Annotated in this window: 56 protein-coding genes, 1 tRNA gene and 1 riboswitch (2 of these 58 cut by a window edge); of the genes, 49 read left to right on the top strand and 8 right to left on the bottom strand. The window is 50.2% G+C overall.

Annotated elements, in window-relative coordinates; all coding sequences use genetic code 11:
* The 12 genes from radA to QOX44_RS09790 form a co-directional block, all read left to right on the top strand.
* Positions 1–379 carry the 3' end of a DNA repair protein RadA gene (gene radA, locus QOX44_RS09735; RefSeq protein ID WP_283682924.1) on the top strand. It extends 986 nt beyond the left edge of the window, so the window shows 379 of its 1,365 coding nt (coding positions 987–1,365); its start codon lies beyond the left edge, outside the window; it ends in the stop codon at positions 377–379.
* Between the two features lie 123 nt (positions 380–502).
* A tRNA-Trp gene (locus tag QOX44_RS09740) sits at positions 503–573 on the top strand.
* A 299-nt stretch (positions 574–872) separates the two neighbouring features.
* On the top strand, positions 873–1,727 hold the full coding sequence (licT, locus tag QOX44_RS09745) for a BglG family transcription antiterminator LicT (protein WP_283682925.1): 855 nt from the start codon (positions 873–875) through the stop codon (positions 1,725–1,727).
* Positions 1,728–1,753: 26 nt separating this feature from the next.
* Entirely contained in the window at positions 1,754–2,254 is a 501-nt protein-coding gene (locus tag QOX44_RS09750) for a PTS sugar transporter subunit IIA (RefSeq protein ID WP_283682926.1), read from the top strand.
* Positions 2,255–2,344: 90 nt separating this feature from the next.
* Entirely contained in the window at positions 2,345–3,811 is a 1,467-nt protein-coding gene (gene nagE / locus QOX44_RS09755; protein ID WP_283683035.1) for an N-acetylglucosamine-specific PTS transporter subunit IIBC, read from the top strand.
* A 148-nt stretch (positions 3,812–3,959) separates the two neighbouring features.
* Positions 3,960–4,706 carry a copper homeostasis protein CutC gene (locus QOX44_RS09760; RefSeq protein ID WP_283682927.1) on the top strand — a complete coding sequence of 249 codons (747 nt, stop codon included), beginning with the start codon at positions 3,960–3,962 and terminating at the stop codon, positions 4,704–4,706.
* 293 nt (positions 4,707–4,999) lie between these two features.
* Positions 5,000–5,917, top strand: coding sequence for an ABC transporter permease (locus QOX44_RS09765; RefSeq protein ID WP_283682928.1), 918 nt, complete (start codon positions 5,000–5,002; stop codon positions 5,915–5,917).
* Between the two features lie 14 nt (positions 5,918–5,931).
* Positions 5,932–6,984, top strand: coding sequence for an ABC transporter permease (locus QOX44_RS09770; RefSeq protein WP_283682929.1), 1,053 nt, complete (start codon positions 5,932–5,934; stop codon positions 6,982–6,984).
* A gap of 15 nt (positions 6,985–6,999) precedes the next feature.
* Positions 7,000–7,998, top strand: coding sequence for an ABC transporter ATP-binding protein (locus QOX44_RS09775; protein ID WP_283682931.1), 999 nt, complete (start codon positions 7,000–7,002; stop codon positions 7,996–7,998).
* Entirely contained in the window at positions 7,995–9,047 is a 1,053-nt protein-coding gene (locus tag QOX44_RS09780; RefSeq protein ID WP_283682932.1) for an ABC transporter ATP-binding protein, read from the top strand. The genes QOX44_RS09775 and QOX44_RS09780 overlap by 4 nt, the downstream gene beginning before the upstream one ends.
* Before the next feature lie 290 nt (positions 9,048–9,337).
* Positions 9,338–10,951 (top strand): peptide ABC transporter substrate-binding protein, encoded by a 1,614-nt coding sequence (locus QOX44_RS09785; RefSeq protein WP_283682933.1) that lies wholly within the window; start codon positions 9,338–9,340, stop codon positions 10,949–10,951.
* A 208-nt stretch (positions 10,952–11,159) separates the two neighbouring features.
* Positions 11,160–12,959, top strand: coding sequence for an aminopeptidase P family protein (locus QOX44_RS09790; RefSeq protein ID WP_283682934.1), 1,800 nt, complete (start codon positions 11,160–11,162; stop codon positions 12,957–12,959).
* A gap of 110 nt (positions 12,960–13,069) precedes the next feature.
* Here the strand turns inward: QOX44_RS09790 and QOX44_RS09795 are convergent, their stop codons facing one another.
* Together QOX44_RS09795 and QOX44_RS09800 are read right to left on the bottom strand one after the other, a co-directional pair.
* Positions 13,070–13,966 (bottom strand): ROK family protein, encoded by an 897-nt coding sequence (locus QOX44_RS09795; protein ID WP_283682935.1) that lies wholly within the window; start codon positions 13,964–13,966, stop codon positions 13,070–13,072.
* A 108-nt stretch (positions 13,967–14,074) separates the two neighbouring features.
* Entirely contained in the window at positions 14,075–14,932 is an 858-nt protein-coding gene (locus QOX44_RS09800) for a MurR/RpiR family transcriptional regulator (protein ID WP_283682936.1), read from the bottom strand.
* 363 nt (positions 14,933–15,295) lie between these two features.
* Between QOX44_RS09800 and QOX44_RS09805 the strand changes: the two genes are divergently transcribed.
* The 6 genes from QOX44_RS09805 (at position 15,296) to QOX44_RS09830 (ending at position 21,067) form a co-directional block, all read left to right on the top strand.
* Positions 15,296–16,003, top strand: coding sequence for an N-acetylmannosamine-6-phosphate 2-epimerase (locus tag QOX44_RS09805; RefSeq protein WP_283682938.1), 708 nt, complete (start codon positions 15,296–15,298; stop codon positions 16,001–16,003).
* A gap of 45 nt (positions 16,004–16,048) precedes the next feature.
* Complete coding sequence (locus tag QOX44_RS09810) at positions 16,049–16,966, top strand: dihydrodipicolinate synthase family protein (protein ID WP_283682939.1); 918 nt, start codon at positions 16,049–16,051, stop codon at positions 16,964–16,966.
* 34 nt (positions 16,967–17,000) lie between these two features.
* Complete coding sequence (locus tag QOX44_RS09815) at positions 17,001–17,645, top strand: GDSL-type esterase/lipase family protein (protein WP_283682940.1); 645 nt, start codon at positions 17,001–17,003, stop codon at positions 17,643–17,645.
* Between the two features lie 211 nt (positions 17,646–17,856).
* On the top strand, positions 17,857–19,122 hold the full coding sequence (locus QOX44_RS09820; RefSeq protein WP_283682941.1) for an ABC transporter substrate-binding protein: 1,266 nt from the start codon (positions 17,857–17,859) through the stop codon (positions 19,120–19,122).
* Positions 19,123–19,261: 139 nt separating this feature from the next.
* Positions 19,262–20,149 (top strand): carbohydrate ABC transporter permease, encoded by an 888-nt coding sequence (locus tag QOX44_RS09825; protein WP_283682942.1) that lies wholly within the window; start codon positions 19,262–19,264, stop codon positions 20,147–20,149.
* Positions 20,150–20,164: 15 nt separating this feature from the next.
* Positions 20,165–21,067, top strand: coding sequence for a carbohydrate ABC transporter permease (locus tag QOX44_RS09830; RefSeq protein WP_283682944.1), 903 nt, complete (start codon positions 20,165–20,167; stop codon positions 21,065–21,067).
* 107 nt (positions 21,068–21,174) lie between these two features.
* Here the strand turns inward: QOX44_RS09830 and ltrA are convergent, their stop codons facing one another.
* The 4 genes from ltrA to QOX44_RS09850 all read right to left on the bottom strand — a co-directional run bounded on the left by ltrA (position 21,175) and on the right by QOX44_RS09850 (position 24,541).
* Positions 21,175–22,566: a group II intron reverse transcriptase/maturase gene (gene ltrA, locus QOX44_RS09835; RefSeq protein WP_283681000.1), complete on the bottom strand. Its 1,392-nt coding sequence runs from the start codon at positions 22,564–22,566 to the stop codon at positions 21,175–21,177.
* A 46-nt stretch (positions 22,567–22,612) separates the two neighbouring features.
* The gene (locus QOX44_RS09840; protein ID WP_283680641.1) at positions 22,613–22,753 is read right to left on the bottom strand and encodes a hypothetical protein; all 141 of its coding nucleotides are present in this window, start codon (positions 22,751–22,753) and stop codon (positions 22,613–22,615) included.
* 338 nt (positions 22,754–23,091) lie between these two features.
* Complete coding sequence (locus QOX44_RS09845) at positions 23,092–23,865, bottom strand: type III pantothenate kinase (RefSeq protein ID WP_283682945.1); 774 nt, start codon at positions 23,863–23,865, stop codon at positions 23,092–23,094.
* A complete protein-coding gene (locus QOX44_RS09850; protein ID WP_283682946.1) occupies positions 23,849–24,541 on the bottom strand; it encodes an ECF transporter S component in 693 nt (230 codons plus the stop codon). Before QOX44_RS09850 ends, QOX44_RS09845 begins: the two co-directional genes overlap by 17 nt.
* 331 nt (positions 24,542–24,872) lie before the next feature.
* On the opposite strand from QOX44_RS09850, the gene coaBC reads away from it, so the two are divergent.
* The 18 genes from coaBC to QOX44_RS09940 all read left to right on the top strand — a co-directional run bounded on the left by coaBC (position 24,873) and on the right by QOX44_RS09940 (position 41,395).
* Positions 24,873–26,084 (top strand): bifunctional phosphopantothenoylcysteine decarboxylase/phosphopantothenate--cysteine ligase CoaBC, encoded by a 1,212-nt coding sequence (gene coaBC / locus QOX44_RS09855; RefSeq protein WP_283682947.1) that lies wholly within the window; start codon positions 24,873–24,875, stop codon positions 26,082–26,084.
* 48 nt (positions 26,085–26,132) lie between these two features.
* Positions 26,133–27,419 carry a glycoside hydrolase family 125 protein gene (locus QOX44_RS09860; protein ID WP_283682948.1) on the top strand — a complete coding sequence of 429 codons (1,287 nt, stop codon included), beginning with the start codon at positions 26,133–26,135 and terminating at the stop codon, positions 27,417–27,419.
* A 59-nt stretch (positions 27,420–27,478) separates the two neighbouring features.
* The gene (locus QOX44_RS09865) at positions 27,479–27,706 is read left to right on the top strand and encodes a hypothetical protein (protein ID WP_283682950.1); all 228 of its coding nucleotides are present in this window, start codon (positions 27,479–27,481) and stop codon (positions 27,704–27,706) included.
* Between the two features lie 14 nt (positions 27,707–27,720).
* Positions 27,721–28,641: a MoxR family ATPase gene (locus QOX44_RS09870; protein ID WP_283682951.1), complete on the top strand. Its 921-nt coding sequence runs from the start codon at positions 27,721–27,723 to the stop codon at positions 28,639–28,641.
* Positions 28,642–28,688: 47 nt separating this feature from the next.
* Positions 28,689–30,473, top strand: coding sequence for a cobaltochelatase CobT-related protein (locus QOX44_RS09875; protein WP_331488366.1), 1,785 nt, complete (start codon positions 28,689–28,691; stop codon positions 30,471–30,473).
* A 130-nt stretch (positions 30,474–30,603) separates the two neighbouring features.
* The gene (locus QOX44_RS09880; RefSeq protein WP_283682952.1) at positions 30,604–31,455 is read left to right on the top strand and encodes an Mrp/NBP35 family ATP-binding protein; all 852 of its coding nucleotides are present in this window, start codon (positions 30,604–30,606) and stop codon (positions 31,453–31,455) included.
* A 25-nt stretch (positions 31,456–31,480) separates the two neighbouring features.
* Positions 31,481–32,737 (top strand): uracil permease, encoded by a 1,257-nt coding sequence (gene uraA / locus QOX44_RS09885; protein ID WP_283682953.1) that lies wholly within the window; start codon positions 31,481–31,483, stop codon positions 32,735–32,737.
* Positions 32,738–32,801: 64 nt separating this feature from the next.
* Entirely contained in the window at positions 32,802–33,530 is a 729-nt protein-coding gene (locus tag QOX44_RS09890; RefSeq protein ID WP_283682955.1) for a stage II sporulation protein R, read from the top strand.
* A gap of 102 nt (positions 33,531–33,632) precedes the next feature.
* Positions 33,633–34,265, top strand: a complete 633-nt coding sequence (locus tag QOX44_RS09895) for a ketohydroxyglutarate aldolase (RefSeq protein WP_283682956.1) — start codon at positions 33,633–33,635, stop codon at positions 34,263–34,265.
* Between the two features lie 152 nt (positions 34,266–34,417).
* Entirely contained in the window at positions 34,418–34,900 is a 483-nt protein-coding gene (locus tag QOX44_RS09900) for a PTS system mannose/fructose/N-acetylgalactosamine-transporter subunit IIB (RefSeq protein WP_283682957.1), read from the top strand.
* Positions 34,901–34,927: 27 nt separating this feature from the next.
* A complete protein-coding gene (locus QOX44_RS09905; protein ID WP_283682958.1) occupies positions 34,928–35,677 on the top strand; it encodes a PTS mannose/fructose/sorbose/N-acetylgalactosamine transporter subunit IIC in 750 nt (249 codons plus the stop codon).
* Positions 35,674–36,498, top strand: coding sequence for a PTS system mannose/fructose/sorbose family transporter subunit IID (locus tag QOX44_RS09910; RefSeq protein WP_283682959.1), 825 nt, complete (start codon positions 35,674–35,676; stop codon positions 36,496–36,498). The genes QOX44_RS09905 and QOX44_RS09910 overlap by 4 nt, the downstream gene beginning before the upstream one ends.
* Positions 36,499–36,582: 84 nt before the next feature.
* On the top strand, positions 36,583–37,515 hold the full coding sequence (locus QOX44_RS09915) for a phosphoglycerate dehydrogenase (RefSeq protein ID WP_283682961.1): 933 nt from the start codon (positions 36,583–36,585) through the stop codon (positions 37,513–37,515).
* Positions 37,516–37,545: 30 nt separating this feature from the next.
* Positions 37,546–37,956 (top strand): PTS sugar transporter subunit IIA, encoded by a 411-nt coding sequence (locus QOX44_RS09920; protein WP_283682962.1) that lies wholly within the window; start codon positions 37,546–37,548, stop codon positions 37,954–37,956.
* 51 nt (positions 37,957–38,007) lie between these two features.
* Positions 38,008–39,087 carry a PucR family transcriptional regulator gene (locus tag QOX44_RS09925; protein ID WP_283682963.1) on the top strand — a complete coding sequence of 360 codons (1,080 nt, stop codon included), beginning with the start codon at positions 38,008–38,010 and terminating at the stop codon, positions 39,085–39,087.
* Positions 39,087–39,566: a PTS sugar transporter subunit IIB gene (locus tag QOX44_RS09930; protein WP_283682964.1), complete on the top strand. Its 480-nt coding sequence runs from the start codon at positions 39,087–39,089 to the stop codon at positions 39,564–39,566. Before QOX44_RS09925 ends, QOX44_RS09930 begins: the two co-directional genes overlap by 1 nt.
* Before the next feature lie 14 nt (positions 39,567–39,580).
* Complete coding sequence (dapA, locus tag QOX44_RS09935; RefSeq protein ID WP_283682965.1) at positions 39,581–40,468, top strand: 4-hydroxy-tetrahydrodipicolinate synthase; 888 nt, start codon at positions 39,581–39,583, stop codon at positions 40,466–40,468.
* A 9-nt stretch (positions 40,469–40,477) separates the two neighbouring features.
* On the top strand, positions 40,478–41,395 hold the full coding sequence (locus QOX44_RS09940; RefSeq protein ID WP_283682966.1) for a hypothetical protein: 918 nt from the start codon (positions 40,478–40,480) through the stop codon (positions 41,393–41,395).
* Positions 41,396–41,502: 107 nt separating this feature from the next.
* On the opposite strand, the gene typA is transcribed toward QOX44_RS09940, so the two are convergent.
* Entirely contained in the window at positions 41,503–43,335 is a 1,833-nt protein-coding gene (gene typA, locus QOX44_RS09945; RefSeq protein ID WP_283682967.1) for a translational GTPase TypA, read from the bottom strand.
* Positions 43,336–43,633: 298 nt separating this feature from the next.
* Between typA and QOX44_RS09950 the strand changes: the two genes are divergently transcribed.
* From QOX44_RS09950 to QOX44_RS09990, 9 genes are all read left to right on the top strand, one after another.
* Positions 43,634–44,260 carry a single-stranded DNA-binding protein gene (locus QOX44_RS09950; protein WP_283683037.1) on the top strand — a complete coding sequence of 209 codons (627 nt, stop codon included), beginning with the start codon at positions 43,634–43,636 and terminating at the stop codon, positions 44,258–44,260.
* 74 nt (positions 44,261–44,334) lie between these two features.
* The gene (locus QOX44_RS09955; protein ID WP_283682968.1) at positions 44,335–44,841 is read left to right on the top strand and encodes a cob(I)yrinic acid a,c-diamide adenosyltransferase; all 507 of its coding nucleotides are present in this window, start codon (positions 44,335–44,337) and stop codon (positions 44,839–44,841) included.
* 68 nt (positions 44,842–44,909) lie between these two features.
* Positions 44,910–45,086, top strand: a riboswitch (Lysine riboswitch).
* 102 nt (positions 45,087–45,188) lie between these two features.
* Positions 45,189–46,073, top strand: a complete 885-nt coding sequence (dapA, locus tag QOX44_RS09960) for a 4-hydroxy-tetrahydrodipicolinate synthase (RefSeq protein ID WP_283682969.1) — start codon at positions 45,189–45,191, stop codon at positions 46,071–46,073.
* A 60-nt stretch (positions 46,074–46,133) separates the two neighbouring features.
* Complete coding sequence (dapB, locus tag QOX44_RS09965; protein ID WP_283682970.1) at positions 46,134–46,892, top strand: 4-hydroxy-tetrahydrodipicolinate reductase; 759 nt, start codon at positions 46,134–46,136, stop codon at positions 46,890–46,892.
* A 74-nt stretch (positions 46,893–46,966) separates the two neighbouring features.
* Positions 46,967–48,286, top strand: a complete 1,320-nt coding sequence (locus tag QOX44_RS09970) for an aspartate kinase (RefSeq protein ID WP_283682972.1) — start codon at positions 46,967–46,969, stop codon at positions 48,284–48,286.
* 24 nt (positions 48,287–48,310) lie between these two features.
* Positions 48,311–49,456, top strand: a complete 1,146-nt coding sequence (locus QOX44_RS09975; protein ID WP_283682973.1) for a leucine-rich repeat protein — start codon at positions 48,311–48,313, stop codon at positions 49,454–49,456.
* 43 nt (positions 49,457–49,499) lie between these two features.
* Positions 49,500–50,849 carry a vWA domain-containing protein gene (locus QOX44_RS09980; RefSeq protein ID WP_283682974.1) on the top strand — a complete coding sequence of 450 codons (1,350 nt, stop codon included), beginning with the start codon at positions 49,500–49,502 and terminating at the stop codon, positions 50,847–50,849.
* A gap of 10 nt (positions 50,850–50,859) precedes the next feature.
* A complete protein-coding gene (locus QOX44_RS09985) occupies positions 50,860–52,374 on the top strand; it encodes an AAA family ATPase (RefSeq protein ID WP_283682975.1) in 1,515 nt (504 codons plus the stop codon).
* 40 nt (positions 52,375–52,414) lie between these two features.
* A complete protein-coding gene (locus QOX44_RS09990) occupies positions 52,415–52,849 on the top strand; it encodes a DUF4318 domain-containing protein (protein WP_283682976.1) in 435 nt (144 codons plus the stop codon).
* On the opposite strand, the gene QOX44_RS09995 is transcribed toward QOX44_RS09990, so the two are convergent.
* On the bottom strand, positions 52,827–53,264 hold the full coding sequence (locus tag QOX44_RS09995; protein WP_283682977.1) for a GNAT family N-acetyltransferase: 438 nt from the start codon (positions 53,262–53,264) through the stop codon (positions 52,827–52,829). The two genes, QOX44_RS09990 and QOX44_RS09995, sit on opposite strands and share 23 nt — an antisense overlap.
* A 293-nt stretch (positions 53,265–53,557) precedes the next feature.
* Here QOX44_RS09995 and QOX44_RS10000 point away from each other — a divergent pair, with 293 nt between their 5' ends.
* The 4 genes in view from QOX44_RS10000 to QOX44_RS10015 are tightly spaced (at most 41 nt apart) and all read left to right on the top strand, a layout consistent with a single transcriptional unit that may run on beyond the window.
* Positions 53,558–54,229, top strand: a complete 672-nt coding sequence (locus QOX44_RS10000; protein ID WP_283682978.1) for a response regulator transcription factor — start codon at positions 53,558–53,560, stop codon at positions 54,227–54,229.
* A complete protein-coding gene (locus tag QOX44_RS10005) occupies positions 54,226–55,293 on the top strand; it encodes a HAMP domain-containing sensor histidine kinase (protein ID WP_283682979.1) in 1,068 nt (355 codons plus the stop codon). Before QOX44_RS10000 ends, QOX44_RS10005 begins: the two co-directional genes overlap by 4 nt.
* A 41-nt stretch (positions 55,294–55,334) precedes the next feature.
* On the top strand, positions 55,335–56,207 hold the full coding sequence (locus tag QOX44_RS10010; protein ID WP_283682980.1) for a DegV family protein: 873 nt from the start codon (positions 55,335–55,337) through the stop codon (positions 56,205–56,207).
* Positions 56,204–57,161 carry the 5' portion of an FUSC family protein gene (locus tag QOX44_RS10015; protein WP_283682981.1) on the top strand. 122 nt of this gene lie beyond the right edge of the window, so only the first 958 of its 1,080 coding nucleotides appear in the window; it begins with the start codon at positions 56,204–56,206; the stop codon falls past the right edge of the window. The genes QOX44_RS10010 and QOX44_RS10015 overlap by 4 nt, the downstream gene beginning before the upstream one ends.

Consider the following 57,161-nt stretch of genomic DNA (forward strand, 5'->3'; position numbering starts at 1 on the left):
CCTGAACCGTGTGAATCTGCTCATGGCAGTGCTGGAAAAGAGGGCAGGGCTGGGGCTGTCGTCCTGCGATGCGTACGTCAATATCGCAGGAGGCATCCGTATGAACGAGCCGGCGCTCGACCTGGGAATTATTCTGGCGATCGCTTCCAGTATGAAAGATCAGGCGATTCCGGAAAAGACGATTGCTTTTGGCGAGGTGGGACTGAGCGGAGAGGTACGGTCGGTCAGCATGCCGCAGCAGCGCGTAAGAGAGGCAAAGAAGCTGGGATTCGATACGGTGATACTCCCGGAGGTATGTAAAAAGCAGGTCAGGGAGATCGAGGGCATCCGTCTTATCGGCGTGCGCAACGTGCGGGAGGCGATCCAGACGGTCCTGTAGCAGACAGCATGTCATTTCGTAATGGGGCATGCGGGCGGTCTGCTGGCGCATTTTGAAATTTTTTGAAAAAATCATTTGACATTCCCCGGAAAGTATGGTATAAAGATTTGGTGAGTGATTCATAGGGGTTTGGTCAAGTGGTATGACAGGAGTCTCCAAAACTCTTAGTGGGGGTTCGATTCCCTCAACCCCTGTACATTCAGCCTCAGAAGCTGTCGAAGCCGATAGTTCTGAGGCTGTTTTACTGCCATGGAGATTCTTCACGAATCTTAGGAAAATATAAAGGAAACATTAAAAAAAAATAAAATGTATTTGACTTTCTGTCGGATACTTAGTATAATGGCAATAGACAAACGAGAATACCAATCAAATATAGGATGGATTGTTACTGATTAGCAGGCAAAACCAATTCCGGTAGACAGCAGGGAGTGTAAGAGAATGCATAGCATATGTCTACTGTGATTTGGTTTTTTTATTTTTGGGGTTATTTGAGATGCGTATACTGAAAGTGATCAATAATAACATCGTCAGCGCAGTGGATGATAAGAATGAAGAAGTGATCCTGATGGGAAAGGGACTCGGTTTCCACACCAAGGCAGGACAGCAGATCTGCACAGAGCGGGTTGAGAAGGTATTCCGCTTAAATGATGAGAGCGCCAAGGGCAGATTTGAGGAGCTTTTAAAGCAGATGCCTCTGGAGCATATCCAGCTTTCTGTAAAGATCATCGACTATGCGAAGCAGGTTCTGAAAAACCGGATGAATCCAAACATATACATCACCCTGACAGATCACATTGATTTTGTGATCCAGCGGATCCGTTCCGGGATCGATTTCCCCAATCCTCTTTTGTGGGAGGTAAAGACCTTTTACCCCAGCGAGTATCTGATCGGTGAGTACGCAGTCAGCCTGATCCGTCAGGAGCTCGGAATCGAGCTCAAGGACAATGAGGCAGCTTCGGTCGCTTTGCATCTGGTAAATGCCGAGTACAACACGGACATGAACAATACGATGAAGATCACATCGACGATCCGTGAGGTCCTCGGGATCATAGAAGAATACATGGGCAGAAAGCTGGATGAAGAGAGCCTGCATTACTCAAGACTGGTCACACATCTGAAGTTTCTGGTGCATCGGATCTTTACAAATCAGATCCTCGATGACGGAGAGACGGAGCTTTCCGAGATGATCCGCAGGATGTATCCTGATGAATACGGCTGCAGCGAGCGGATCGCAGACTATATCAGCGGTAAATACGAGACCTGCACGATCTCTCAGGACGAGATCACGTACCTGGCGGTGCATATCCGCAGAGTCTTTGTAGAGCTATATAAACTAGAAGACGAATAAAACATCAAAGAAGGAGAAAGACAGACATGTTAGGATCATTAAAAGAAAAGCTTGGTTTTGGAAAAAAGGCAAAGGCAGAGATCATCGGTGCTCCGATCGAGGGAGAAGCGGTAGCGATCTCAGAGGTCAGCGATCCGACCTTTGGCGAGGAGATCATCGGAAAGGGCATGGCGATCCGGCCGGCAGTAGGAAGAGTAGTGGCTCCGGTAGACGGAACGGTGGCAATGCTTTTTGAGACAAAGCATGCAGTGGCAGTGACGTCGGAGGCAGGAACAGAGATCCTGATCCACATCGGACTGGATACAGTTACGCTCAAGGGTGAGCATTTTACTGCTCATGCGCAGGCCGGGCAGAAGGTTAAGGCAGGAGATCTGCTTCTGGAGTTTGATATCGAGGCGATCAAGGCTGCAGGTTTTGATGTGATCTCTCCGGTTGTGATCTGCAATACGGCAGATTTCTCTGAGATCCGCCCGACGACAGGAAAATACGTGAAGGTGCTGGAAGAAGTGCTTTCTCTGGAGAAATAAGCCTGGAAGGGTAAGGTACGGTATCTAAGCCTGCAAGTCAGGCTTATATATAGAAGATAAGATCATAAAAAAAGGGAGGAAAAAAGTATGATGAAGTATCTTCAAAAACTGGGAAAAGCATTAATGCTTCCTGTAGCATGTCTGCCGATCTGTGGTATCCTGATGGGTATCGGATATTTTATGTGTCCGGAGACAATGCAGGGTGGTGAGATCACAGGTCTTATCCCAACAATCGGTCTGTTCCTGGTAAAGGCAGGCGGAGCTCTTATTGACAACATGGCAATCCTGTTCGCGATCGGCGTTGGTGTCGGCATGTCTGACGATCACGACGGTACAGCAGGTCTTGCAGCTCTTGCATCCTGGCTGATGATGACAACTCTTCTGAGCGAAGCCGTTGTAACAGTTATCAGAACGGGCGTAGCAGAGAACGCAACACAGCTTCTGGCATTCAAGAAGATCGCAAACCCGTTCATCGGTATCATTGCCGGTCTGATCGGTGCAACCTGCTACAACAAGTTCAAGAACACACAGCTTCCGACATGGCTGGCATTCTTCAGCGGAAAGCGCTGCGTGGCTATGGTAGCCGGCGTTGTTTCTATCGTTGCATCTGCAATCCTGCTGTTCGTATGGCCGCTGATCTTCGGTGGACTTGTAGCAGTAGGTAAGGGTATTGTAAGCCTTGACGCAGTAGGTGCAGGTATCTATGCATTCCTGAACCGTCTGCTCATCCCGACTGGTCTGCATCATGCGCTGAACAACGTATTCTGGTTCGACACGATCGGTCTTGGCGATATCACACACTTCTGGGCAGGTGAGACATCTGCTGATGTTACATGGAGCCTTGGTATGTACATGTCCGGCTTCTTCCCGTGTATGATGTTCGGTATCCCGGGTGCAGCTCTGGCTATGGTTCACACAGCAAAGAGCAACAAGAAGAAAATCGCAATCGGTCTGGTAGCTTCTGCAGCAGTATGTTCTTTCATCTGCGGTGTTACAGAGCCGTTTGAGTTCGCATTCATGTTCCTTGCTCCGGCACTGTACGTAGTTTACGCTCTGCTTTACGGTATCTTCACATTTGTTACAGTATCTCTTGGATTCCGTGCAGGCTTCTCCTTCTCGGCAGGTCTGACAGACCTTGTATTCTCTGCTCCGCTTCCGGCAGCAGCTAAGACATGGCTGATCATCCCGCTTGGAATCGCAGCTTTCGTTGTATTCTATGTGGTATTCCGTTTCGCGATCACAAAGTTTGATCTGAAGACTCCGGGACGTGAGGATGACGATGAGGACGAGACAAAGGTAGTTCTTGCAAACAACAACTTTACAGAAGTTGCAAAGATCATCCTGGAAGGTATCGGTGGAAAAGAGAACATCACATCAATCGACAACTGCATCACAAGACTTCGTCTTGAGATCAAGGATTACACAGCTGTAGATGAGAAGAAGATCAAATCCGCAGGCGTTGCAGGCGTTATCCGTCCGGGTAAGACAAGCGTGCAGGTAATCGTTGGTACACAGGTACAGTTTGTAGCAGATGAGTTCAAGAAATTATGTAAATAATTTTTCTCTGCGATACAGACAATAAAAAGAAATAAATGGGGTGCTGTAGATACATCCGGGAATCCGCCGGGAGTGTATGCTGCAGCGCTCCGTTTTTGTATTTGAGAGATTTTATAAAAAAGCAGGAAAAAGAGAGAGGAAGGATACCATGAAAAACTACATTCTGGAGTGCTGTGTGGATTCTGCAGAATCTGCGGCAGCGGCAAAAGAAGGCGGGGCGACCCGTCTGGAGCTGTGCAGTGCGCTGGTCATCGGAGGCCTGAGCCCTTCTGTCGCGTTGTTTGAGAAAATACGAAGGGAGCTCGATATCCGGATCCATACGCTGTTGCGTCCGCGGTTCGGTGATTTTTGCTATACGCAAAAGGAGCATGAGATTATCCGCAGCGAGATCCGCATGTTCCGGGAGGCAGGCGCGGACGGTGTAGTGATCGGTTCTCTGAAGCCGGACGGCTCACTCGATATGGAGCAGATGCAGGAACTTATGGAGGAGGCGCAGGGGATGTCTGTGACGCTGCACCGGGCATTTGATATGTGCAGAGATCCGTTCGAGACGCTGGAACAGGCGAAGGAGCTGGGGATTGATACGATCCTGACCTCGGGGCAGAAAAATGTGTGTACCGACGGAGCCGGGCTTCTGGCGCAGCTTGTAAAGCAGGCGGACGGGAAGGTGGATATTCTGCTGGGAGCCGGTATCGATGCGTCTGTGATCAGAGATCTGTATCAGAAGACAGGCGCGACCTCTTACCATATGTCCGGAAAGCGGATCGTGGAGAGTCGGATGTGCTATCGCAGGCAGGAGGTAAGCATGGGAGTCGCAGACATGAGTGAATATGAGATCTGGCGTACCGATGCCGAAAAGGTGAGAGCAGCCAGAACAGTATTAGAAGAGCTGTAAAAGAAAAAAGCATATAAAAAGCCTTCGTTTTCAAAGAGGTTTGAACTTTGGTTTCTGCAGCGTCAGTGTATAAGGGGCAATACGCCCTTTTTGCACTGACGCTGATTTTATGTATGGATAAACTGTTACAGAAAGGTTACAGAAAAAATACATTATGGGATTTTGATTGACAGATGACAGGAAATCGCCTATAATGTCAATATTGCGTAGCTTCATGCTTTAATGCGATAATGTGATAATAAAGCATCGCAATAATGAAGCAATCAAGTAATAAGGAAAAGGAGAAATGCAGCATGGTAAAGTATATCGTTAAACGGCTGGGGATAGCAGTTGTTACAATCTGGGTAGTTGCCACATTGACGTTTTTCCTGATGAACATGGTACCAGGCGGTCCGTTCCTCTCAGAAAAAGCAATCAGCCCCAAAGCAATGGAAGCACTGGAGGCAAAGTACGGTCTTGATAAGCCGCTCTCACAGCAGTATGTCACGTATATGACAGACGCGCTTCACGGAGACTTCGGCGACAGCTTAAAGCAGCGCGGCCGTACCGTTATGTCGATCATTTCGACAAAATTCCCGGTATCCGCAAAGCTTGGAGGGCTGGCAGTGCTGACGGCTTTCTGCATCGGTGTGCCGCTCGGATGTATCTCTGCTCTGAACAGGGGGAAGGCGCTCGACAATATCATCATCGTCATAGCCACCTGCGGCATAGCCGTCCCGAGCTTCGTGATCTGTACCCTGCTGATGTATACGCTCGGCGTCAATCTCAAGATCCTGCCTACGCTCGGTCTTGCCTCATGGAAGCACTATATCATGCCGGTTACGGCGCTTGCCTTTTATCCTACCGCGTATATTACCCGTCTGATGCGCTCTTCTATGCTGGACGTACTCGGTCAGGATTACATGCGTACAGCAAAGGCAAAGGGACTGGGGATGACAGTCAGCCTGTTCAAACATGCACTGCGCAATGCGATCCTTCCGGTTGTTACATATATGGGACCGCTGCTTGCCTATACGGTGACCGGCAGCTTTATTGTAGAAAAGATATTTACGATCCCGGGACTGGGAGGCGAGTTTATCGGTTCGATCACCAACAGGGATTATACCGTTATCATGGGGACGACGATCTTCCTTGCGACTCTGATGATCCTGATGAACGTAGTGGTGGATATTGTTTATAAGATCGTAGATCCGCGTATCAAACTGAAATAAGGAGAGAAGAAAAGATGAAAGAGAATCCAAATCCGTTAAGCTTTCAGGCGAGAATCAATCCAGACGATTTTCTTCCGGCTTCTGCACAGGAAAAAGAAAGCCTGGTCGTGATGCGCGAGAGCGTCAGCTTCTGGAAGGATGGTCTGCGCCGCCTGCTGAAAAATAAAGTGGCAATGGTAAGCCTTGTCGTTGTTGTTATTATCATGATCTTTGCATTTATCGTACCGTCGTTTTATCCATATACATATAAGGAACAGATCCGCGGCAGTGAGAACCTGGCTCCGATGCAGTATTCGGAGGAGGAGCTGGAACGCATGGATGCCGGAGAGAAGGTATTTCCGCACGTGATGGGAACCGATAAGCTCGGACGCGACTATGCGATCCGCGTGATGATGGGAGCGCGTATTTCTCTTGTTGTCGGTCTGGTTGCAGCAGTGATCATTTTTATCATTGGCTCTGCATTTGGTTCGATCGCGGCATTCTTTGGCGGCTGGGTGGACATTTTCATGATGCGTCTGGTCGATATCATGTATACGATCCCTGATATTCTGCTGATCGTACTTCTGTCATTTGCCCTGAAGGATCCTCTGGAGAAGCTGTCCATGACGCCGGGCTTTGGCTGGATCCAGGTGCTCGGCGCGAACCTGATCAGTATTTTTATCGTGTTTGCACTCCTGTACTGGGGGGGCATGGCGCGTATGGTCCGCAGCCAGATCCTTACACTGAAGGAGAGCGAGTATGTGACAGCGGCGCGTGCGCTCGGCGCATCGAATGTCAGGATCATCAAGAAGCACCTGCTGACGAACTGTATCGGTACGCTCATTGTTACGACAACGCTTCAGATCCCGTCCTCGATCTTTACAGAGAGCTTTTTAAGCTTTCTCGGACTCGGTGTGGCAGTGCCGATGCCGTCTCTTGGCTCTCTTGCCGGTGAGGCGATCAATGGACTCAATACCTATCCGTATCTGCTGTTTATCCCGGCCGTGACGATCAGTCTGATCATCCTGAGCTTTAACCTGCTCGGCGATGGCCTGCGTGATGCGTTTGACCCGAAGATGAAGAACTAAGAAAGGTGAGAAGCGATGAGTGAATATCTGGTAAATATTGAACATGAGCGCCTGTCCTTCTTTACGCCGGCAGGAGAGGTAAAGGCATTAAATGACGTATCCTTTCACATCAAAGAAGGAGAGGTGCTGGGGATCGTAGGAGAGAGCGGCTCCGGAAAATCGGTTACGGCATACAGCCTGATGGGGCTTACCGCGTATCCGGGAAAGCTGCTCGGAGGTACGCTTGATTTTAACGGACATCACGTCCATGAGATGACAGAAAAGCAGATGCAGAAAATGCGGGGAAATGAGATCTCGATCATTTTCCAGGACCCGATGACGAGTCTGAACCCGGTCTATACGATCGGAAATCAGATCCGCGAGGTGATCCGGCTGCACACAGATAAGACGAAGGATCAGATCCAGGCAAGAGCCACAGAGCTTTTGGAGCTGGTGGGCATCAATGAGCCGAAGAAGCGTCTGAAGCAGTATCCGCATGAGCTCTCAGGAGGAATGCGTCAGCGTGTCATGATCGCGATGGCGCTTGCGTGTGAGCCGAAGCTTCTGATCGCAGATGAGCCGACGACGGCGCTTGATGTGACGATCCAGGCGCAGATCCTGGAACTGATGATGGAACTGAAGGATAAGCTCGGCATGGCGATCATGATGATCACGCATGACCTGGGCGTAGTTGCGAGTATGTGTGACCACATTGCGGTCATGTATGCGGGAAATATCGTGGAGTACGGTCTGACAGACGATATTTTCTACAATCCGAAGCATGAGTATACCAAGGGGCTACTGCGCAGCATTCCGCGTATGGACAGCAAAGAGCATGAGCGTCTGGTGCCGATCGAAGGCACGCCGGTCGACCTGCTCAACCCGCCGAAGGGATGTCCGTTTGCATCCCGGTGCGACAGCTGCATGAAGATCTGTCTGCGGGAAAAAGCTCCGGTAATGCATTTTGGAGATGTACATTATTCAACCTGCTGGATGAACCAGAAAAAAGAGCTGGAAGGAGGAAATCAGCAATGAGTGACAAATTACTGAAAATCGAACATCTTTACCAGTATTTTCCGGCAGGCGGATTTGGAAAGAAAAAGAAATTCGTGCAGGCGGTAGATGATGTTTCCTTCTTTATCAACCGGGGAGAGACGCTTGGCCTTGTCGGAGAGTCCGGATGCGGAAAGACGACTACGGGACGTTCGATCCTGCGCCTCTATGAACCGACGAAGGGGCGGATCGTCTATGATGATACAGTGCTTTTTGACAGCGGCGATGTTCCGGTGCAGGATGAAAACGGCAATGATATCATAGAAAACGGCAGTCCGAAGCTGGGGACAAAGACGTCGGTAGATATGAAGCCGTATCGCCGGCAGATGCAGATCGTGTTCCAGGATCCGTACGCGAGCCTGGATCCGCGTATGACGGTCGGAGATATCGTGGGAGAGGCGATCGACATCCACCATCTTGCGGCAAATAAGCAGGAGCGCTATGACAAGATCCAGAAGCTTCTGGAGTGCGTGGGACTGAACTCGGAGCATGCGAACCGTTATCCGCATGAGTTTTCCGGCGGACAGCGTCAGCGTGTCGGCATCGCGCGTGCGCTCGCGGTAGATCCGAAGTTTATTGTCTGCGATGAGCCGATCTCGGCGCTGGACGTCTCTATCCAGGCACAGGTCGTCAATATGTTTGAGGATCTGCAGGCGCAGATGGGACTGACGTATCTCTTTATCGCGCATGATCTTTCTGTTGTGAAGCATATTTCCAACAGGATCGGCGTAATGTATCTTGGAAAGCTCGTGGAGCTGGCGGACAGCTATGAGCTGATCTTCCACAGTGTGCATCCGTATACCAGGAGTCTGATCTCTGCGATCCCGATCGCGGATCCGAAGACGGCGAGGGCAAGCAGCCGGATCGTACTCGAGGGAGACGTGCCAAGTCCGCTTAATCCGCCGTCCGGCTGCAGATTTCGGACCAGATGCCCGTATGCGACCGAGCAGTGTGCGCAGGAGGTGCCGAAGTGGCGTGAGGTCAGCAAGGGACATTATGCGGCGTGCCATAATCTGGACAAAATTAATTAATCTGAGTGAACAGTTCAAATAAAAAACAGCAGCCGTTTGGTCGTCCGCAAAGTTACAAAAAATAAAAAAAGTGGTAGACAATTAAGAAAATAGGTGCTATACTTTGAAACAGATAATTTAGTACGGTGATGTAATAACACATCGCACAATTATCAAATCACACAGATGCGACAGTGAAGCAACGAGTGAAGGGCCCGCTCCTGAAGACACAGCAGGGGCGGCCACCCGGATCAGATATGTAACAGTCGGAGGGCTGTAGACATATAATCTTAATCTTAAGGAGGAGAAAGATGAAAAAGAGAGCAATTAGCATGCTGCTTGCAGCAGTTATGACAGTTTCTATGGCAAGTGGAACAGTTATGATGGCAGCAGCAGAGGAGGCAGAAGGAAAGCAGCTTTCCGTTCAGGTAGGGCCGGATCCGGAGACGATCGACCCGGCATTAAACAGTGCGGTAGACGGAGGAAATATGATCCTTCACCTGTTTGAGGGACTTTTGACTCAGGATCAGGAAGGACAGCTCGCGCCGGGTCAGGCGGAGTCCTGGGAGACGTCAGAGGATGGTCTTACATGGACCTTCAAGCTCCGTGAGGGCCTGAAATGGTCTGACGGTTCTGATCTGACGGCAAATGATTTTGTTTACAGCTGGAGACGTGTATGTGATCCGAATACGGCAGCTCCGTATGCAGAGACGGTGCTTGGCATGGTAGAAGGATACGATGCAGCGATCGAAGGAGACCTTGAGGCGCTTGGCGTGACAGCAGTGGATGATCTGACACTGGAAGTAAAGCTGTCCAATCCGTGTACATATTTCGGAAATCTGGCAGCATTCCCGACATTAAGCCCGGTACAGCAGGCGACTGTAGATGCTAACGGCGATGCATGGGCAGTAGATGCGTCTACTTATATTTCAAACGGACCGTTCATGATCACAGAGTGGGTACCGGGTTCTCACATCATCACGAGCAAGAACCCGAACTACTGGAATGCAGATGCGATCAAGCTTGGCAGCATCAAATGGAACCTGATCGAGGATGCAAATGCTTCCTACAGTGCATATCAGAATGGCGAAGTACAGTTTATCAAGGATGTTCCGACAGAGGAGATCCCGAGCCTTGAGGGCAACGAGGAGTTCTATGTAGATCCGATCATCGGTACGTACTATATTTCCTTTAACGACCAGATCGAGCCGTTTAATGATGTAAATGTCCGCAAGGCTCTGAACCTTGCGATCGACAGAGAGTATGTGGCTAACACCCTGATGCAGGGCACCTATTCACCGGCACAGAGCTTTATAGGACCTGGCTGGAAGGATATGGACGGCACAGACTTCGTAGAAAATGGTCCGGAGGGCGGCTATCTTCCGCTGAACGCTGATATCGAGGGCGCTCTGGCAGCTCTTGAGGAGGCTGGATATCCGAATGGCGAGGGACTTCCGGTACTGACTTACTCTACAAATGACGCTGGCTACCACAAAGCACTTGCTGAGTATCTGCAGTCCGCATGGGCAGAGATCGGCGTTACACTTGAGGTAGAGGTTGTTGAGTGGTCCAGCTTCACACCGCTGCGTCGTGCAGGAGACTTCGAGATCTCACGTAACGGCTGGGTAGGCGACTACACAGATCCGTCCAACCAGCTTGAGCTTCTCTACAGCACAAACGGAAACAACGACGGTAAATACAACAATCCGGACTTTGATGCGGCAATCGATAAGTCCAGACAGACGGTTGATCCGGAGGAGCGTTCAGCAGCGCTTCATGAGGCAGAGGATATCATGATGAATGATTATGCTTGTATGCCGGTGGCATATTACAACGATTTCTGGCTCCAGAGCTCAAAGATCGAGGGTATGTGGCATGCATCTAACGGTTTCTGGTACTTCATGTATGCAGACCTTGCAGAGTAATCCTTCTGTGAAACAGCTTATATAAAGGATTATCTAAAAGAGACGGGGCGGTATGGCTTTTGCTGTACTGCCCTGTTTTTTGCGTAATGGAAAAGTTTATTCTTTTTCAATTACTGCTTGCGGCAAGTGGCAGTTAAGGGGTAGAATAAGGGCGGATCATATGGTATCTGGAAGCAGATACAAAAAGACAGGAAAGGATGAGACACAGATGAACAGGAGTATACCACAGCGTCTGGCTGCGCTGCGCAGTCTGATGCAGGAAAAAGGGATGGATGCGTATCTGATCCCGACAGATGATTTCCACGCTTCCGAGTATGTAGGCGATCATTTTAAATGCAGACAGTATATGACGGGATTTACAGGTTCTGCCGGAACAGCAGTTGTGATGCAGGATATGGCGGGGCTCTGGACGGATGGACGCTATTTTATCCAGGCGGCAGAGCAGCTTGAGGGCAGCACGGTGACGCTGTTCCGGATGGGAGAGCCGGGTGTGCCGACCGTCCATGCATTTTTGGAAGAGCATATGCCAAAGGGCGGCTGCCTTGGCTTTGACGGCAGGACAGTCAGCGCACGGGAGGCGGATGAGCTGGAGCGGGAGCTTGCGAAAAAAGACGTATCCCTGAAATGCGAGGAGGATCTTGTGGGCATGATCTGGACGGACCGGCCCGGGCTTTCGGCAGAGCCTGTGAAGGAGCTGGAAGTGAGATGGGCTGGAAGGTCGCGCGCAGATAAGTGTGCGCAGATCCGCAGCGCCATGCAGGAGCGGGGGGCAGACGTTTTCGTTCTGACTACGCTCGATGACATTGCATGGCTTCTCAATATCCGCGGCGGCGACGTACCGTGCAATCCGGTCGTTCTGTCCTATCTCGTGATGACGCAGAAAGATATCGTACTGTTTGCAAATGGATCCGTATTCCCGGAGCAGGTCCGGGAGGCGCTCGCATCGGACGGCGTAGAGATCCGGGCATACGATGCAGTCTATGAGTACGTAGCCGGTCTGGAGAAGGGGCAGCGCGTGCTCCTTTGCAAGGCAAAGGCAAACAGCCGGCTGGTGGCAGGACTCCCGGAGGGCGTAACGCTGCTCGATGAGGAGAATCTGACGCTTCTGCCGAAGGCGATCAAGAATCCGGTCGAGGTGGAGAATGAGCGTATCGCTCATATAAAGGACGGCGTAGCGGTGACAAAGTTTATTTACTGGCTGAAAAAGAATGTCGGAAAGATTCCGATGACGGAGATCAGTGCGGCCGAATATCTGGATCGTCTGCGCGCGCAGCAGGAAAACAATATGGGGAACAGCTTTGAACCGATCATTTCCTACGGGCCGCATGCGGCGATGAATCATTATTCTGCGACGCCGGAGACTGACGTGCCGATCGAGCCGCACGGACTGCTGCTGGCAGATACCGGCGGACAGTATCTGGAAGGAACGACCGATGTGACGCGTACGATCGTGATGGGACCGGTCACTGAGGAGCAGAAGCTGTACTTTACAGCGGTACTGCGCGGAACACTGAACCTTGCTGCTGCGAAGTTCCGCTACGGCTGCCGGGGAGTCAATCTGGACTATCTGGCGCGCGGACCTCTGTGGGAGCTGGGAAAGGATTTTAATCACGGCACGGGCCACGGTGTCGGATATTATCTGAATGTACACGAGGCGCCAAATGGTATCCGCTGGAGGATTGTGCCGGAGCGCAATGACAGCGCGGTGCTGGAGGAGGGCATGATCACCTCTGATGAGCCGGGGTACTACGTGGAAGGACAGTACGGCATCCGGCATGAAAATCTGATCGTCTGCAAAAAAGCACAGGAGACAGAGTTCGGTCCGTTTCTGTGTTTTGAGCATCTGACGATGGTGCCGTTTGACCTTGACGGCATTGTGCCGGAGCAGATGAGTGAACGGGAACGGGCGCTGCTCAACGCCTACCATAAAGAAGTGTACGAGAAAATCTCTCCGTATCTGGAAGCGGAGGAAGCACAGTGGCTGAAAGAAGCGACAAGAGAAATCTGAATATAAGCGTATAAAAGAAAAGGGGATATGGAAAATACCTGATCTGGCAAAGTGAACATTTGCCGGAAGCTGTATTTTTCCATATCCTCTGTTTTTATTTTGTCAGATATTCAGGAAAAGCGATCGTTTGCAAGCATCGCTGCGCCGTAGAGCCCTGCCTTATTTCCAAGCTCGGCTCTTCGTATCTCGACGTGGCGGAAGCTTGGCATGATATGCTCGTAGAATTTCTTTTTGATCTGCTCCAGGACATAGGGCTGCTCCAGGATCCCGCCGCCCAAGATGATGCAGGAAGGATTCAGGGTGTGGGTGATCGTCACAAGTCCGTAGACGATCTCCAGGATCCAACCGTCAAGAATTTCCTGTATCTTTGGATCATCGAGGCGGGTGAAGATGAGGCGTCCGTTTGTCAGAGCCGGGTCGTACTCCATTGCCTTTTTGACGAGAGCAGTCGTGGAAGCATACTTTTCGTAGCAGCCGCTGAACAGGTCTTCTTCCGGATGACGGTCCTCCGGATGCGTGATGACTGCGCCGAATTCTCCGGCGGAACAGCTGCTTCCGTGATAAAGATTTCCGTTTAGATAAAGAGCGCCGCCTACGCCTGTACCGTATGCGAGGCAGACAAAGTTCTTTTCATTTTGTCCTGCCCCGAAGTATGCTTCTCCGATCGCTGCTGCATTCACATCGTTTTCCACATACGTCGGTGCGTGGAATTCCTGCTGTACGATAGCGCCCAGACCGATGCCGGTATAGCCGGGAACATTCTGATTGGCGTAGATGATCCTGCCGTCTTCCGGGTCTACCTGCCCGGCAGTGCTGATGCCGATCGTGCCAAAATCCACGGTCTGCGCGTAATCGCGGATCGTCTTAATGACGAGCTCGACGATGTGTGCGCCGCCGAGAAAGCCTTCTGACGGACATTCGCGGATCTCCTCTAATACATTTGTTTCGCTGTTAAAGACGGCTGATTTAAGTGCTGTGCCGCCGATGTCCAGTACCATTGTTTTCATAAGTAGCATCCCCCCTGCATTATGCCGTATATATGATACATTGATTTATTGTTGCCTGTTTTATTGTTACCTGTTTTACTGTTGCCTGTTCTGCAGCGCCCCTGACTGCTACAGGAGCTTTTTTGAGATTGCTTCGCTGGTAGCGGCGCGCGCTTCCTGGATCGCATCCGGGTCCTGATTGCAGTAGCCATAGTAGAGACATTCAAGCAGCAGGAGCTGACCGATCTTGGCTGCGATACAGCCGGATTGCAGAGGGCTTTCATTGTAGCCGCAAAGCAGGACGACATCTGCCAGCTGCGCTGCCATAGAGTTGCGAAAATGCGTCAGCAGGATGACTGGTATCTGCCGCTTCTTTGCCAGTGTCAGAAGCTCTTCTGCGTCCTTTGTAGAGCCGGAATAAGAAAAAAACAGGATCACATCCTGTGAGGAAGCCAGCGACGTTGCCATGATCTGCATATGAGAATCTGCAATGTGGATAAATTTGTTCGTCACCTGGGAAAATCTTGCCCATGCGTCCTGTGCCAGAACCGTGTTTCCGCCATGACCAAAGCAGAACACCTGCCTGGCGCGGTGAAGATACCTTACGGCGCGGTTGAAGGAGACGGGTTCCATCTGCTCCAGCGTCTCGTTTACAGAAATAAAAAAAGCATCGCGCAGTTTTTTTCCGATGGTAGCCATCGTATCGGTCGTAAAGATCCCCTGCGGCTGATCGGAAAATTCGCCCAGCTCATTTGGATGAGAGGTTTTGGCGAGCGCGAGCTTCAGGTCGTTGTAGCCGGACAGTCCGAGCATCCGGCAGAAGCGGGTGATGGTCGCCTCAGATACGCCGCAGTTTTCTGCCAGAGAGGAGATGGACAGATACTGTGCCTTCTCCGTATTCGCAAAAATATAATTTGCCAGCAGCTTGCCGGAACGTGTCATTTGATTGTATCGGTTTGTCATTTCTTCCAGGATATTCTCAGTCAATTTTATTCCTCCATTTAGCAAAACCTGTGAAAATCACACCTGCATCCTATTATAGAGCATATTGTCTTTATGGTCAATATTTTCAAAAGCTTTCGTTAAATAAAATTATTTTCAAAATATAATGGATAAAAGCGAGATAGAGAACTGGATAATCATATAAAAACTGGTAAAACTGCACAATTAATGTAAATGATTTTCATTTAATTGTTATATTGAAAATGATTTGCGAAAGGAATATAATAGGCTTACAAAATGCCGGGAACAGGCGCTGCGAAGGTAACGCAGGAAAACAAATGCTTCATAAATACATAATTTTAATTGATATACAGGAACAGGAGAAAATGGGACAAGAAAGGAGACAGTATGAAAAAAGAGGAACTTTTTGAACGGATCAGAGGAAAGGTGATCGTTTCCTGTCAGGCGGTTCCGGGTGAGCCATTATATGTGGAGGAAAAATCTGTCATGTATCTGATGGCGCGCGCGGCAAAGCAGGCAGGCACACCGATGATCCGCACGAGCAGTATCCGCGATGTCCTTGCGATCAAAGAAGAGACGGGGCTTCCGGTGATCGGGCTTGTGAAGGTGCAGTATGAGGGATTTGAGAGCTACATCACGCCGACTATGAAAGAGGTGGATGATCTGGTAGCCGCCGGATCAGATATTATCGCGCTTGACTGTACACAGCAGAAACGCGGAGATGGAAAAACAGTCAGCGAATTTATCACGGAGGTGCGTACAAAATATCCGGATGCGATCCTGATGGCGGATATTTCTACATACGAAGAAGGAATCCAGGCATGGAAGCTCGGCATGGACATTGTCGGCACGACGATGAGCGGATATACGAGCTATACGGAAAAGACGGACGGACCGGATTATGAGCTGGTAAAGCGTCTGGCCGCTGCTGTTGATATTCCGGTCATCGGGGAAGGGCGCATCCATTATCCGCAGCAGGCAGTTGAGATGCTGGATGCAGGCGCGTTTGCAGTCGTGGTAGGAGGAGCGATCACAAGACCTCTGGAGATCGCGCAGCGTTTTATCAGCGCAGTGGATGCAGCGCAAAGCAGATGATGCAGATACAGTTTTATTTAGGAATAAACGAGCAGGAGGATACTTATGTCAAAGTATGATATCAATAAATTTAAGCATGTAACGGTTGCGCTCAATACACCGTTTGCGAAGGATGGCAGTGTGGATGTTGATGCAGTCAGGCGCGTATCCCGCTATTTTCGTGATAAGGGTGTAAAGCAGATGTACGTCTGCGGAAGTACCGGGGAAGGATTTCTGCTGGATACGGAGGAAAGAAAGCTGGTCGCAGAGACGGTAGTCGATGAGGTCGGAGATGATATGAACATCATTGTTCATGTCGGCTGTCCCGATACGAGACACTCCTGCATACTGGCAGAGCATGCGGAGAAGATCGGCGCTGCTGCTACATCGGCAGTTCCGTGCGTATACTACCGTCCGAGCGAGGAGAGTGTGTATCAGCACTGGACCGAGATCACAAAGGCGGCTGATCTGCCATTTTTTATCTATAATATCCCGCAGCTTACAGGCTTCAATCTTTCCATGAACCTCTTTGGAAGAATGCTGGAGAATGAGCGTGTTGCAGGTGTAAAGTGCTCGTCTGATCCGGCGCAGGATATTCTCAGATTCAAGCTGGCAGGAGGAAAAGATTTTATCGTGTTCAACGGACCGGACGAGCAGTTTGTCGCAGGACGGCTTCTCGGGGCGGACGCCGGGATCGGCGGCACATACGGCGCGATGCCGGAGCTTTATCTGAAGATGGATGAACTCATTGCGCGCGGAGAGTGGGAGAAGGCGGCGCAGGTACAGAACATCGTCACACCTTTGATCTACAGACTGTGTTCCTTCGCTTCCATGCACGCAGCGGTAAAGGGGATTATTTCTCTTGACGGCTGTCCGATGGGCGATCCGAGACTGCCCTTCCTTCCGGTCGCACTGGATGATCCGAAGCTTACAGAACTTTACCGCGATATCAGACAGGCGATCGCGGATACCAGGGATCTGTAAAAAGCAGTAAGGGACGGGGATTTGGAGAAAGACTATGAAAAAACATATCGTATGTTTTGGTGATTCGAATACGCACGGCTACTGGGCGGAAACGGACGGCAGGTTTGATGAGGCGCACAGATGGACGCAGCTGCTTCAAAGAGAACTCGGATCCGATTATCTGATCATTGAGGAAGGATTAAGCGGCAGGACCACATGTTTTGATGATCCGATCCATGAGGGGATGTCGGGGCTGGATTATATCTGCCCGTGCCTGAAAAGCCACGAGCCGGTCGATCTGCTGATCGTCATGCTCGGGACGAATGATACGAAGGAGCGCTTTGGCGCGTCGGCGGCGTGTATTGCGATCGGCATGGGACGGCTTCTCAGAAAAGCAATTTCTGTGGAGGAGTGCTGGAGAGATGGGCGCCCCAATATTCTGCTCGTGACACCGCAGAATATCGGAAGAGAATATGCGGATACGCCGTGTGCTGCGACCATGGGACGCGGCTGCGCAGAGAAATCGCAGGGACTTGCGGCAGAGTATGAAGCGCTTGCCGCGCAGCTTGGCTGTCATTATCTGGATGCAAACAAAGCAGTAGCAGACGGGCCGAACCATGTGGATTATATGCATTTGACTGAGGCAGGGCACCATCAGCTTGCGCATGCGCTTGCAGAAAAGATCCCTTCGCTTTTATGACGGGAGTTGTCCGGGAAAAGAAAGCACGCAATTGGATGAATATATAAAAAGTAAAAACAGAAAAAGTAAAAAATAGTCAATATGCACATAAGAAAAATAAATTATTATAAAACATATTGACATAATGTAAAAATAATGTTAGAATAAATGCAACAGTTTGTGCGAAGTGCACATGACATGGGACATGAAAAATAAAAGGAGGATATGAAGTATGAGATTACGTAAGGGTTTGGCAGTTGCACTGACAGGTGCTATGGCGGTTTCTGCATTTGCAGGCAGTGTGGCAGCAGAGGAAGCTACAGAGATCACTCTGTGGACGTATCCGATCGGAAGCTGGGGCGACGCCGCTACCGTAGAGGGACTGCTGGCAAGCTTTAATGAGGCGCACCCGGATATCACAGTGAAGGTAGAGTATCTGGACTACACGAACGGTGACGACAAGATCAATACCGCGATCGAGGGCGGACAGGCGCCGGATCTGGTTATGGAGGGACCGGAGCGTCTTGTGGCAAACTGGGGTGCAAAGGGACTGATGGTCGATCTGGCAGACCTCTGGACAGACGAGGCAAAGGAAGCGATCTACGATTCTGTAGAAGCAGCATGCCAGAACAATGAAGGTGTATTTTATGAGTATCCTCTGTGCATGACAGCCCATACGATGGCGATCAACAGAGACGTGTTTGAGGCTGCGGACGCACTGCAGTATCTGGACGAGGAGACACGTACCTGGACGACAGAGAACTTTATCAAGGCAGTTGAGGCTGTTTATGCTTCCGGTCAGGAAAATGTAGCTGCAGTATACTGCGGCGGCCAGGGCGGCGATCAGGGTACACGCGCTCTTGTAAATAACCTGTACGGTGGCACATTTACAAATGCAGAGCACACAGAGTACACAGCAGACAGTGAGGAAAATATCAAGGCTCTCGAACTTCTGGCAGGTATGGAAGGGATCAACTTTGACGCATCCTTACAGGGCGCAGACGAGATCAACCTTTTCTGCAACGGCACACTGGCAATGGCATTTTGCTGGAACATCGCTCAGGAGAAAAATAATGTAGAGAATATCGCATTTGACGTTCTTCCGATGGCGTTCCCGACAGAGACAGGTGAACCGCAGCTTTGCGGCGGTATCTGGGGCTTTGGTATCTTTGATAATGGCGATGAGGCGAAGATCGAGGCTGCAAAGACATTTATCGACTTCATGGCAAATGACGAGAAGCAGGTAGTAGAGAGCGTAAAGGCTTCCAGCTACTGGCCGGTAAAGGATCTCGGAAATATCTATGAGGGTGATGAGATGATGACAGAGTACTCCACATTCGTTCAGTACATGGGCGACTACTATCAGGTAGTAGGCGGCTGGGCAGAGGCTCGTACGGCATGGTGGAATATGCTTCAGCAGATCGGCTCCGGCGCAGAGGTATCAGAGGCAGTTGCTACGTTTACAGAGACGGCAAATGCAGCGGCATCTGCCAAGTAAAAGGTCTGGCAGACGGCAGTATCGCTAAAACATCATAAGTAATGTAGACTCGTGCATCCTTCCTGCGTGTCGCGCGGGAAGGGTGCCTTACTTTTTTCAAAAGAAAAATCTGGATTGAGAATGAAAGGGGGATTTCCGGATGTCAAACAGGAGCAGAGCGCTGGCGCGCAGAGAGACAATGGCGGGATATGCTTTTCTGCTTCCGAGTCTGATCTTCTTTGTCGGCTTTGTAATCTATCCGATGATCCAGTGCGTGTATACGAGCTTTTTTGACTCGACGATGGGCAGGGAGGATATATTCGTAGGCTTCAAAAACTATGTGGATCTGGCAAAGGATGAGATTTTCTGGGGAGCGCTGAAAAATACCGTCGTCATCGTGATTGTTTCCGTTCCGGTTACGTGTATTTTTTCTCTGTGGGTCAGCTCTGTGATCTACAATATGAAGGGACCGGCATGCTCGGCCTTCCGCTGTATTTTCTATCTTCCGGTTGTCACGGGCTCTGTGGCAGTCGCTGTTGTATGGAAATGGATGTTCAATAACTATTACGGCATTTTTAATTATGTCGGCAAAGGCGTCGGGCTGCTCGATAAAAATATCAACTGGCTTGGAGACGAACGGTTTGCTCTGGGATGTATCATCCTGATCCTGCTGACGACCTCTGTCGGACAGCCGATCGTGCTGTATGTCTCTGCGCTTAACAACGTGGATCAGAGCCTTGTGGAGGCTGCGCAGGTGGACGGAGCGAACAAATTCCAGTGCTTCTGGAAGATCAAATGGCCGCAGATCATGCCGACGACGCTGTATGTACTCGTCATCACAACGATCAACAGTTTCCAGTGCTTTGCGCTGATCCAGCTGCTTACGAGCGGCGGACCGAACCACAGCACAGATACGATCATGTATTATATTTACTATTCTGCATTCAAGCTGTATAAGTACGGATACGGAAATGCCATGGGCGTTGTGCTTGCAGTCATCATAGCAGTGCTTTCAGCAGTCCAGTTTAAGCTGGCAAAAACAGATTAGGAGGGAGGCGGAGATATGAAATCAACAGCAATGAGTACGAAAGTCTATAAAGTTGTCAGCGTCACCGCCATCGTTATCCTGGCTGTCCTGTTTGCGTTTCCGCTTTACTGGATCGTGACCGGTTCCTTTAAGACGGCGCAGGAGATCAATGCGACCTCACCGGCGTGGTGGCCGTCCGAATGGGTGCTGACGAACTATGAAAAACTGTTCAGTAAGCAGGTAGCGCCGCTGTTTTCGATCACAGTCCCGTTTACGGATATCACATTTGCGGGACCGCAGGTGCCTGCGGCGATCCGCTGGCTGGTGAATACCGTTTTTATGGCGGTTGCAGCGATGGGACTTACGTGTGCGACTGCGGCAATGGCAGGATACGCTCTGGCAAAGAAACGCTTTTTTGGAAGAACGGTGGTCTTTACGATGATCGTCTGTGCGATGGCTCTTCCAAAACAGGTCATCCTGATCCCGCTGCTGCGTGAGATGTCTGCGTTAAAGCTTTACAACACACTGTGGGCGGTGATCCTTCCGATCGTGGGGTGGCCGTTTGGCGTATTTTTGATCAAGCAGTTTGCAGAGGGGATCCCGGGAGAGATGATGGAGGCCGCGCGTATCGACGGCGCTAGTGAGTGGAAGACCTTCTCGCATGTAGCGCTTCCGATGATCAAACCGGGTATCGGTGCACTTGCGATCTTTACATTTATCAATTCATGGAATGACTACTTCATGCAGCTGATCATGCTGACGAGTACGGAGACGTCGACGATCTCCCTCGGTATCGCAAACATGCAGGCAGAAAACTCTACGGATTTCGGTCTGATCATGGCAGGCGCTGCGCTGGCGGCGATCCCGATCATTATTGTATTCCTGATCTTCCAGAAGTATTTTACCAAGGGGATCACAATGGGTGCGGTAAAGGGATAAAAGACAGATCATTCAAGAAAAGGTATCCTGTTTTAAATCGAGTAGGAGGCGGTGATTAGCCGCCGTCCTCTCACACCACCGTGCGTACCGTTCGGTACACGGCGGTTTCAATAGTTGATGTGCAGAGACTGATAGGCTGTGGCTAAATCATAGAAGCCCCAGTTTATCAGTCTTTCTTTTGTTAATGCTCTTTTGACCACACCCGTGTTAGACATCCTCCAGTAGGATTTTCTGCTGTATGCTCCTTCGCATGCTGCCCACTCTGATAACCCCAGTCCTATCAGCTTTCTCCTCCTGGTCTTTGGCAGTTTCCACTGTTTCCAGATACACATCCGTATCCGGCGGTACAGCCATCCGTTCACGCTTTCGATATTGTTCTTCATATCCGCTATCCCATAATAGTTTAGCCATCCTCTCATGTAGACTTTTACCTTTTCCATAGTTCGGACGACACTTCCGCACTTGCTCCGGGAAGTGAGCCTGCGCAGTTCATCCTTGGCTTTCTCCCATGACTTTCCATGGACTCGGATATAGATTCCTTTTCCGTTCTTCCCAAAACAGAAGCCAAGGAACTTAAAATTTCGGATTGCGAATACACTGACTGTCCGGCTCTTTTCCCGGTTCACTCTCAGTTTCAACGTTTCCTCCAGATATTTCGTGCTGGATTCCAGCAGTCGCTCTGCGGCCCGTTCGCTTTTCGCCAGCAGTACGATATCGTCTGCGTAGCGGATGCATGGCACACCCCGCCTGTGAAACTCCCAGTCGAATTCATTCAGATACACGTTTGCTAAGAGTGGAGATAGATTTCCTCCTTGCGGGGAGCCTTCCTCCGTCTCTGTTACAACACCGTTTTCCATCACTCCGCTCTTCAGATATCGCTTTACCATCTGTACCACTCTTTCATCTTTTACCTGTTTCCTCAACTGGTTCAGCAGTATCGTATGGTTCAGCGTATCAAAGTATCTCGACAGGTCGAGGACGACTGCCCTCGTATATCCCTGCTCGATGTACTCTTTTATCCTCCTGACAGCGTCTTTTGCCCCTCGACCCGGACGATAGCCATAACTGTCCTTCGAGAACAGAGGTTCATAGATTGGCATCAGCTGCTGTGCCATGGCCTGTTGGATGATGCGGTCTATGACAGTAGGGATTCCTAGCTTTCTTGTCCCTCCATCCGGCTTCGGGATCTCCACTCTCCTGACTGGGGAAGGGCTATATTTCCCCTTCCTGATTCTTTCTACCAGTTCGTGATTATTCTCCCTCAACCATGGTAACGCCGCTTCAATAGTCATCCCATCAACTCCTGGCGCTCCCTTGTTCGCCTTCACTCTTTTGTAAGCTCTGTTCAGGTTATCCTTATTCAGTATCTTACTTAGGATATCTGGCTCTGCACTGTCCCTTTCCTTCCATATCCGGTTGAATGAGCGGTGCGCTCTCACATACCCTTTGCGTTCCGCGCTATCTCTTTGTGAGCAGCTTTCTCTGTTTTCTGTACCCATTCTGCCCATTCCTCCTTTCCCAGTCGTACGAAAGACTCCTATTGATTCAGCCCTTCGCTGAAAAAAAATCAACTACTATGGCCTCTGCTGACTTCTGTACGTTCAGCGTTACCTTCCGATAACGGTTACTCTTTTCAGAGCGTTCCGTACAGACCTCCCTGGGTACCACACGTTTCTTTCCCTCCATCCATCTGCCGCATTTACTGCACATGATTCCGTGTAGTTATCGGGCTTCATCTTGTCTTGCAGACTTACCCTCATGTACAGCCTTATATGCGATTTCTGTCCGTCAGACCAGAGGTTTGCCCGTGGGTTAGTAAGTTTCCCACATCTGGCTTCCTTCAGATTCCATCTCACGATGGACACCCTTGCCTTCGGCTATATCCTTCCCACTACCGGGCGAATTCGGGACTTGCACCCGTTAGAAACGTGCGCCGCCAGGCGCACAAGATAAAAACTCTTCGGAAAGATTCCCGCAATGGTTTCTTTCTGAAGAGTTTTTTGCAGCAATAAAGTGTGGGGCGCTCAGTTGTGTCCCCTGTTTTTGTTGTAGATGTACATCAGTCCCTTTAAGAGCAGACGGTCATCTATGATGATCTCCCGCTTGCAGTACGGGATAATGGTTTTGGCGAGCCCGCCTGTGGAGACGATGGTACAGGTTTCGCCGAGCTCCTCTTCGATGCGTTCGATCGCTCCGTCGATGCTGGCAGCCGTACAGTAGATGATCCCGCTGCGCATGCAGTCGATCGTGTTGGAGCCGATGACTCTCTTTGGCGGATCCAGACTGATCTTCGGAAGCTGCGAGGTGCGCATGGTAAGGGAGTCGAGCGAAACTCTCAGACCGGGATAGATCATGCCGCCGAGAAAATTCCTGTCGCGGTCGATCGCTGAGATCGTTGTCGCGGTGCCCATGTCAACGATGATCAGCGGGCACGGATAATCGTGGATGGCAGCTACCGCGTCTGCGACCCGGTCGCTGCCAAGCTGTGCCGGGTTATCGAGCAGGATCTTAAGCCCGGTCTTGATGCCGGGGCCAACGACCATGACGTGTTTCCCGGTCAGACGCATCATTGCCTCCTGTACCGTATGTGTGACAGACGGTACGACAGAGGAGATGATGCCGCCCTCAAAGGAGTGGTGGCTTAAATTGTTCAGTTCCAGGATATTTTTGATCAGTACGGTGTATTCCAGTACGGTAGAGTTCTGGTTGGTGGAAAGCCTTTCTATAAATAATATTTTTTCATCTTCAAAGCATCCCAGTACAATGTTTGAATTTCCGATATCAACGGCAAGAATCATGAGTTCCTCCTGTGTGTGATGCAGCCAGCGGGCGGGCGCATGACTGAGTGAGCGGTGTGACGCGGGCGGCCGGAACAAAGTGCGCTTTGTGCAAAGCCATTGCTACGGCTGCAGTGATCACGGTCGAGGCAGCCATCTCGCAGACTGCATTGATGCCGACAAAGCCGCAGATAAAGACGAGCACATTCTGTCCGCCCATCAGTTCCTGGATATACGCGGAGCCTCCAAAGAGAAGCACGAGCGCTGCCATAAAAAAGGCTGTATTCAGAAACGCAGAGAAGAATCCGGTCACGAGGCAGGCGGCAGATGTATTTGACAGTCGTCTGACGCCGCGGAAGATGTATCCGAGCAGAAAGCCGTCAAGCACACGCGGGACAAATCTCTGGAGAAAAGCGAAAAACGGATTGATATCGAACAGGATCACGCCCATTGCGCTGGTGCCGCCGATACCGATGCACTGCAAAAAGCTTGTCATGCCGAAGATCGCTCCGGCAGCGGCTCCTCCGGCAGGACCGAGCGTGATAGCAGCGATCGCCACAGGGATCATATTAAAGGTGATCGCGAGCGGACCGATATTCAGATAGCCGAGCGGGGTGTATGCCATGAGAAGTAAAACGGCAGTGATAAGTCCGATAAGGACAAGTTTTGAAGTGTGTGTTCTTGTGTTTGTATTCATTTTTTTCCTCCTTGTTATTATTCCCCTGCAAAAGGATGTGGATACTGCCGGGCGCATTTGCGGAAAATGTGGAAAGGGGCTGCCGTCCGTACTGGTACAGCGCCGGAACCATTTGCCGTAAAGCGTTGCCGCAGATCATGCCTGCGCATCCGTCTGAGCGGGATACAATACAATTACACGGGCAGTATAGCACGGATGCGTGTGTTCGACAATATTTATTTCCGGCAAAATCTGCTGTGTACGAAAAGAAAAACATTTGTTTTTTATACAGGAATCCGTTATACTAGGCGTGGATAAGACAGATGGAAGGTATCCATACAAGGAGAAGATTATGTTAAAAGGAAAGACAGTCATTTTAGGCGTGACCGGGAGCATCGCAGCGTATAAGGCGGCAAATCTGGCAAGCCTTCTGAAAAAGCAGCACGCGGATGTGCATGTGATCATGACCGAAAATGCAAAACAGTTTATCACCCCCGTCACCTTTGAGACACTGACTGGGAATAAATGTCTGACGGATACATTTGACCGGAATTTCCAGTTTGAGGTAGAGCATGTGGAGCTTGCCAAGCGGGCGGATCTTGTTCTGATCGCCCCGGCGACGGCGAATATTATGGCAAAGCTTGCGCACGGGCTTGCGGATGATATGCTGACGACAACAGTGCTTGCATGCCAGTGTCCGAAGCTGATCGCTCCGGCGATGAATATGCGCATGTATGAGAATCCGGTCACACAGGACAATCAGGAGCTGCTCCGGCGGTATGGGTGGCAGGTGATCGAGCCTGAAAGCGGCCATCTGGCATGCGGCGACACGGGAAAAGGAAAGTTCCCGGATGAGCGTCTGATCGTGGAACATGTGCTCAATGAGGCAGCCCTCGAGAAGGATATGAAGGGACTTCATGTCCTGGTCACTGCCGGTCCTACGATGGAGGCGATCGATCCTGTGCGGTTTTTGTCCAATCATTCGACGGGCAAGATGGGATATGCGATCGCAGCAGTATGCAGGAGAAGAGGGGCCAGTGTGACGCTGGTATCCGGCAGGACAAATTTAAGCACACCGGCAGGCATAGAGAAGGTCTGCGTGCAAAGCGCACAGGAGATGTTTGAGGCAGTCGCATCGCGCGCGGCCAAACAGGATATGATCATCAAGGCGGCGGCAGTTGCCGATTACCGTCCGGTATCTGTTTCAGACCAGAAGGTAAAGAAAAAGGACGGCGATATGAGCCTGGTGCTGGAGCGGACGCAGGATATCCTTGCATGGCTTGGAGAGCACAGAACGAAAAATCAGGTACTGTGCGGCTTTGCGATGGAGACGCAGGATCTGGTCGCGCAGGCGAGGGCAAAGCTTGTCAGAAAGCATGTGGACCTGATCGCTGCAAATAATGTAAAGGTTGCAGGAGCAGGATTCGGGACGGATACGAATGTTGTGACGCTGATCACAGAGGATGGGATCCGCGAGCTTGAGCTGATGAGCAAGGAAGAGGTGGCAGTCCGGCTTACCGATGAGCTGCTGGAGATCTGGAGATCCAGAGCATGCAGCGAGTGAGAAGGACCGTGACAGAAAAGAAGGAACGCAGAGAGGAGTTTTTATTTTATGGGAAAGAACAGACCGTCAATAGAAGCAATATTAAATAAGGTAAAGGAAGCCTTTGCGAAGGAGCCGGAGCTGGCCAGGCTGTTTGAGACGTGCTACACCAATACACTGGATACGACAGTGAAGCAGATGGAGGATGGCACAACGCATGTCATCACGGGAGATATCCCGGCGATGTGGCTGAGAGATTCTACGGCGCAGCTTCGCCCGTATCTGATACCGGCGGCGCACGATGAACAGCTTGCCGAGCTGATCGCAGGGCTTGTGCGGCGTCAGTTTCAGTTTATCTGTATTGAGCCGTATGCGAACGCATTTAATGAAAAACCGGACGGCTCCTGCTGGGAAAAGGATTTTCCGGATCAGGATCCGTGGGTATGGGAACAGAAGTTTGAGATAGATTCTCTGTGCTATCCACTGCAGCTGGCATACCTTTTGTGGAAAAACACAGGCTGTACCAGTCAGTTTGATGAAAACTTCAAAAAGGGTGCATACCGCATTCTGGATGTTTTTTATACAGAGCAAAACCATGAGGAGCGTTCTTCTTACCGGTTTGAGCGCCCCCATTCCTTCCATACAGATACGCTTTCCAGAGGTGGAAAAGGCTCCCTGACACGTCCGGATACGGGACTGATCTGGTCAGGCTTTCGGCCAAGCGATGATTCCTGCGTCTATGGCTATCTGATTCCCTCCAATATGTTTGCGTGGGTCGTGCTGGGCTATCTGGCAGAAATCGCGCGCACGGTTTATGCAGATGAGGAGCTTGCAAAAAGAGCCGGGGCGATGCGCACACAGGTGAGGGAAGGGATTGAACGGTACGCTGTCGTACGGACAGAGGAATTCGGCGACATCTATGCGTATGAGGTGGACGGATACGGACAGTGCAATCTGATGGATGATGCAAATGTGCCGAGTCTGCTTTCCATGAGCTATCTGGGCTACGAGCCGCTGCGCCCGGAGGTGGCAGAGAATACGAGACGTTTTCTGTTAAGTGATGCAAATCCGTACTATTTCCACGGGACAAAAGCAGCGGGGATCGGAAGTCCGCATACACCGTCGAATTATATCTGGCATATTGCAATGGCGATGGAAGGACTGACAGAGAAGGATCACGGACGCAGGCTTGAGATTTTAAGAAGCCTTGCCGATTGTGACGGAGGCACCGGGATGATGCACGAGGGCTTCCACTGTGATGATCCGACGCGGTTTACAAGAAAGTGGTTCTCGTGGGCGAACGCGATGTATGCGGAACTGCTTCTGTCATGCATCGGAGAAGAGGTAAAGAAATAACAAAGATGTGAAATACACGCGAACAAAACAGGCGTATCGGCGCAGGCAGGAGAGACGGCATGAAATGTTATGAAACGGTATGGGAAATTTTTAATAAATGTGCAAACAACCAGATGCGGGACGTGTTCATTGATGAGATAGAGACGGAGGATATAGAGGCGTATCTGAGGGAGAAATTTAAGGGAAAAGAAGTAGTTTTTGAGCGGACGGATATGCCGGATGGGACCATTGTCTATGATATTACGGCTGCCGGGATCAAAGAGCGGTATTCATTTACAGAAATATAGAGAGGGGAAGAGCTATGGATGCAGTGTTTGAAGCGTTGGAGAGGCAGCAGATAGATCAGTCGCTTCTGGAAGCGATCCGGGAGTTCCGGAAGCAGTATCCGGTCGAGGGGCAGCTCCAGTCCAGAGTAACGGCTCCGCTCCTTGTATATTATGGAAAAGAAACCTTTGAGATGGCAGCGGCGGCGCTGCTGGAAGGGGAAAATATCCTGCTGACCGGGTCAAAGGCAACAGGAAAAAATATTCTGGCAGAGACGCTGGCCTATGCGTTTGGGCGGCCGTCATGGAATATTTCTTTTCATGTGAACATGGACAGCAGTTCTCTGATCGGTACGGATACGTTTCGTGATAATGAGGTACAGCTGCGCACGGGTCCGGTGTACGACTGCGCAGTAAATGGAGGCTTTGGCATTTTTGACGAGGTCAATATGGCAAAAAATGACGCAGTATCTGTCCTCCATGCCACGCTTGACTACAGGCGTATTCTGGATGTGCCGGGATATGAGAAGATCGGGCTGCATGACGCTGCGCGTTTTATCGGGACCATGAATTACGGATACGCAGGTACGAGAGAGCTCAATGAGGCGCTGGTATCGCGGTTTCTTGTGATCGAGATGCCTTCTCCGACGCAGGAGACGCTGACCTATATTTTAAGAGGGATATTCCCGGATTTTAAGGACGAGGGGCTTTCACAGATATGCGGTCTGTTTCTGGATCTCCAGACGAAAGCAGACAATAATGAAATATCTACAAAGCCGCTCGATCTGCGGGGGCTGATCGGAGCACTCAAGACAGTGCGCCGCGGCCTTTCGCCGCGGGCTGCGATCCGCATGGGGATCGTAAATAAAAGCTTTGATCTGTTTGAGCGCGAGCTGGTAGAGGACATTGTGATGACGAGGATCCCGGGCAGCTGGACGCCGGCAGAGATTTTTGAATAAACCGAAAAAGTCAGACAGGGACACACAATGGGGCAGGAGGGAACGCCGTGGAGTATGGCTGCAGCAGGGAAGAGCTTCCCGGAGAAGCAGAAAACAGAATACGCAATCTCATGTGGACCGTAAGCGGGGATTATCAGCTTGATACGAAGCCCGATACGGTGTCTTATTCCAGATCTAAGTATATTTCTATGTATGATGCAGTGAAGCAGGGGGCATTTGCGCGGTATTTTGACCGGGAAGCGCTCGGAGCGTATCTTGTGAAAAAGGTATTCTGCGGGGCGGATGAGCGCGCGCTGACAGAGATCGCCCAGCTGTGCGTGGATGCTGCCACCTGCCAGAGGATCGCCGGGGAGCGTCCCGGTGTGCCGGAGCTGCGGGAGAAGGCTTTTTCGGATCTGCTGGATCTGTCGTTCCATGTGATGAGCGGTTCGCTGACCGGCAGACTGAAGATGGCATGGATCCGGGTCTGCCTTTTGGAGGACTGGCACTGTGAAAAGCACTTTTTGGGTGCGCTGGAGCGCATTGCGGCGCTTGAGGATGCGCGAGATACGATGGAGCTGATCCGCACGGCAGATGAGATCTATAACACGCTGATCGACAGAAGTTTTGTGAGAAAGCACGGGGATCTCTCCAGTGTCCTCGCAGTCACGGCGGAGGAGTTAAGTGAGTTTGACTGGGGAGATTATCTGGAAGAGGAGCTGACGCAGGATATGCTGGAGCAGTATCTGCAAAAGCTCCAAAGCCAGGTGGTGTCGCTTCAGGAGGAGCCGGAGGAAGACAAAAAGGAGGACGATGGGAGCCGAAAGCGAAAGATCACAGTGCTCACGCCGGAGGCTGCGGCAAAAATGTACTCCTACATCGAGCTGAATTATGGAAAGTCATATCTGTCGCCGCAGGAACAAAAGAAGCTGGATCAAAGGCTGTGCCGCGGCGCACATGCCGACTGCAGTCTGTATCTGACAGATGGGATCCTCAAAAATCCGGTGCGCATAAATGCCCAGTTTGTCAATGCAAAACGGCATGCAGAGAAGAACAGGACGTATTTTCGCAACAGCCGGAATATGGCGTCGCGCAATATTGAGCAGCTTACCGATGAGCTGCGACGCTCTTTGATCCGGCGTACAGAGCCGGAGTCTGCGGCGGCGTGGTCAGGAGAGATCGTGCCGAAACTTTTGTGGAAACCCGGCAGGATGGAGGATCCGGGAAAGCTCTTTCGCAGGACGGAGCATACAAATCAGACGGATTTTGTGGTAGATATTCTGATGGATGCAAGCGGGTCGCAGCGTGACCGTCAAAGTCAGATCGCACTTCAGGCGTATATGATCAGTGAAGCGCTCTGCAACAATCACATACCGCACAGGATCACAGGCTTTTGCAGCTTCTGGGACTATACGGTGCTGCAGCGGTTCCGCGAGTACGACGCTCCCAGGGAGGAGAATCTGAGGATCCTGGATTATGTGACGTCCTCCAATAACCGGGACGGGCTGGCGATCCGCGCGGTGGGCGATACGCTGCAGAAAAGGCAGGAAGAGGGAAAGATCCTGATCGTTTTAAGCGACGGAAGACCGAATGATGTGACCGTAAACCGTCCAAACTGCCAAAATCCCCAGCCGTATTTCGGAGAGTATGCAGTAAAGGATACGGCATTTGAGGTCCGCAGGCTCCGGGGGAACGGGATCTGTGTGCTCGGGGTGTTTACCGGAAAGGAGAAGGATCTGGTGGCGGAGAAAAAGATCTTCGGCAGAGATTTTGCATATATCCGCACGATTGAGAGCTTTTCAAAGGTGGTAGGCAGGTATCTGCGCAGGCTTCTGGAGGACGACCGCTTTTAGGCGGCACAAGGCAGCCGCGCAGGAGAAAGCAAAACGCCGGCAGAGCCGGAAATGGAAGCGGAAAAGCCCTTGCGAAACAGGGGTATTTGTTATAAAATAATCTGATGAAGTGATTTTAGGAGGTGCTGAAATGGCAGAGAAATCATGCAGCAGTACAAGCTGCAGCAAAGAAAGCTGTGAGGGATGCCCGAGCGCAAAGAAACCGCAGAGCTTTCTGGAGGAACTGAATGTCTATTCAGAAGTAAAGCATGTGATCGGTGTTGTCAGTGGAAAAGGCGGTGTCGGTAAATCTATGGTGACGGCGTCACTTGCCAATATGCTGGCAGAAAAGGGCTATCGCGTGGGTATTATGGACGCGGACATCACAGGTCCGTCCATCCCGAGAATGTACGGGCTGAAAGGACCGGCGCAGGCGGATGATGAAGGGATCTATCCGGTGCTGACAGACAATGACGTCAAGGTGATGTCGATCAATCTGCTGATGCCGGATCCGGAGACGCCGGTGATCTGGAGAGGACCGGTGCTTGCCAATATGGTAAAGCAGTTCTGGAAGGATGTGATCTGGGGCGAGCTGGATTATCTGCTTGTCGATATGCCGCCTGGAACAGGGGATGTGCCGCTTACGGTATTCCAGTCGCTTCCGGTTGACGGGATCGTGATCGTGACCTCGCCGCAGGATCTGGTAAAGATGATCGTAAAAAAGGCCTACAATATGGCGCAGACGATGAAGATCCCGGTGCTTGGCCTGATCGAGAATTACAGCTATCTGAAATGCCCGGACTGCGGCAAAAAGATCCCGGTATTTGGAGAGAGCAAGATTGATGAGGTCGCAGAGGAGATGGGAGCAGTCGTGCTTGGAAAAATGCCGATCGATCCGGCGCTCACGCAGCTGACAGAGGCAGGAAAGTTCGCAGAGGCAAAAAATGAGTATCTTGAGGAGGCGTTTCCTGTACTCCAGCTTCTCAAAGTAAAAGAAAAATAAGCGCACGCGCAGGAGGAAAATTGGGATGGAACGTAAGAGGATCATACAGGTGGACGAGAAAGTACCGTTTAAGCTGCTCGTTCCGCTTAGTATTCAGCATTTATTCGCCATGTTTGGAGCGACGGTACTTGTGCCGTTCGTATTTGGCATCAACCCGGCCGTCGTACTGTTTATGAATGGTCTTGGGACACTGATCTTTATCGCAGTGACGAAGGGAAAGGCTCCGGCTTATCTTGGCTCCAGCTTTGCATTTCTCGCTCCGGCGGGGCTCGTTATCAGCGAAATGGGGTATGAGTATGCGCTGGGCGGCTTCGTGGCAGTCGGATTTCTGGGATGTATCCTGGCTGCTGTGATCTACCGGTTTGGCTCTGACTGGATCAATGTCGTGCTTCCGCCGGCAGCGATGGGACCGGTCGTTGCTCTGATCGGACTGGAGCTGGCAGGCTCTGCCGCAAGTAATGCAGGCCTTCTGGATGAAAAGATAAGCAGCGGAAATGTGATCGTTTTTCTGGTGACACTTGGCGTGGCAGTATTTGGATCTGTCATTTTCCGCGGCTTTTTATCAGTGATCCCGATCCTGATCGCGGTCATAGCGGGATATGTGGCAGCGATCGCCTGCGGTATCGTAGACTTTACAGAAGTGGCGCAGGCTCCGGTTTTTGCGATCCCGAACTTTCAGATGGCAAAGTTCAATATGGAGGCGATCATCACGATCCTTCCGGTACTTCTTGTCATCACCTCAGAACATATCGGACATCAGGTAGTGACGAGCAAGATCGTGGGCCGCGATCTGCTGAAAGATCCGGGTCTGCACCGTTCTCTGTTCGGCGATAACTTTTCCACAATGGTTTCCGGTCTGCTCGGTTCTGTGCCGACAACGACGTACGGTGAAAACATCGGCGTTATGGCAGTGACAAAGGTTTACAGCGTGCGCGTGATCGGGGGTGCGGCAGTGCTCTCCATCGTCTGCTCCTTTGTGGGCAAGCTGGCTGCGCTGATCCAGACGATACCGGGACCGGTCATCGGAGGGATCTCGTTCCTGCTCTACGGTATGATCGGAACCTCCGGCATCCGTATCCTTGTGGATTCTCAGGTGGACTATGGTAAATCCAAAAACCTGATCATGACCTCTGTTATTTTTGTAGCAGGACTCTCCGGTATTACGCTGAAGCTTGGCAATGTGCAGCTTAGCGGAATGGTACTGGCCAGTGTGGTAGGTATGCTGATGGGTCTGACCTTCCATCTGCTTGAGAAGTTCCATCTGACCAATGACGAGGAATAGTTAAAGTGAATACTTAAAAAAATACAGGCAACACTCCTTGTATGAGTAAGGAGGGTTGCCTGTTATGTTATGGAAAGAAGGAAAATTTTGTATCCGTACAGCTGCTGTTCTGCTGCTGTTTGCATTCTGTCTGAACCTGGGAGTCCACGCTGCGCACCGGACGATCCTGCAGCAGGAGATCGCACAGGAGGTGCTGCGCGTTCATGTGGTCGCGAACAGTGACCGCAGGGAAGACCAGCAGGTAAAATATCTGGTGCGGGATGCCGTGCTTGCCTGGATGCAGGAGACGGGCGGGAGAGAACTCCGGACGGAGACACCGGGGGAAAAACTGCAAGGGGGCGCAGCGGTACAGACAGATGCGCAGACAGACGCACAGACAGATGCACAGACAGAGGTACAGGCATATCTTGCCGCGCATCTGTCTGATATAGAGGCGATCGCCAACGGGATACTCTCAGAAAATGGCAGAAGCTACCAGGCAAGGGCGAGCCTTGCCCGGACGTATTTTCCGGACCGGGTCTACGGGGAGTGTACCTTCCCGGCGGGCTGGTACGATGCACTGCGGATCACCCTGGGAAAGGGGGCGGGGCAAAACTGGTGGGGCATCCTGTACCCGGAGCTCTGTTTTTCCGACTGCATCAGAGGCGTGACGCAGGAGGGGGATCAGGTGGAGGATCTGAAAGATGTACTGAGCGCGCAGGAGTATGAGAGCCTGTTCCGGCAGCCAGAGAAGTGGAAGCTTTCTCTTTGGTGGTTTCCCCTGCCTTTTCTGTCGGAACAAAAAAAGAGGTAATTTATGTGAGCATGACCAATTGTTTTCTCCCTCATCTTTTGTAAAATGATAGCGTAGACAGGAAAAAGAGCCATATAGGATATTGAGGTAGGAGGCATGGACATGCAGAAAATGGAAATTACCAAAAGAATGTATGAAGTAGGGGCACTGGCCATTGTAAGGGCAGAGACGCTGGAACGCGCATGTGAGATCGCAGATGGGTGCATCGAGGGCGAAATCCCGGTTATGGAGATGAGCTTCACCCTGAACAATGCAGGCGAGATCATCAGCGGCCTTAAGAAAAAATATGGAGATAAGTTGTGTGTGGGAGCAGGTACCGTGCTGGATTCTGAGACTGCAAGGCATGCTGTGCTGTGCGGAGCAGAGTTTATCATTGCTCCTAATTATGATGAAGGAGTCGCAAAGATCTGCAATCGTTACCAGATCCCGTATGCACCGGGATGCACCAGTATCACAGAGGCTGTGGATGCTCTGAGCATGGGCGCTGCTTTTATCAAGGCATTTCCGATCTCTGATTTTTACGGACCAAAGCTGGTGAAGGTGTTCAAGACTCCGATCCCTGCAATGCCGATCCTGGCCAGCGGAGGGATCACCCTCGACAATCTGGAGACCTGGATCGATAACGGTGTGGATGTATGCGGCTTCGGCGGTCTTCTGACGAAGGGCACCTCTGCAGACATTGCAGCCAATGCAAAGAAGATCCATGAGATCATTACTGCCAAAAGAAATAAATAAAAAGTGCGGGCGGATGCAACAAACCGCCCGTATTTTTTTGATGAAAAATACTGAATTTGTGCAAAGATACAAAAAAAGGATGTTTCTTTGGCTGTACCGTCCATAGAAAAAGCACAGTCTCTTTAGTAAGATATTTGCAGGAGGTGGAAGAAATGAGTATTGTATTAACTCGAGTAGATTTCAGACTGATCCATGGTCAGGTAATCACCAGATGGCTGACCCAGTGTCAGATCAATGAAATCGTAACAGTGGACACTGCACTGAGCAAGGACAGCTTCATGCAGGAGGTTTTCAAAATGGCAGCGCCGAAGGGGGTCAAGATCAAGATCCTGAACATTGATGAGGCAGTAAAGCAGCAGCAGGAAGGCGCATTCGACAAGAACCGTGTGATGCTTTTATTTAAGAGCGTAAAAGAACTGAGCGATGCCTGCAAGGCAGGTCTTAAGCTGGAGGAAGTCCAGATCGGCGGACTTGGCGGCGGCCCGGGCAGAAAGGCAGTTAACAACGCGATCACACTGGATCGTACAGACGCAGATATGCTTCTGGATCTGGAGAAAGACGGAATCAACATCTATTTCCAGACAACACCGGATTATCCGTCTGAGACATTAGCAAAAGCAGTTGCAAAACTCTAATATACTAAAGGGGAGAGAATTAAAAGCATGATTATTAAAGCGGCGTTAGTCGGTTTATTGTATTGGATATCCATGGGAAGAGCGCAGTACTTCTTCTCATTTGCTTTTCGTAAACCGGTAGTTTTGGGTGTATTTATTGGTCTGATATTTGGCGATGTACAGGCTGGTCTTCTCTATGGAGCGACCATCCAGCTGATGTACATGGGCGGTATCGAGGCAGGAGGGAACATCCCCAGTGACCAGGGTCTGGCAGCCTGTATTGCAATTCCGGCAGCCATCATGGGCAACCTGGATGCAGGTGCAGCAGTAGCGCTGGCAGTTCCTTTCGGTGTTCTGGGCGTGCTTATCAACAACGTAAGACGTACCATCAACTCCTTCTACAATACTAAGGCAGATGCCTACATTGAAAAAGGTGAGTATGACAAAGTATCTAAGTTTTCATTTGTCCTTCCGTGGCTGACCAATGGAGTTCTGTACTTCACACCGGTATTTATTGCCACCTGGCTTGGGACGAGCGTCGTTCAGTCCTTCATCAATGTGATTCCTGAGTGGCTCATGAACGGACTTGCAAATGCAGGAAATATGCTTCCGGCATTGGGCTTCGCACTGACACTGGTTGTTATGGGAAAACAGAAATACCTTCCTTTCTTTGTACTGGGATTTTTCTTATATGCAATTTTAGGATTCTCAATGCTGACAGGAGCTGTTATCGCACTTTGCCTGGCATTGATCGTATCTCTGTTTGTACAGGAGGATTCACAGGAGGTTGACGCATGAGTGAAGTAAAGAAGAGCGTGATCACAAAAATGGACCTGCTGATCGCATGGTTCAAGTGGTGTCTGGCAGTAGAGGTGCCGGTAAGCTTTGACCGTATGCAGGCTCTGGCATTCGGATATTCTATGAACAAGATCCTTCAGAAACTCTACAAGGATGATCCGGAAGAGCTGAAGGAAGCAATGAAACGTCATCATTCCATGTTCAATACGAACTGTGACTGGGGCAGTATCATTCATGGTATCACTATTTCTCTGGAGGAGCAGCGTTCTCTTGGAGAGGACATTTCTCCTGATATGATCCAGTCTCTGAAACTTGGTCTTATGGGACCTCTGGCTGGTATCGGCGACAGTGTGGATCAGGGTATCGTGGCAACGATCCCTCTGGCGATCTTTGTTCCGATGGCTCTGGAAGGATCTGTGATCGCAGCATTCCTCCCGGGACTTATCTATCTGGTATGGTCCTATGGCTGGTCCTGGTTCCTGTTCCAGAAAGGTTACACACTCGGAAGAAATGCAGTTCTTGAGATCCTGCATTCCGGTATGATCAAGAAAGTGATCGATGTGGCAAGTATTGTGGGTCTTTTCATGATCGGCTGCCTGTCAGCGTCTTATGTAAAGGTAAGCACTATACTGACCTATGAGAGTGGCTCTACGACGGTTGCACTTCAGGATACTCTGGATGGGATCCTTCCGAAGTTCCTTCCGTTCTGCGTAGTAATGGGTATGTATCTGTACATAACAAAGCGCGGCCCGAAATATTTAAGACTGATCTGCTATACAATGGTGATCGCCATTGCATTAACATTCTTTGGTATTATCTAAATGGAAAAACAGTGGGGGCTGTTGCAAAATTTTTGCAACAGTCCTTACCAACTATAAGCATGAAAAACAGGAGATGGGAAAAGTATGAAAGTATTGATTACACCCCGTGGATTTGCAAATTACGGAACAGATATCGTAAAAGAGATGGAAGCAAAAGGGCTCACCGTACATTACAACAATACCGGGAACGCATATACTGCAGAAGAGTTTCTGGAGCTTGCAAAGGATGCGGACGGTATCATCGTAGGAGTCGATACGATGGACCGAGCCATGATGGAGCAGTGCCCGAACCTGAAGGTAGTCTGCAAGTTCGGTGTGGGTACGGACAACATTGACCTGGAATATGCAAAAGAGCGTGGGATCTATGTGGGAAGAACCGTGGGTTCCAACTCAAAATCCGTGGCAGAGCATGTGATCGCCATGATGTTTGCGGAATCAAAAAATATTTACACCACGGTCAGAGATGTGAAACAGGGAGGCTGGAAGAAGCCGACCGGACGGGAGATCAGCGGAAAGACGCTTGGGATCATTGGATTCGGACAGATCGGAAAGCATCTGGCAACATTTGCCAATGGGCTGGGCATGAGCGTCCTGGCTTATGATGTGTTTGAAATAGCAGATGCTGTGGCAGAGCAGTACCATGTGAAAAAGGCAGGGCAGGAAGAAATCATCCGTACCTGTGATTACATTTCTCTCCATGTGCCGCTTCTGGATTCCACAAGAAACATGATCTCGACGGAAGAATTCCGGCAGATGAAAAATGACGCCTGCCTGATCAATGCGGCAAGAGGCGGGATCGTGGATGAGGAAGCCCTGTATGAGGCGCTTGTAAAGGGCGAGATCCGTTCTGCATGTTTTGATGTATACAGCGAGGAGCCGCCAAAGGCAGATGACAAACTGGTAGCTCTGGACAACTTCCTTCTGACACCGCATACAGCAGCCCGCTCAAAAGAGTCTGAGAGAAGAACGTGTGAGATGTCGTCAAAGATCATTATGGAGCAGCTTCTGGGAGAGTAGACGCAGCATATTTCAAAAGGAGAGAAAATAATGGCAAAATTAAATATTATTATCGGAACGCATGGACATTTCGGTGAAGAACTGGTAAAATCAGCTGAGTTGATAACCGGAAAAATGGAAGGCGTGCAGGTGGTATCCCTGCTTCCGACCATGTCCTTTGAAGATTTTATGAAACAGGCGGAAGAGGTTCTTTCTACTACGGAAAAGCCGTATATCGTGCTGGTGGATCTGTTTGGAGGCACACCTTGCAATGTATTTACGGTGCTGAGCCGCAAATACAATTATGATGTAGTAGCCGGTGTGAATCTTCCCATGCTGATCGACCTGTATGTGAAGACGCTGAGTATGGAGGATGCAGACATCCATACCGACGAACTGGCGGAAGAATGTGTGAAAGCGTTAAAAGAAAGCGGCGTACATACCAATAAACAACTAGACTAGCAGGCCGGGACCGGCCGGAAGGACGGTCCGCTCACAGATAAGAGAACAATTATGAATATTGACAGTATTTTTAATGAGTTTATTAATGTGGTACGGGAAAATAAAAAGTATACGATCGGTCTTCTGGATAAAGGCGGAACAGTGACAAACTGCAGCAACGAGAAGCTCCTTGGCACAAAGCTGGATTTTCGCAGCAGAGATGAAAACAATCTGTTTTATCCGGTAAAGGAGAAGAACTTTGATTTTGGATGGCTCTGGCTCTACGGAAATGATGAAAATCTGGAGCTCATGGGCAATCTCATCAGCGACTCGCTGAACGTCCGGCTGGCCTATGAGATCAGCCAGAATATGCTGAGACAGGATGTGACAGAGGATGACCGCCTGATCAAGCTTTTGCTGGATGAAACGATCTTTGATACGAATAAGATTTTAAATCTGGTAAGTGAGATGGAGTTTGACCAGAACAAATCCCGGGTGGCCATCTATATTTACAGAGAAAAAGGATTTGACAGCAGGAAGATCGAACGCCTGAAGCTGATACCGGACAGTGAGAAAATTCTGGCATCCCTTCTCAACAATCATGTGCTGCTGATCTACAAAGCGGTTCCCGATGGCATTGACAATCAGGGGCTGAAAAACTGCATTAAAAAATACTTGGGGACACTTACAAATTTTGACATTGTCGGAGACAGCTACTGGGTTGGCTCGGTACAGAAGAAACTGAGAAATTACCGGGTCAGCTATGAGCATTGTCTGTGGCTGCGGGACTATGTGAAAAACAAAAAAGTGGAAGTCGTATTTTTTGTAGATTTTCTGTATGAATTTTTTATTTCGCGGATTGGTCTTAAAGATGTGAGCGGAGTTTTTGCCTATTATAAAGACAGCAGTAAGGGTCTGGATATCGATGAATTGATACGGATTTCCGATTCACTGTTTGAAAACAATTTTAATATTTCACAGACAGCGGATAATTTATACCTGCACAAAAATACTTTGATATACAAGCTGAAAAAATATGAGGAATCTTTTCATATTGATATACGAGGCGATTTTAAAGGAAGATTTCTGTTTGTTCTCATTGCGATGCTGATGAAGGAGCACAGGAAGAGACGGCAGGTAGGTGAAGAGTAATGAATAAAAAGATAGTGTTGGCGCGTATTGACAAGAGGTTGCTCCACGCAACTGTTACACTGAACTGGGACAGGTTCATCAATGCAGACTACGTGGCAGTGGTCGGGTCAGGATACGATGATAATCCTTTTGTATCCAGCGTTATGCAGCTTTGTCTGCCAAAATCCATGAAAGTAAAGATCCTCTCGGAGGAGGGGCTTATAGAGTTCATGAACCAGGCGGAGGAACTGGGGAAATCTGCGAAGGTGATGGTGATCTTCAAGAATCTGACGGTGGCCAGCCAGTGCGTGAGGCTGGGGCTTAAGGTGAAGGAGATCCAGATGCCCTATCCATCGGTTGCCCCCAAAGTAAAGAAGCTTTCCAGTTATTTTACAGAAGCTGAGATTGAAGAAATTTCGTTTATTCAGCAAGCAGGCATTCGGTTTTATTTCCAGACGACTCCCTATGAGGCGAAAGACTATGGGAGCTTCTGCAATTAGTATGGAGGAATAATATGTTTGATAAGATTATCACACCGATCGTGACACCTTTTCACAGAGATGCACAGCAGTCGGTAAATTACGAAGCAACAGGAAAACTCATTGATCATCTGATTGATGGCGGCGTGAACGGTATTTTTATCTTCGGAAGCAATGGAGAATTCCATGTGATCGAGGAACAGGAAAAGTACGATCTGACAAAGTATGTGGTAGAGCATATTGGAGGCAGGGTTCCGGTATACGTGGGAACCGGAGCATGCGCGACCAGAGAGGCAGTGAGAATGTCTCAGAAAATGGAGTCTCTGGGAGCAGACGCTCTGTCTGTGATCGCTCCGTATTATATGAAGCCATCCGAGGATGAACTGTATCTGCATTTCAAGGAGATCGCGGAGAGTGTAAAGATCCCGGTCATTTTGTATAATATTCCAAAGCTTATGGGCTATAATCTTTCCCCGGCTGTTGTGGGAAGGCTGGCGGAGATCGACAACATCAAGGGTATCAAAGACAGCAGCGGAGATGTGGAAAATATGCAGGCATACCTGGATGCCACAAAAGGCAAAGAGATGGATCTGCTGGTAGGTTCTGATTCCAAGATTTCCATTGCATATGAGATGGGAGCAACGGGAGCCATTGCCGGTACCAGCAATGTTATCACAGAGGTGCTGGTGGAGCTGGACAAGGCGTTAAGAGCCGGAGAAAAAGAAAAGGCTGCAAAGCTTCAGGCAGATATTGATGTGTTAAGAGCAGCGCTGAAGCTTGGCACGGTGCCGTCCGTCCTGAAGAGAGCGGTAGAGCTTGCCGGCATTGCAGAAGTGGGACCGGCCAGAAAACCGGTTGTGGAGTGCAGTGCGGCTACCGACGAAAAGATCATTGAGATGCTGAAATACTATCACCTGGCATAGAGGCGGTATATGAAAGAAAAGATAGAAGAAGTAGGAATCCATTTTTCCAGAAGAAGAAGCAATCGGGATAAATACCGTTTTATGAACAGACTTGTCAGCCAGCTAAAGGGAGGAAAGCTTCGCCTGCAGATGCTGCAGGAGAAAAAATCCCGGGGAGGTATGAGTAATCATCTGGTTGCAGGAGAACCGAAAAAGAGCAGATGGATCGTTATGGCGTCCTACGATACCGGGTCGAAGATACTGAATCCGTGTTACGAGTTCACTCCGCTGGATTCAAAGCACAATTTCAGAGAAGAAATGAAGAATGTGGCAGGGTATTCTGTACTGACCCTGTTTGTGGCTGTTCTCGCGGTAGTCTGGACCAGAAACTTTCCGCAGTATTCCATGCTGTGGAAGGTGCTGACGGTATTGGCTGATCTTGTGGTCCTCGGCCTTGTATGGCGCTGGATGAAGAAGCCGGACAACAAGATGAATATGAACCGCAACAGCGGTGCAGTGGCCGTGCTGTATGACTGCGTGGAAAAAGCCCGGACCGGCTGCTTTGTCTTTGTAGACCGGGCAGTCATGAGCAATGAAGGCTTCTATGAATTAGTGCCGAAATTTGGCAGGCAGCCAGTGCTGATACTGGAGAGCATTGCCAGCGGAGAAGAGCTGTTTCTGGCTTTCCGAAAGGGTCAGGAGAAAAAGGCAGATGAGATCGTAAGATCGCTGGAATGTGAGGTGCATCTGCTTGCTCTTGATGAAGAAGCATATAAAAATACGCCGCTGGAAGGATTCGAGAACGGATTTATGCTGGCCAGAGGAAGTCTGAAGAAGGGGACCGTGCGCGTGAAAAACGTGAGAAATGGCAAGGACTTCGAGATGGATCTGGAACAGATGCAGAAAATAGAAGAAGGGATCCTGCGCCTGACGGCAAACAAATTTTAAAATACGAATCTCCTGTAGAACTCAGTGTTTTTATACCTGATGTTCTACAGGAGATTTTTATGTTTCTATGGCGGGAGTGGATCACTCCCGCCTGCTCGATCATGCTTTTACTGATTTTTATTTTTGAAACCGGCTCTTTTTCTTAATGTCGGATCAAGGATCTTTTTCCTGATACGCAGACTCTTCGGTGTGACCTCAAGAAGCTCATCCGTATCGATGAACTCGAGCGCCTGTTCCAGACTCAGGATTTTAGGCGGCGTAAGCTTCAGTGCTTCATCTGAGCCGGAGGCACGTGTGTTGGTCAGATGCTTTGTCTTGCAGACATTCAGCTCAATATCTTCCGGTTTTGCACTCTGTCCGATCACCATACCGGAATATACTTTCTCACCGGGCCCGATGAAGAGGGTGCCGCGATCCTGTGCATTAAACAGGCCGTAGGCAACAGATTCGCCTGATTCGAAAGCGATCAGAGAACCCTGACTGCGGTACTGGAGATCGCCCTTGTACGGACCGTATCCGTCAAATACGGTGTTCATGATCCCATTGCCCTTCGTGTCTGTCATAAATTCGCCGCGATAACCGATCAGACCGCGGGACGGGATGCTGAACTCCAGACGGGTGTAGCCGCCCTGACCGATACTCATTCCCTGCAGCTCTCCCTTTCGCAGACTGAGCTTCTGGATCACGTTTCCGGAAAATTCTTCCGGTACGTCAATATACGCAAGCTCCATCGGCTCCAGACGTTTGTTGCGTTCATCTGTCTTGTAAATGACCTCCGCTTTGCTGACGGCAAATTCATAGCCCTCGCGGCGCATCGTCTCGATCAGGATAGACAGGTGCAGCTCTCCGCGGCCGGATACCTTAAAGGTATCGGTATCCTCGGTATCCTCGACGCGCAGGCTGACGTCCGTGTTCAGCTCGCGGAAGAGACGGTCGCGCAGATGGCGGGAGGTTACGTATTTTCCTTCCAGACCGGCGAGCGGGCTGTTGTTTACGACAAAGTTCATAGAGATCGTCGGTTCGGAAATCTTCTGGAACGGGATAGCCTCCGGTGCGTCCGTGGCACAGATCGTATCTCCGATACGCAGATCGGCAATACCGGAGATCGCCACGATCGATCCGATCGTAGCAGAGCTTACCTCTACCTTGTTCAGACCGTCAAATTCGTACAGTTTACTGATCTTTACACGCTGTTTCTTATCCGGATCGTGGTGGTTGACCAGTACGGCTTCCTGATTGACTGAAATTGTACCGCGGTCAACCTTTCCGACACCGATACGGCCCACGTACTCGTTATAGTCGATCGTGCTGATCAGCATCTGGGTCGGACCATTTTCATCGCCCTGCGGAGCGGGAATGTAGTTCAGGATCGTCTCAAACAGGGGCACCATATTGACCGGTTTGTCATTTGGATCCAGTACTGCATAGCCGGATTTTGCGGAAGCGTAGACAAACGGACAGTCGAGCTGTTCATCTGATGCCTCCAGATCAATAAAGAGCTCCAGCACCTCGTCGATCACTTCATTTGGACGGGCTTCCGGACGGTCGATCTTGTTGATGCAGACGATGACCGGGAGGTTGAGCTCCAGAGCCTTTCTCAAAACGAATTTTGTCTGCGGCATAGCGCCCTCGAAGGCGTCTACGACAAGGATCACGCCATTGACCATTTTAAGGACACGCTCTACCTCTCCGCCAAAATCTGCATGACCCGGCGTGTCGATGATATTGATCTTTGTGTTTTTATAAAATACAGCTGTATTTTTGGAAAGAATAGTGATACCGCGCTCGCGCTCAAGGTCATTAGAATCCATGACTCTCTCTGCGACGGCCTGATTTTCGCGGAATACGCCGCTTTGTTTGAGCAGCTCGTCTACCAGTGTCGTCTTGCCATGATCGACATGAGCGATGATGGCGATGTTTCTTACATCTTCTCTTATCATAAAACTCTCTCTCTTCTTATTATATTATTTATCGTCTATTATTTACCATTTGTACCCGATTTAGTTTATCACAATTTTCAGGGATTACAAGTGTGCAGCCGCAATTTTTACGTGCCGCATAAAAAAATTTAAAAATATGGAAAATTGTTGTTCTAAAACACGAAGGGCGCGAATATGAATAATATTAGCGTAACGGTGATGGAGACCGGACAAAAGGCGGTCTGCTATCTGAAGTGTTGCCATATAAATATAATAAATACAAGAAGAGATGCTTCGTATGAAGGGAGAACAGAGCTTTATGACAGATAAGATTATTGAAAACAATCAGGTATCTATTATGGGAAAGATCGTATCAGGATTTACATTCAGCCATGAGGTATTCGGGGAAGGATTTTATATGGTGGATGTTTCTGTACAGAGACTGAGCGATTCTTCCGATATCATTCCGGTGATGATCTCGGAACGTCTGATTGATGTTACACAGGATTATGAGGGGGAGTACATACAGATTTTCGGGCAGTTCCGGTCTTACAACAGACATGAAGAAAAGCGCAACAGGCTCGTGCTTTCTGTGTTTGCCAGAGAGGTGAGCTTTGTGGAGGATGAGTGTGACAAGGTGAAAAGCAATCAGATCTTTCTGGATGGGTATATCTGCAAAACACCAGTGTACCGCAGGACTCCTCTTGGCAGAGAGATCGCTGATATGCTCCTTGCAGTGAACAGACCGTATGGAAAATCTGACTACATTCCGTGTATCTGCTGGGGAAGAAACGCCAGATTCACATCAGGCTTTGAGGTGGGCGGACATGTACAGGTATGGGGAAGGATCCAGAGCCGGGAGTACGTGAAAAAGCTGGAAGACGAATCTACGGAAAAACGCGTGGCATACGAAGTCTCGGTCAGCAAGCTGGAGTATTTGGAATAGTGTTTGCATTTTGACGTAAGATGTAGTAAAATGGCATAAAATACAGGCTTTGCTGCACAAGGATGAGGTGGAAAATGGGCAGACGATATATACACATCTTCTGTGGCACCGGAGTGGGGAAGACCTCCGCGGCGCTTGGAAAAGGTGTGAGGGAGGCAAGCCGGGGAAAAAGTGTTGTGCTGATCCAGTTTTTAAAGGAAAAGCAGCCGGGTGAGTGTCTCGATTTTTTTAAACGGCTCGAGCCGGAGATCAAAATGTTCCGCTTTGAAAAATTCCCGGAAAACTATGAGAAGCTGACAGAACGCGAGAAGGCGGATGAAGTTCAGAACATCAAAAACGGATTGAATTTTGCAAAGAAGGTACTTGTGACGGAGGAGTGCGATGTGCTGATCCTCGATGAGATCCTCGGGCTTACGGACAAGGGGATCGTTTCTATGGAGGAGCTGATCAGTCTGATCGATTCTGCAGGGGATGAGACGGAGCTGTATCTGACTGGCACGAACCGGTGTGAGGAGCTGTGGCCGTATGTGGATGAGGTTACAGAGCTTGGGACGGCGTACCGCAGTGAGGGAAACCTCTGATAAATACATTGACAAGATAAAGTGCAAATGATATAAAAGAAACGAAGGTACTGAACAGTTACAAATCAGAATAGGATAGAGGTCGCGTGATTCAACAGTATACAGCAGGATGTGTTCGGTCACAGGAGAATGCTGCAAAAAGGGGAGAGCGCCGAAAGGAAGCAGAGCCGAAACCTGCTTTTCTTGGGCATATGGTGAATAACCATATGACTGTCATCGTACTGCGGTGGGGAGCTATCTGAAGAGATGTATTTACAGATTCTTTGGGGGCTGCTTTAGACAGTCCCCCTTTTTATTGCAGGAGTGCGGCCTGAACTCTGATACATGTTATTATAAGGAGGAAGAATATGGCTATTTTTAAAGGTGCGGGTGTAGCGATCGTTACACCGATGTATGACAATGGCGAAGTAAATTATGATAAGCTCGGAGAACTGTTAGAGGAGCAGATCGCAGGAGGGACAGACGCGATCATCATCTGCGGCACGACGGGCGAGTCTTCGACGCTGACACATGAGGAGCATCTTGATGTGATCCGCTACGCGATCGACCGGGTGGCAAAGCGGATCCCGGTGATCGCAGGTACAGGCTCCAATTGCACGCAGACAGCTATCTATCTCTCCCAGGAGGCAGAAAAGGCGGGAGCAGATGCGCTGCTGCTTGTGACGCCATACTATAATAAAGCGACCCAGAAGGGACTGAAGCTTCATTATACCAGGATCGCACAGGCAGTGTCCCTGCCGATCATTCTGTATAATGTGCCGAGCCGGACAGGATGTAATCTGCTTCCGGAGACGATCGCTGATCTGGTGACAGATGTAGAGAATATTGTCGGCGTGAAGGAAGCTACAGGAAATATTTCTCAGGTGGCAAAGCTGATGAGTCTTGTCGGAGATAAGGTGGAGCTGTATTCCGGAAATGACGATCAGATCGTGCCGATCATGTCGCTGGGCGGCTGCGGAGTGATCTCTGTTTTATCCAATGTAGCTCCGCGCCAGACACATGACATTGTCGCAGCTTACCTTGCCGGGGATGTGGAGAAAAGCTGCAGACTTCAGCTTCAGGCGATCGACCTGATCGGAGCGCTGTTTTGTGAGGTGAATCCGATCCCGGTCAAAACTGCGCTGAATCTGATGGGCAAGGGAGCAGGACCGCTGCGCGGACCGCTGTGTGAGATGGAAGAGGCAAATGCAGAGCGTTTGAAGAAAGCGATGAAGGCATACGGTATCCTGTAGGATACACAGACTGGAAAAGATAAAACGGCAAGGACATGACATACAGAAAGAGGTAGACATATGGTCAGGATTATAATGAGCGGCTGCAATGGTTTTATGGGACGCACGGTCACAGAGATCGTAGCGGCAGATGAGGAAGCGCAGATTGTAGCAGGGATCGATCTGGAGGATAAAGGAGATAAGGCGTACCCGGTATTTACGGATATCGCGGATTGCGATGTGGAAGCGGATGTTTTGATCGATTTTTCCTCACCGAAGGCGCTGGACGGTCTGATCCGCTACTGCACAGACAGGAAGGTAGCGGCGATCTTCTGTACGACCGGGTATTCGCAGGAGCAGATCGACCAGATAAAAGAGGCTGCTGGAAAGACGGCTGTGATGAAATCAGCAAATATGTCGCTTGGCATCAATATGCTTCTGAAGCTTTTACAGGATGCGGCGAAGCTGCTGGCTCCGGCCGGGTTTGATATGGAGATCGTGGAGAAGCATCACAACCTCAAGGTCGATGCTCCGAGCGGTACGGCGCTTGCGCTGGCAGACAGCATCAACGAAGCGCTTGGACAGAAATATGAGTATACATATGATCGCAGTCAGGAACGCAGAAAGAGAGAGAAATACGAGATCGGCATCAGCGCAGTGCGCGGCGGGAATATCGTCGGAGAGCATGAGGTGATCTTTGCCGGGCTGGATGAAGTGATCGAGTTCAGGCATACGGCATACTCGAAGAGCGTGTTTGCAAAGGGCGCCGTACAGGCGGCAAAGTACATGGCAGGAAAGCCGGCAGGCTTTTATGATATGGGAGACGTTGTCTGCGGCTGAGAAAAGATCAGTTTGCGAAGCGTCGGAGGAAAAGCAGTTTGCAGGAGTATGAAAAAATTTGGAGGAAACCCAGGATGAAAAAGGTAGTCAAATTCGGAGGCAGCTCTTTGGCCAGTGCGGAGCAGTTCCGCAAGGTGGGAGAAATTATTCATGCGGACAGGGGCAGACGCTATGTCGTGCCTTCTGCACCGGGAAAACGGTTTTCAGAGGATACAAAGGTGACAGATATGCTGTATGACTGTTATCAGTCTGCGGGAAATGCAGCTTTGCTTGAGGAGAAGCTCGCAGCGATCGCGGCACGGTATCAGGAGATCATCAGCGGGCTTTCTCTGGAGCTTAGTCTGGAGGAGGAGTTTGCGCAGATCCGGGAGGCATTTGCCGCGCGCTCCGGAAGTGAGTACGCCGCATCCCGTGGAGAGTACTTAAATGGTATTATCATGGCTGCCTACCTGGAATACGAATTTATCGATGCGGCAGAGGTGATCCGTTTTGATGAGGACGGCGTGTTTGATGCAGAGCTTACGAACGAGATCATGCAGAAACGTCTCCAGGGAGTGGAGCGCGCTGTGATCCCGGGATTTTACGGGGCAATGGCAGACGGCACGGTGAAGACCTTCTCACGCGGAGGTTCCGACATCACAGGCTCTATCGTAGCGCGCGCCGTCCATGCGGATCTGTATGAGAACTGGACAGATGTTTCGGGCTTTCTGGTGACCGATCCGCATATTGTGGAGGACCCGGCTACGATCGAGACGATCACTTACAGAGAGCTGAGGGAGCTTTCTTATATGGGGGCGACGGTACTCCATGCAGATGCGATCTTTCCTCTGAGAAAAGAAGGTATTCCGATCAATATCAAGAATACGAACCGACCGCAGGATGCGGGGACGCTGATCGTGGAGAGTACCTGCCGCCAGCCGAAGTATACGATCACAGGTATTGCCGGAAAGAAGGGCTTTTGTGCGATCAATCTTGAAAAGGATCAGATGAATTCCGAGATCGGTTTTGGCCGCAAGGTACTGCAGGTATTTGAGGAAAACGGGGTTTCTTTTGAGCACGCGCCGTCTGGTATTGACACCTTTACGGTGCTGGTGCATCAGGATGAGTTTATGGAGAAGGAGCAGAAGATCATCTCCGGGCTTCACCGGGCAGTAGAGCCGGATATGCTGGATCTGGAATCGGATCTGGCGCTGATCGCGGTCGTGGGACGCGGCATGCGCGCAACACGCGGAACAGCGGCAAGGATTTTTGCAGCGCTTTCTCATGCGCATATCAATGTAAAAATGATCGATCAGGGCTCCAGCGAGCTCAATATCATCATTGGCGTGCGAAATGAAGATTTTGAGCATGCAGTAAGAGCGATTTACGATATTTTTGTACTGACACATCTGTAAAAGAAAAGAAACGGAGTCATTCAGATGTACGAAGAATCATTTGCCGGAGAAACGGCACAGGCATTTGTATATGAGAGAACGGGAAACAGCGCGGTGATCTGGCGCTGTTTTTCGCATGGTACAAAGGCGCAGATCCCGCAGCAGATCGGGGACTGCCCGGTCCGGGCGATTGCTCCGTATGCGTTTTCTGCGCATATGGAGGAGCGGACGCTGCGCAGGGGGCTGGAAAATGGAAACCTCCATCTGTATGTACCGGAGGTGCTCGGAGGCAGCGCACACTGGATCGCCGGCGGTTCGGGTATCCGTGCCTGCAAAAAGGAGACGTCTGCACAGTCACCAAAAGGGCAGCAGGCGGACCGGGAACAGACAGGTATCCGGGAAATTCCGGCGCTGTGCGGGGATGCGCTGGAAGAAGTCGTATTTCCCGGGACGTTGCAGCGGGTGGGGCGGTACTGCTTCTACGACTGTGCCCGGCTGCACAGCCTGACCTTTTACGGAGAGACCACAGACTGGGGAAGCGGAGTCTTTACCCGTTGTCACAGGGTACGAAATCTGCGTGTCCATACAGATATGGAGGGGAGATCCAGCCTGAAGGAGGTGCTGGACGAGCTTCCGGAGGAGATATTTGTGGAGTATTACGTTCCGGATGAATGCTCCGGCCTGACGTACGCAAGGGCGCAGCTTGTGTTCCCGGAATTTTATGAAGAGGGCGTGGAAAATACGCCGGCAAGGATCCTGGAGACACATGTGCACGGGAGCGGGATGTCTTACCGAAACTGTTTTCAGGGGCGAAGGTTTGATTTCGGGCAGTACGATGCTTTGTTTTCGCGCGCACAGGTACTGGAACGGGAGCAGATCGTATACCGGATGGTACTGGGACGTCTGAGGACTGCGGTAGCGCTTTCAGAAAAAGCACGGTCTGTCTATGAGACATATCTGTGTACGCATGGGAAAAGGATCGCACAGGAGCTGCTAAAGCAGGGAGATACGCAGGAGTTCTGCTGGCTGATAGAGCGGCTGCGGGGAATCGGAGTCAGTGAGTGGGAGTCGCTTGTGCAGGAGCTTGGGCGGGAGGCGGCCGGACTCCATGCAGGAGAAGCGGTAAGCTATCTGATGAACCTCGGGGCAGGAATGCCGCGGAAAACAAAACGCCGCAGACTGGAGCTGTAGGAAATAAAAGCCCGGGCGGCAAAAAGAAAGGAGGGGTGCACAGATGAATCCGGTGTATGAAGAACAGAAGCAGATGCTTGATTTTATAGAGGTGGCGGGCGACATTTTGCGCAATGCGAGAAACGAGTTGTATCTGAATATGCGTTTTCTTGATGTGGCGCTGTCATCGCTTGCGTATCTGCCGGATCAGCAGATCCGTATGACAGGGACCAATGGAAGTATACTTTACTATCAGCCAGATGCGCTTGTGGCGCTGTTCCGAAAAGGGCGTGCATGCGTGAACCGCCAGTATCTGCACAGTATCGTGCACTGTCTGTTCTCTCACCTCTGGGAAAGGAAGGACAGGGATGTCCGGTACTGGAACCTGGCGTGTGATATTGCTGCCGAGTATGTGATCGATGGGCTGTATCAAAAGGCAGTCCATCTGCCAAAGTCCTCCCTGCGGCGTGAGGTCTATCGTATGCTGAGTCAGGAGGGAGAACAAAAGACGGCTGCTTTTGTTGTGACTGCGCAGCGGGTGTACCGTTTTTTGTGCAGGCTGCATCCGGTGCAGGCGCAGCTGGAAGCGTGGGAGCGGGAATTTCTTGTGGATGATCACAGCCGCTGGGAACAGGATCCCAGGGACCAGAAGAGTCCGAGCCCGCAGCAGCGCCGGTGGGAGGATATACGTGACCGGATGCAGACAGAGATGGAGACATTTGCCAAAGAGGCGTCCGATGATGTGAGAAGCCTGGAGGAGCAGATCTGTGCGGTGAACCGCAAACGGTATGATTACAGAGAATTTCTCCGAAAATTTTCCGTGCTGAAGGAAGAAATGCAGGTTGATATGGATTCATTTGACTACATATTTTATAATTATGGGATGGAGCTGTATGGAAATATGCCGCTGATCGAGCCGCTTGAGACGAAGGAGGTGCAGCGGGTAGAGGACTTTGTGATCGTACTGGATACCTCGATGTCGTGTAAGGGAGAGCTGATCCGGCATTTTCTGGAGGAGACGTACAGCGTGCTCAGTGAGTCAGAGGGATTTGCCCGGAAAATCCATGTGCATATTTTGCAGTGCGATGATCAGGTGCAGGAGGATGTGCTTGTGACGAGCCGGGAAGAAATGCGGGAATACCTGGAACATTTTACGGTGAGAGGCTTCGGAGGGACGGATTTTCGCCCGGCATTTGCCCGGGTGCAGGAGCTGCTTGAGCGAAAATGCTTTACAAAGCTGCGCGGGCTGATCTATTTTACCGACGGGTATGGGACATTTCCAGTCAGGAAGCCTCCGTATGAGACTGCGTTTGTTTTCATGAAGGAGGATTACCGCGATGTGGATGTGCCGCCGTGGGCGATCAGGCTGATCATTGATCCGCAGGAATTCAGGGAAGCAGATACAAAAAGCTGAGGTGTAAGGGATGAATATTAAACGTGCAAAACAGGAAATTAAAGATACGATCTCTGCATATTTGTTGAAGGATGCGTATGGGGAATATGTGATACCGCAGATCAGGCAGCGTCCGGTGCTGCTGCTGGGCGCTCCGGGCATCGGCAAGACGCAGATCATGGAGCAGATTGCCAGAGAGTGCGGGATCGCGCTTGTATCATATACGATCACGCACCATACGCGCCAGAGTGCGATCGGTCTTCCATTTGTGTCAAAGCAGGAGTTTGGAGGCAGAGAGTACACGGTGACAGAGTATACGATGAGTGAGATCGTAGCGGCTGTCTATGAAAAAATGGAAAAAACGGGACTTTCGGAAGGAATCCTGTTTATTGATGAGATCAACTGTGTTTCTGAGACGCTGGCTCCGGCCATGCTGCAGTTTCTCCAGTGCAAGACGTTTGGCAGCCATGAGATCCCGCAGGGCTGGATCATTGTGGCGGCAGGAAATCCGCCGGAGTACAACAAGTCTGTGCGGGAATTTGACGTTGTGACAATGGATCGTGTGAAAAAGATCGAGGTAGAGCCGGATTTTGCCGTGTGGAAGGAGTATGCGCTGCGCAGGCAGCTCCATCCGGCAGTGATCGCGTACCTGAATGCGCGGACTGCCAACTTCTATAAAATGGAGACGACCGTGGATGGGAGAAAATTTGCTACGCCGCGCGGCTGGGAGGATCTCTCACAGATGCTTACAGTATATGAACAGCTTGGGCTTACGATGGACCGTGAGGTCATCGGACAGTATGTGCAGCATGAGATGATCGCCAGGGACTTTGCAAATTATCTGGAGCTTTATAAAAAGTATCAGATGGACTACCAGCTGGATGCGGTGCTTGCAGGAAATATTGATCCGCTGCTCTTAAAAAAGGCTGCGCACGCCTCCTTTGACGAGCGGTTGAGCATTGTGAGTCTTCTGCTTGACAGATGCCGTCAGGCATTTGCCAGGGCGGCGCAAAGTGAGCAGGAGATAGCGCTTTTATTTGAAGAATTAAAGACCGTAAAAGAGGGGCTGCTCGGTGTACATGGCGGAGCGCCGGATATTTTTGTGAAAGAGACAGCAGAAACGTTTGCCGTGCAGACGCAGCAGAAAAAGGCGGCGGAGCTTTTGACGAGGGCGCAGGAGCGTCTGCGCAGACGTATCGCAGAGACGCTGGAGGGTTATGCACAGCAGCTTGCAAAGGAGGATCCGTCGGATGGAGAGCAGGCATTTGCGCTGATACGGGAGTGGTTTGACTCAAGGCAGGACAGCCTGGAAGCGCAAAGGGATGCAGCCGGTCAGCTGTTGGAGCACGCCTTTGATTTCCTGGAGGCAGCCTTTGGCACAGGCCAGGAGCTCGTGATCTTTATCACAGAGCTCAATCATGATCCGTACAGCATAAGCTTTTTGCAGGAGTATGACTGCGAGCGGTATTACCGCTACAACAAAGAGCTTTTGTTTGAGGAGAGCAGCCGCGCGATCGAAGCGAGACTGAGAGCGCTCGGAAAATAGAAGTGAAAAAATGTGCGGTACAGAATTGGAGGGTGATCGTATGACACGAAGCGGATGGGCTGCGGAAGCCGCGAAGAGTGCAGCATTTGGATGTACACTGTTTTTCAGTGCAGTATTTGTGCTGCTTGTAGATCAGGATATGGAGCATCTGGCGCTTTTTTCTGATAAACTGGTGTTTATTATGGGAGGCTATATACTGGCAGTAATGCTGATACGGCTGGTCGCAGCGCTTCCGTTTATCCGGAGGCTTGAAGATCTCGATCACAGACCGCGTAACGAAGATGAGTTTATGGAGCAGGTAGAAAACTACTGCAAAAGGAGCGGGCTTGCCTACGAAATTATTCAATATGGAATGCCTGCACAGGTACGGCTGGATGAAGTACGATATTTCGTGAAGGTATCGGAGTACTGCAGTATGGCGAGCGGTATTGTACCGGCGCTGGAATTTACGGTCATGCAGGGCAGGGCGGTTTAACCGCCCTCTCCATTGGCTGCTCATACCCTGGAACATCTATGACAAAACCGCCGCAATCCCTATATCCCAATTTTCTATAAAAATGCTGTGCTTCTTCATCAACCTGTGTAAAAGTCAGAAGCATACCATATCCCTGAGATTTCATGTCAGCTTCCCAATGCTCCATAAGTTTTTTCCCATAACCTTTTCCTTGATAATTCCAATCAACAAATAACATTGTACAAAATGGCGTATTATCCCAAAAAAGATTATATCTCAACAATCCTATCGGTTTACTGTCATTTAATAAAACGTATCCTCTTTTTTCTCTGACTTTACGATCGAACTCCCGTTCCGGCAAATGCTTATCAAGACTATACCAAAACTCTTTATCTTCTAATTGAACATATCTGATTTTCTTTATGTACCCCTCCATAATTCGGTATCGTCACTCCTCACATTAAATTATTTTGATATGTATACCATAAGACTTACAAGTTAATTTGTTAAGGGTGAACATGTGATATTGTGCAATTGATAAAGGTAACAGGAGGGATAGAAATATTGGAGATTTTACAGTATGATGGAAATAAAAAGGGCAGAATGGTATTCTTGAACCAGTATGGCACAGGATTTTTTCAGGTATGAGATTTTGCTTTTGCGCAGATGTCTGTTTGTTGAGGTAAAATTGAGAATTGGCTGTTATGATACATCAAAAGGAGGCAGGATATGTTTCATGTTTTAATTGTAGAAGACGATACAGAGCTTTGCGAGCTGTTCCGAAAGGTGCTGGTCAAGCATGGATATCGGGTGAGCTGCGCGGGGGACGGACAGCAGGCGCTTGCGCGGGTCAGCGAGGAATATGTGGATCTGATCATTTCGGATATTATGATGCCGGTGATGGATGGATACGAATTTGTCTCAGAGCTTCGCGCATCCGGCAGTCAGATCCCGGTACTGATGATCACAGCAAAGAGCGCCTTTGACGATATGCGTCAGGGCTTTTTATCAGGCAGTGATGACTATATGGTAAAGCCGGTCAATGTCAATGAGATGGTGCTTCGGGTAGGCGCGCTTCTGCGCAGGGCGCAGATGATGAGTGAGCACAGGCTTGTGATCGGAAGTACACAGCTTGATTACGATACCATGACTGTTTCTGTCGGAGAGAGCAGTCAGATCTTTCCGAAAAAAGAATTTTTGCTGTTGTACAAGCTGGCAGCTTCGCCGGGACGCACCTTTACGAAGCAGCAGATCATGGATGATGTATGGGGGTATGACACGGAGGCTGATCCGCACACGATAGAAGTACATATCGGCAGACTGCGGGATCGACTGCGGGATAATCCGGATCTTGAGATCGCGACTATGCGGGGGATCGGCTACAAGGTGGTGAAAAAATGAAAAAGCAGGATCGGACACAAAGCAGACATCCCGGGCAGGCGCAGGAGGGAGAGCAGAAGGGACTGAAGATACGTTCCTATCTGACTGTGGCGATCTGGGGCGCGCTGGCTGTTTCTATGGTCATTTCGGCGCTGCTCTTTGCGCTGCTGGACCGTTTTTTAAATCTGCCGCGCAGTATTCCGACGCTTGGGTGGCTTTTGATCTTTAACACACTTATATCAGGGATCATTACCGCCTTTATGAATGGAAAGATCCTTGCCCCGGTCACGCTTTTGAGCAAGGCGATGGCTGAGGTGGCGCAGGGCGATTTTGAGCAGCAGCTTGAGACAACGAGCCGGATCGACGAGATCCGCGATCTGTTTGGCAGCTTTAACGTAATGACGCAGGAACTGCGGGCGACCGAGCTTCTTCAGACAGATTTTGTCTCCAACGTATCGCATGAGTTTAAGACGCCGATCAATGCGATCGAGGGGTATACGATGCTGCTGCAGGATGACGCGCTTTCTGCGGAGCAAAATGAATACGTGGAGAAGATCCTTTTTAATACCGGGCGGCTTTCGGGACTGGTGGGAAATATCCTGCTGCTGTCCAAGCTGGAAAACCAGAATATCCCGATGAAAAGGACGACATACCGTCTGGATGAGCAGATCCGTCAGGCACTTCTTTCTCTGGAGTCAAAGTGGACGCCGAAGGAGATCGCCTTTCAGGCAGATCTGGAAAAGACAGATTATTGCGGCAATGAAGGGCTTTTGATGCATGTGTGGGTCAATCTGATCGACAATGCAGTGAAATTTAGTCCGGTGAGGGCTACAGTCTCACTTCTTTTGAAGAGCGAGGAAGATACGGTGGTATTTTCCATCAAGGACGAGGGACCGGGGATCGCACAGGACGTCAGGAGCAGGATTTTTGATAAGTTTTATCAGGAGGACGGTTCTCATAAAAGTGATGGAAACGGGCTGGGACTGGCGCTTGTAAAGCGGATCGTGGACAGCGAAAAGGGAACCATAGAAGTAAATAACAGGGAGTATGGCGGCTGTTGCTTTACCGTCCGCCTTCCAAAATAGATGCCAAGAAGAAAATTATGAAAGAAAGAGGTTTGCAAAAGATGAGTGAAAAGATTGCTTTTATAGCAGATTCCTGTGCTGATCTGCCAGAAGAAATAAAAATGCGGGAGGGTGTTTTCGTTCTCCCGGTGACGGTAACCTGTCAGGGCAGGGATTATCTGGACGGAGTTGATATTACTCCGGAAGAGATCTACCGGCAGCAGAAAAACGGGGAGCTTCCGTCGACCTCTCTGCCGACCGGAGAGGCGCTGGAAAAGGTATTAAAAGAAGTGCTGGAGCAGGGATACAAAAAGGCAGTGCTCATTACCATGTCTTCTGCTATCTCCGGTACATGGAATATGTGCAGACTGCTGTGCGAAGAATGTGAGCAGCTTTCGTGCGTTGTGCTGGATTCCGGGATGGCAAGTCTGGCAGAAGGCGCTCTGCTGATCGAGCTGATGGATGAGGTGCAGGAGGGAGTCTTATCCTGGGAGCAGATTCCGCAGCGGATGGAGACGCTTAAAAAGAATACGTTCCCGTATTTTGGGATCGATACGCTTGAGTTTTTGCAGAAAACGGGGCGGATCGGCCGGGCAGCTGCGATCGCAGGCAATTTCCTCAATATCATGCCGATTCTGACCTTTGATGAGAAAGGCGTGATCACACCGGTGGAAAAGGTCAGAGGAAAAAAGCAGCGCATTGGGCGGCTGAAAAGCCATGCAGTAGAAGCAGTGGGAGACCATAAGAAATACAGGCTGTATTTTGCGGATGGAGGAGACGCAGAACTTCTTGAAACTCTGAAAAGCAGGATTTTTGAGGAACTGGGAGCTGCCCCGAAGGCTATGACCACGACTCTGGGATGTGCGCTTGCGGCTCATTTGGGACCAAACCTGACAGGAGTATGCGTACAGATTCTGGAGGAGGAGACAAAATGACAGTTTATCAGGAATTACAGCTGAATCAGGCAGGCTCAAAGGCCGCAGTAAAGAACAGCAGGACCGCGCGCGAGCGGTGGTATCATATCGCAGTGTATCTGTTTAAGATCGCCATCACAATGGTATTCTGCTTTGGCTTTGTCACCATTTACAGTATGATATTCGGAGGCGATAACAGCATTGTAGGAGTAGTCGTGCTCCTGTGCCTGATGGTATTTAAAAATGCAGATTTTGGTATGCACACAGGGCAGTCGACAGCTCTTCTGGCAGGCTTTTTTGTCCTTATGGCGATCGGCCCGCATCTGGCGAATGTGACAGGCCCGTTTGTGGGAATGCTGGTCAATATGGCAGCGATCGCGGTGCTGATGCTTCTTGGATGCCACAATCCATTTATGTTTAACCAGTCAACGCTGGTGCTTGGGTATCTGCTCTTATACGGGTATGATGTTTCAGGACGCAGCTATGTGATGCGTCTGGCAGGACTGGCTGTGGGAGCGCTTATCACCTGCGTTGTCTTTTACAGAAATCATGCGGGACGTGTATACAGGAATGGGATCAAAGAGACTCTCAGGTCATTTCGGATAGAATCTGCCAGATCGAGATGGCAGCTGTGCCAGATCCTTTGTGTGCCGCTTGTAGTGTTTATCGCGGAGATCTGTCATATGCCGCGCGCCATGTGGGCAGGGATCGCAGCGATGTCAGTCATCCTTCCGTTTACAGAAGATATGAAATACCGGGTACGAGGCAGGATCATCGGAAACATCGCAGGCGCGGCAAGCTTTCTGGTCCTGTATTACGTGCTACCTCCTTCTGTTTACGCCTATATTGGTATCATAGGCGGGATAGGCGTGGGATTTTCTGTGAAATACGGATGGCAGGCAGTCTTTAATACATTCGGCGCGCTCGCGATCGCCACAGAAGCGTACGGACTTGCGAACGCAATGGGGCTTCGCG

It is taken from the genome of Parablautia sp. Marseille-Q6255, assembly GCF_951230155.1.
In the GTDB taxonomy this organism is placed as follows: Bacteria; Bacillota; Clostridia; order Lachnospirales; family Lachnospiraceae; genus Choladousia.

What these genes read in the sequence shown, in the direction of transcription:
- licT (WP_283682925.1), top strand. Translation starts at nt 873, where the DNA reads ATGCGTATACTGAAAGTGATCAATAATAACATCGTCAGCGCAGTGGAT.
- QOX44_RS09750 (WP_283682926.1), top strand. Translation starts at nt 1,754, where the DNA reads ATGTTAGGATCATTAAAAGAAAAGCTTGGTTTTGGAAAAAAGGCAAAG.
- nagE (WP_283683035.1), top strand. Translation starts at nt 2,345, where the DNA reads ATGAAGTATCTTCAAAAACTGGGAAAAGCATTAATGCTTCCTGTAGCA.
- QOX44_RS09760 (WP_283682927.1), top strand. Translation starts at nt 3,960, where the DNA reads ATGAAAAACTACATTCTGGAGTGCTGTGTGGATTCTGCAGAATCTGCG.
- QOX44_RS09765 (WP_283682928.1), top strand. Translation starts at nt 5,000, where the DNA reads ATGGTAAAGTATATCGTTAAACGGCTGGGGATAGCAGTTGTTACAATC.
- QOX44_RS09770 (WP_283682929.1), top strand. Translation starts at nt 5,932, where the DNA reads ATGAAAGAGAATCCAAATCCGTTAAGCTTTCAGGCGAGAATCAATCCA.
- QOX44_RS09775 (WP_283682931.1), top strand. Translation starts at nt 7,000, where the DNA reads ATGAGTGAATATCTGGTAAATATTGAACATGAGCGCCTGTCCTTCTTT.
- QOX44_RS09780 (WP_283682932.1), top strand. Translation starts at nt 7,995, where the DNA reads ATGAGTGACAAATTACTGAAAATCGAACATCTTTACCAGTATTTTCCG.
- QOX44_RS09785 (WP_283682933.1), top strand. Translation starts at nt 9,338, where the DNA reads ATGAAAAAGAGAGCAATTAGCATGCTGCTTGCAGCAGTTATGACAGTT.
- QOX44_RS09790 (WP_283682934.1), top strand. Translation starts at nt 11,160, where the DNA reads ATGAACAGGAGTATACCACAGCGTCTGGCTGCGCTGCGCAGTCTGATG.
- QOX44_RS09795 (WP_283682935.1), bottom strand. Translation starts at nt 13,966, where the DNA reads ATGAAAACAATGGTACTGGACATCGGCGGCACAGCACTTAAATCAGCC.
- QOX44_RS09805 (WP_283682938.1), top strand. Translation starts at nt 15,296, where the DNA reads ATGAAAAAAGAGGAACTTTTTGAACGGATCAGAGGAAAGGTGATCGTT.
- QOX44_RS09810 (WP_283682939.1), top strand. Translation starts at nt 16,049, where the DNA reads ATGTCAAAGTATGATATCAATAAATTTAAGCATGTAACGGTTGCGCTC.
- QOX44_RS09815 (WP_283682940.1), top strand. Translation starts at nt 17,001, where the DNA reads ATGAAAAAACATATCGTATGTTTTGGTGATTCGAATACGCACGGCTAC.
- QOX44_RS09820 (WP_283682941.1), top strand. Translation starts at nt 17,857, where the DNA reads ATGAGATTACGTAAGGGTTTGGCAGTTGCACTGACAGGTGCTATGGCG.
- QOX44_RS09825 (WP_283682942.1), top strand. Translation starts at nt 19,262, where the DNA reads ATGTCAAACAGGAGCAGAGCGCTGGCGCGCAGAGAGACAATGGCGGGA.
- QOX44_RS09830 (WP_283682944.1), top strand. Translation starts at nt 20,165, where the DNA reads ATGAAATCAACAGCAATGAGTACGAAAGTCTATAAAGTTGTCAGCGTC.
- ltrA (WP_283681000.1), bottom strand. Translation starts at nt 22,566, where the DNA reads ATGGGTACAGAAAACAGAGAAAGCTGCTCACAAAGAGATAGCGCGGAA.
- QOX44_RS09840 (WP_283680641.1), bottom strand. Translation starts at nt 22,753, where the DNA reads ATGGAGGGAAAGAAACGTGTGGTACCCAGGGAGGTCTGTACGGAACGC.
- QOX44_RS09845 (WP_283682945.1), bottom strand. Translation starts at nt 23,865, where the DNA reads ATGATTCTTGCCGTTGATATCGGAAATTCAAACATTGTACTGGGATGC.
- QOX44_RS09850 (WP_283682946.1), bottom strand. Translation starts at nt 24,541, where the DNA reads ATGAATACAAACACAAGAACACACACTTCAAAACTTGTCCTTATCGGA.
- coaBC (WP_283682947.1), top strand. Translation starts at nt 24,873, where the DNA reads ATGTTAAAAGGAAAGACAGTCATTTTAGGCGTGACCGGGAGCATCGCA.
- QOX44_RS09860 (WP_283682948.1), top strand. Translation starts at nt 26,133, where the DNA reads ATGGGAAAGAACAGACCGTCAATAGAAGCAATATTAAATAAGGTAAAG.
- QOX44_RS09865 (WP_283682950.1), top strand. Translation starts at nt 27,479, where the DNA reads ATGAAATGTTATGAAACGGTATGGGAAATTTTTAATAAATGTGCAAAC.
- QOX44_RS09870 (WP_283682951.1), top strand. Translation starts at nt 27,721, where the DNA reads ATGGATGCAGTGTTTGAAGCGTTGGAGAGGCAGCAGATAGATCAGTCG.
- QOX44_RS09880 (WP_283682952.1), top strand. Translation starts at nt 30,604, where the DNA reads ATGGCAGAGAAATCATGCAGCAGTACAAGCTGCAGCAAAGAAAGCTGT.
- uraA (WP_283682953.1), top strand. Translation starts at nt 31,481, where the DNA reads ATGGAACGTAAGAGGATCATACAGGTGGACGAGAAAGTACCGTTTAAG.
- QOX44_RS09890 (WP_283682955.1), top strand. Translation starts at nt 32,802, where the DNA reads ATGTTATGGAAAGAAGGAAAATTTTGTATCCGTACAGCTGCTGTTCTG.
- QOX44_RS09895 (WP_283682956.1), top strand. Translation starts at nt 33,633, where the DNA reads ATGCAGAAAATGGAAATTACCAAAAGAATGTATGAAGTAGGGGCACTG.
- QOX44_RS09900 (WP_283682957.1), top strand. Translation starts at nt 34,418, where the DNA reads ATGAGTATTGTATTAACTCGAGTAGATTTCAGACTGATCCATGGTCAG.
- QOX44_RS09905 (WP_283682958.1), top strand. Translation starts at nt 34,928, where the DNA reads ATGATTATTAAAGCGGCGTTAGTCGGTTTATTGTATTGGATATCCATG.
- QOX44_RS09910 (WP_283682959.1), top strand. Translation starts at nt 35,674, where the DNA reads ATGAGTGAAGTAAAGAAGAGCGTGATCACAAAAATGGACCTGCTGATC.
- QOX44_RS09915 (WP_283682961.1), top strand. Translation starts at nt 36,583, where the DNA reads ATGAAAGTATTGATTACACCCCGTGGATTTGCAAATTACGGAACAGAT.
- QOX44_RS09920 (WP_283682962.1), top strand. Translation starts at nt 37,546, where the DNA reads ATGGCAAAATTAAATATTATTATCGGAACGCATGGACATTTCGGTGAA.
- QOX44_RS09925 (WP_283682963.1), top strand. Translation starts at nt 38,008, where the DNA reads ATGAATATTGACAGTATTTTTAATGAGTTTATTAATGTGGTACGGGAA.
- QOX44_RS09930 (WP_283682964.1), top strand. Translation starts at nt 39,087, where the DNA reads ATGAATAAAAAGATAGTGTTGGCGCGTATTGACAAGAGGTTGCTCCAC.
- dapA (WP_283682965.1), top strand. Translation starts at nt 39,581, where the DNA reads ATGTTTGATAAGATTATCACACCGATCGTGACACCTTTTCACAGAGAT.
- QOX44_RS09940 (WP_283682966.1), top strand. Translation starts at nt 40,478, where the DNA reads ATGAAAGAAAAGATAGAAGAAGTAGGAATCCATTTTTCCAGAAGAAGA.
- typA (WP_283682967.1), bottom strand. Translation starts at nt 43,335, where the DNA reads ATGATAAGAGAAGATGTAAGAAACATCGCCATCATCGCTCATGTCGAT.
- QOX44_RS09950 (WP_283683037.1), top strand. Translation starts at nt 43,634, where the DNA reads ATGACAGATAAGATTATTGAAAACAATCAGGTATCTATTATGGGAAAG.
- QOX44_RS09955 (WP_283682968.1), top strand. Translation starts at nt 44,335, where the DNA reads ATGGGCAGACGATATATACACATCTTCTGTGGCACCGGAGTGGGGAAG.
- dapA (WP_283682969.1), top strand. Translation starts at nt 45,189, where the DNA reads ATGGCTATTTTTAAAGGTGCGGGTGTAGCGATCGTTACACCGATGTAT.
- dapB (WP_283682970.1), top strand. Translation starts at nt 46,134, where the DNA reads ATGGTCAGGATTATAATGAGCGGCTGCAATGGTTTTATGGGACGCACG.
- QOX44_RS09970 (WP_283682972.1), top strand. Translation starts at nt 46,967, where the DNA reads ATGAAAAAGGTAGTCAAATTCGGAGGCAGCTCTTTGGCCAGTGCGGAG.
- QOX44_RS09975 (WP_283682973.1), top strand. Translation starts at nt 48,311, where the DNA reads ATGTACGAAGAATCATTTGCCGGAGAAACGGCACAGGCATTTGTATAT.
- QOX44_RS09980 (WP_283682974.1), top strand. Translation starts at nt 49,500, where the DNA reads ATGAATCCGGTGTATGAAGAACAGAAGCAGATGCTTGATTTTATAGAG.
- QOX44_RS09985 (WP_283682975.1), top strand. Translation starts at nt 50,860, where the DNA reads ATGAATATTAAACGTGCAAAACAGGAAATTAAAGATACGATCTCTGCA.
- QOX44_RS09990 (WP_283682976.1), top strand. Translation starts at nt 52,415, where the DNA reads ATGACACGAAGCGGATGGGCTGCGGAAGCCGCGAAGAGTGCAGCATTT.
- QOX44_RS09995 (WP_283682977.1), bottom strand. Translation starts at nt 53,264, where the DNA reads ATGGAGGGGTACATAAAGAAAATCAGATATGTTCAATTAGAAGATAAA.
- QOX44_RS10000 (WP_283682978.1), top strand. Translation starts at nt 53,558, where the DNA reads ATGTTTCATGTTTTAATTGTAGAAGACGATACAGAGCTTTGCGAGCTG.
- QOX44_RS10005 (WP_283682979.1), top strand. Translation starts at nt 54,226, where the DNA reads ATGAAAAAGCAGGATCGGACACAAAGCAGACATCCCGGGCAGGCGCAG.
- QOX44_RS10010 (WP_283682980.1), top strand. Translation starts at nt 55,335, where the DNA reads ATGAGTGAAAAGATTGCTTTTATAGCAGATTCCTGTGCTGATCTGCCA.